Raw genomic sequence first — 55,596 nt, forward strand, 5'->3', positions numbered from 1 at the left:
AAAAAGTCCTGGGCCTGCTGCGCAGTCCGGCGGGAGCAAGCTCCCTCGCCACGGATGTGTTCCAGGCTTTCTGAGTTGCAAACAGAACCAATGTGGGAGCGGGCTTGCTCGCGAATGCGGTTCACCATTCAACATCTATGCAAGCTGATCCAACGCTTTCGCGAGCAAGCTCGCTCCCACAGGAGTTCGCGTGATCCTATTGGATATCTTCCGGCTTGACGATCACCCAGTTCTTGTCCGCCGTCACCGGCAGCCCTTCCTTGGCCTGGGCGGCGGCGTGCTTGGCCATCATGCCGTTGATCTGGGTCATGTATTTGTCCTTGCGGTTGACCCACAGGTGGATGCCGCCCTTGGCCACGTCCACATCGTGGAACAGCATGTAGCCGTCGCTGCTTGGCGTGTCGCCGCCGACGAGCACCGGTTTTTTCCATTCGTCGATGTAGGTCAGGATCGCCGCATGCTTGCCCGCCATCCAGGTCGCCGGGGTCCACAGGTAGGGCGTGTATTCCAGGTCCAGGTTGGCCTTCTCGTCATACTTGCCGGCGGTGATCTGCTTGCGGGCGGTGGTCAGCTCGCCGCTCTTGCGGTCCTTGAGCAGCGTGGTCACGCCGATGACGTTCTGGGGCTTGAGGTTGTAGCCATACTTCGGATCGGCGGCGACCATGCGCACCAGCTCCTCGGAAGCGGCGGTCATGACATACACCTCGATGCCATTTTCCATCAGCTTGTTGTACAGCTCGGCCTGGCCGGTGAAGACTTTTGGCGGATTGACGTTGTAGTTGACCACCTTGTCGCCATCGTAATACGTAGTCGGTACCGGCTTGCCGGAAGCCATCAACTCGTCGACGTAGCCCTTGAGCTCCTTGAGGGTAAAGCCTGAAAACACCTGGGCCACCCACGGGTAGCAGACCATGTCGTCCACTTCGCACAGGCGATAGTAGTAACTGAACAGGCTTTCCTTGTGATCCGCCGTGTCCTTGAACGGCATCAGCTTCAAGGACGGGTCCAGGGTCTCGCGGGTGATGAGGCCTTTGTTCTCCATGAACGGCAGCAACGATTCCTCAAGGTCGTAGCGGTAACTGGTGTTGTCCATGTCGAACACCGCGAAGTTACCTTTGTTGGCGTTGGCCGCGATCATCGCGTCCAGGGCCTTGGCCTGCTCTGCCGGCCAGTGCTTGAGTTCGGTAGCGAGGGCCTGGCCGGCCAGGCCCAGGCTCAAGGCGACAGCGAGAAAACGAGGTGCGAGCTTCATCGGCATTTCTCCCAGGTTTGAAGAACCCGACGCTAACAAATGCCTGTGACAGATATCGCCTGCCCGCGACCGCTTGCGTCTTGATCGCGTCAGCGACATGTCCGTAAACGCCACAGCCTTATTCCATAAACGACAATCTACATGCCTTTTTAATATTAATTCATTAGTTATCAGGCTGTTAGGCTTCCCGGTTCGCAGTCGCGGCTTCAGGCGACTGGCACAAGTCTTATCGGAGTCTTTTGATGAATCTGCCGCTGATCCTCAATCTGCTGGTGTTTCTCGCCCTGCTGTTCGGCCTGGCGCAAACCCGCCATGGCAGCTGGAGCCTGGCGAAAAAAGTGCTGTTGGCGCTGGTGCTGGGCGTTGTGTTCGGTATTGCCCTGCACACGATCTACGGTGCCGGTAACCCGGTGCTCAAGGCGTCCATCGGCTGGTTCGACCTGGTGGGCAACGGTTACGTGCAGTTGCTGCAAATGATCGTCATCCCGTTGGTTTTCGCCTCGATCCTCAGCGCCGTGGCCCGCCTGCATAACGCCTCGTCCCTGGGCAAGATCAGCTTTCTGACCATCGGCACGCTGCTGTTCACCACCGCTATCGCCGCGCTGATCGGCATCGGTCTGACCAACCTGTTCGGCCTCACCGCCGAGGGTCTGGTGGCCGGCACCCAGGAACTGGCGCGCCTGCAAGTGATCCAGAGCGACTACGCCGGCAAGGTCGCCGACCTGAACATCCCACAGTTGCTGCTCTCGTTCATTCCGCAAAATCCCTTCGCCGACCTGGCCCGGGCCAAGCCAACCTCGATCATCAGCGTGGTGATCTTTGCGGCCTTCCTCGGTGTCGCGGCCTTGCAGTTGCTCAAGGATGACGTGGAAAAAGGTCAGAAAGTGATCAACGCCATCGACACTCTGCAAAGCTGGGTGACGCGCCTGGTGCGCCTGGTGATGAAGCTGACCCCCTACGGCGTGCTGGCGCTGATGACCAAAGTGGTGGCCGGTTCCAACCTGCAGGACATCATCAAGCTCGGCAGTTTCGTGGTGGTGTCGTACCTGGGGCTGGGCCTGATGTTCGTGGTCCACGGCCTGCTGGTGTCCGCCGCCGGGATCAATCCGCTGCGGTTCTTCCGCAAGATCTGGCCGGTGCTGACCTTCGCCTTCACCAGCCGCTCCAGCGCCGCGACCATTCCGCTGAGCATCGAAGCCCAGACCAGCCGCCTCGGCATCCCGCGGGCCATTGCCAGCTTCAGCGCTTCGTTCGGCGCCACCATCGGCCAGAACGGTTGCGCCGGTCTTTATCCGGCGATGCTGGCGGTGATGGTCGCGCCGACGGTGGGCATCAATCCGTTGGATCCGCTATGGATCGCGACGCTGGTGGCGATTGTGACCTTGAGTTCGGCCGGGGTGGCCGGCGTCGGGGGCGGCGCGACGTTTGCCGCGTTGATCGTACTGCCGGCCATGGGCTTGCCGGTCTCGCTGGTGGCACTGCTGATTTCCGTCGAGCCATTGATCGACATGGGCCGCACGGCGTTGAACGTCAGCGGCTCGATCACCGCCGGGGCGATTACCAGCCAGGTGATGCAGCAGACTGACAAGGCGTTGCTGGAAGCCGAGGAGCATGGGGAGCTGGCACACGCCTGACCGGCGGTGCCTGTTAGATCGCCTTCGCGAGCAAGCCCGCTCCCACAGTTAACCGGGTTTTGTCAGGAAGAACTCGGTCGGCTGTGGGAGCGGGCTTGCTCGCGAAGCTCTTGCTGTTAAAGCTTTTCCCACACCTCAAAACTGTACGCCGGCTTATCCCCTTCGGCCGGATTGGGCTGGTTCGACACCAACGCCCACTGGCTTGCATCAAATTCCGGAAACCAAGCGTCCCCCACCGGGCTCAGCGCCACGCGGGTCAGGTACAACCGATCCGCCTGCTCGAGTGCCTGGGCATACAGCTGGGCACCGCCGATCAGCATCAGCTCATCGACGCCCTGGGCCAGCGCCCACGCCTCGGCCCTCTCGACGGCAGCCTCCAGCGAGGAGAAGACTTCCGCGCCCTCCAGCAGCAGGCCAGGCTGGCGACTGACCACGATGTTCAAGCGCCCGGGCAACGGACGACCGAGGGAATCCCAGGTCTTGCGCCCCATGATGATCGGTTTGCCCAGGGTCGTGGCCTTGAAGTATTTGAAATCCCCCGGCAGGTGCCAGGGCATGCTGTTGTCGATGCCGATCACTCGGTTTTCACCGAGGGCTGCGATCAAGCTTAAAGGGAGAGTTTTTTTCATGACGGCGAGGATACCAGAGCCCCGGCGTACCCCGACAGGCGCCACAGCGGTTATCCTCAACGCTCATTTGCAACGGAAGCGCCCGTGACTGGACCCCTGACTGAACTGCAAAGCCTCTGGCTGACCGAGACGATCCGCCTGCGTGAAGAGCACGCCGGCCCATTGGAAGACCAGGAAGCCAATCGCCTGGCCCGTGCGGCGGGCGGCGATTTATCCGGCCGTATCCGCCAGCGCGCCCTGCACCTGGCCGAGCGCGACGGCTTGACCCAGGCCTTGCGCCATTGGCTGCAAGGGGCGCGCCTGGCGCTGCTGGTATTGGCGGCGCTCGCCATCGTCAGCGGTGCCGGCCTGGGGTTCGCCGCGCTGGGCGACGGACAGGCACCGGTCAATGTGTTCTGGGCCCTGGGCAGTCTGCTCGGGTTGAATCTGATCCTGCTGATTGGCTGGGCGCTTGGCCTGGTATTCGCCGCAGAGCAAGGCGCCACGCTGGGGCGTCTATGGCTGTGGCTCAGCGAAAAACTAGCCCGGGACGCCAAGGCCGCCCAACTGGCGCCGGCATTGTTGCTGTTGCTGCAACGCCACAAGCTCAATCGCTGGACCCTCGGCGCGCTGGTCAACGGCTTGTGGTTGCTGGCGATGCTCAGTGCACTGGCCATCGTCCTGATGCTGATGGCGACCCGGCGCTATGGCTTTGTCTGGGAGACCACCATTCTCGGCGGCGAGACCTTCGTCGCCGTGACCCGGACTTTGGGCGCGTTGCCGGCGCTGCTGGGGTTCAGCGTGCCGAGCGTGGACATGATCCGCGCCAGCGGCGACGGCGCCCTCAATCTCGAAAGCGCGCGCCAGGCCTGGGCCGCCTGGCTGGTCGGGGTGTTGCTGGTCTACGGCGTGTTGCCGCGCCTGTGCCTGGCGCTGCTGTGCCTGTGGCGCTGGCGACGTGGCCGGGCACTGCTGCGCCTGGACCTGAACCTGCCGGGCTACGCTCAACTGCGCGAGCGCCTGATGCCCAGCAGTGAGCGCCTGGGCGTCAACGACGCCGCACCTGCGCAGGTGCATCAGGTCGAACCGACAATCGGTGCGCTACAGAGTGACGGCGCGCTGTTGGTCGCCATCGAGCTGGATGACCGCCCCTGGCCGCCGAAACTGCCGGACACGGTGAAGAACGCCGGTATCCTCGACAGCCGCGAGTCCCGCAACAGGCTCCTGGAGCAACTGTCACGCTTCCCTCCCGCGCGGCTGGCGATTGCCTGCGACCCACGGCGCTCGCCGGACCGCGGCAGCCTAGCGTTGATCGCCGAGCTGGCCCGCAGCGCCAGCGCCACCCGCGTCTGGCTGTTGCAGGCACCGCCCGGCGAAGCGCTGGACGCCGAGCGCCTGGGAGATTGGCACACGGCGCTGCAACAGCTGCAACTGCCCTTCGCCGATTGCGCGCCGTTGAACTGGTTGGAGAGCGGCCATGACTGATCCAATCAAGCCGCTCAAGTTGGCCGTGGTCGGCCATACCAATGTCGGCAAGACCTCGCTGCTGCGCACGCTGACCCGTGACGTCGGCTTCGGCGAGGTCTCCCATCGGCCGAGCACCACGCGCCACGTCGAAGGTGCGCGTTTATCGGTGGACGGCGAAGCGCTGCTGGAGCTGTACGACACGCCGGGCCTGGAAGATGCCATCGCCCTGCTCGATTACCTGGAACGCCTGGAGCGCCCCGGCGAGCGCCTCGACGGCCCGGCGCGCCTGGCCCGCTTCCTTGAGGGCAGCGAGGCCCGGCAGCGTTTCGAGCAGGAAGCCAAAGTGCTGCGCCAGCTGCTCGCCAGCGATGCCGGGTTGTATGTCATCGATGCCCGGGAACCGGTGCTGGCCAAATATCGCGATGAATTGGAAGTGCTCGCCAGTTGTGGCAAGCCGCTGCTGCCGGTGCTGAATTTCGTCAGCAGTGCCAACCACCGCGAGCCGGCCTGGCGCGAAGCATTGGCACGACTGGGGTTGCACGCCCTGGTGCGCTTCGACAGCGTAGCCCCGCCCGAGGACGGCGAGCGCCGCTTGTATGAAAGCCTCGCGCTATTGCTTGAAAGCGCCCGGGGACAACTGGAGCGGCTGGTCGCCGATCAGCAGGCCCAACGCCTGGCCCGCCAGCAGAGCGCGGCACGATTGATCGCCGAATTGCTGATCGATTGCGCCGCCTGCCGCCGCAGCGTCGCAAGCACCCCGGAACTGGAACGCCAGGCCATCAGCGAACTGCGCAGCGCCGTGCGTCAGCGTGAACAGCGTTGCGTCGAGGCCTTGCTCAAGCTGTTCGCCTTCCGGGCCCAGGACGCGGCGGCCAGCGATCTGCCGTTGCTCGACGGGCGTTGGGGCGATGACCTGTTCAACCCCGAGACGCTCAAGCAACTGGGAGTACGCGTCGGTGGCGGGATCGCGGCGGGCGCTGCGGCCGGTGCCGGCGTAGATCTGCTGGTGGGTGGCCTGACCCTCGGTGCCGCCGCGCTGGCCGGCGCCATCGCCGGCGGCGCCGTGCAAACTGCCCGCAGCTACGGCAATCGGCTGCTGGGCAAGCTCAAGGGCCAGCGGGAACTGACCGTGGACGACAACGTACTGCGCCTGTTGGCCCTGCGCCAACGGCAACTGCTGCAAGCCCTCAACCAGCGCGGCCATGCGGCGCTGGACAGCATTCGCATCGCCACCCCCCAGGACAAGAGCTGGCGCGAAGGCAAGCTGCCTGAAGCCCTGACCAAGGCCCGGGCCTATCCGCAGTGGTCGTCGCTCAATCCCCAGCCACGGTTGAGCCAGGCCGAGCGGCAGGAGCAGATTGAGCAATTGGCCGGGCAGCTTTGACACCAGATCCGGGGAAGCGGCTTGCCCTTGTGGCGAGGGAGCTTGCTCCCGCTCGGCTGCACAGCAGCCGCAAAACCACTGCACGCGGTGTATCTGATGAAACGCGGTGACTCGTTTGGGGTTGCTTCGCAGCCCAGCGGGAGCAAGCTCCCTCGCCACAAAACGCTGTTCGACCAAAATTATTCGTTAAATCAAGGCCTTCAGCGCCGCCGCGGCTTGCGGCAGCTGCAACTCGCTGAACACCTCCACGCCATGGCGCTTGAGCAACGCAGCGGTGACGCCTTCGCCACCGACTTTCACGCCAGCAAACGTTCCGTCATAGGTCAGCAGGTTGCCGCAGGACGGGCTGTTGGCCTTGAGCACGGCGATCCGAATGCCATGTTCGCGAACCTGATCCAGCGCCTGGCGAGCGCCGGATAAAAACTGCGCGCTGACGTCTTCACCGTCAGTGGTGATCACCGCCACCTCGCCGTCGAGCACGCGGCCCCCCTGTCCACCGACAATCTCTGCCGCCGCGCGCGGCGTCGGCAAGCCGCCGGCGACTTCCGGGCACAGCGGCACGACCCGGCCTTCGTCGAGCCATTGCTGCAACTGATCGAACGGCCCGCTGGCGCCACCGTCGTAGCGCACGCGATGTCCAAGCAGGCAGCGACTGACCAGGATCTTTTCCATGCTCAGAACAACTCGTTGCCGCGGCGCCGGAACCAGCCGGTCAAAGACAGGCGGTCGCGGGTAGCCGGCAGGACTTCATGGGGGATGTCCCCCGACAGGAATACCACCAGGCACCCCCCCGTGGGCACTACGTCATGTTCGGCGCCGTCCAGGTACATGCGCAATTGACCGCCCTGTTCCGGCAGCCAATCGTCGTTGAGGTACAGCACCGCCGACACCATGCGCCGGTCGTCGTCACGAAAGCGATCGACATGCTTGAGGTAGAACGCACCGGGCGGGTACTGGGCGAAGTGGCTCTCGAAGTCTTCCAGGCCCAGGAACAACCCCCGGTTCATCGCCTCGCGCAAGCTGTCCATCAGGCCCAGGTAGCTGTCACAGGCTTGCGCCTGGCCGGGCTCGATCCACTGGATACGATCGCCACGAATGCCCTCACGGATTTCCGAGAACGGCCCGCGCCCGACCGCTGCCGGCGCCAGTTCGCCTTCGGCGGCACGCTGGCGACACTCGGCCGCCAGGGCGCGGGTCAAGGCGTCCGGCAAGAAGAGGTTCTGCTGCGACCAGCCGCGCTCGGCGAGGTCGTCCACGATACGTAACAGCAGCGGGTCATCGGAAGGTATTTGCATGGCGCGCATAGTAAGCCTGTGCCCGCAAAACCGACAGCGCCGCGCAGCGGGTTCGGCGCGCCAGATAGCACTGGCGTACGAACTTGATACGAATTCTCGACAAGACCCCACACCCCACGGAGAATAGTCGGCTGCTGACAGGAGTCCCTATGCGCCGTTTGCTTTTCTCACTGTTGATGTTCTGCGTTTTGCCCGCCTGGGCAGACAGCTACGACCAGTTGTACAAGGTCGCCGGCTGGCCGGAACAGCGCGCGCATTTCAACGATGCCTTGAGCGCCGCCCAGCAGCGCTATCAAAACAGCCTGCCGCCCGCCGTATTTCAGGCATTGGTAAATAACAGCAATCAACGCTTCGCGCCCCAGGCCATGGACCAGCGGGCCGAGGCGCAATTGCGCAAGAACCTCCGTAACCCGAGCCCGGCCCTGGACTTTTTCCAATCGCCCCTGGGTCGCAAGGTAGTGGCGGCCGAGCTGCTGGCGACTCGTCGCGATCAACTGGCGAAGAACGCCAAGGGCCTGCCGAAGATGCCCGCCAGCGATAACCGCCTGTTGATCATCGGCCACCTGGCCCAGGCCCTGCCCGCCCGAGAGGCCGGCGCCGAGGTCAGCCTGGCGATTGCCGGCGTGGCGGCTGACAGCCTGAGTTCGATGATCCCCGGCCTGCTGGGTGGCGGCCAGGCCCAAGGCATGCTGAACGGACAGCGCCAGCGACTGATGGAACAGATCGGCGCCGACCTGAACAACACCCTGCTGTACGTCTACCGCGACCTGACGGACACCGAGCTGGAAGAGTTCGCCACCTTCGCCGAATCGGCCGAGGGCCAGGCTTACTATCAAGCGGCCCTGGCAGCGATTCGGGCGGGGTTGGCGGTGGGGCAGAACCTGGGGCAATAAGGTAGCTCTTCAGCGACTGCCAAACCGCATTCGCGAGCAAGCCCGCTCCCACATGGGACTGGCGGCGACCTCGGAATTTGATTCACTGAAGATCCTGTGAGAGCGGGCTTGCTCGCGAAAGCAATCGACCAGTCAACCCCGGATCCGACTCATCCGCTTGCTCAAGAACCCAAACATCTCCTGACGCAACGCCAGCGCTTCGTTCGCCAGGTGATGCCGGCCCTCAGGCAACATCAAGACCTGTGGCCGGTCGAACTTGCTGCGCAAGACGTCCAGGTTGTGTCTCCAATCCACCGTCATGTCCGCCTGCCCTTGCACGATCAATGGCTGGCGCGGGCTGTTCGGGGCGGCTTCGATACGCTTGATCCATTGCGCCAGCGCCCCGACCCACGCGGTGGGCAGGCGCAACGGTTGCAACGGGTCGGCTTGCAAGAACGGCAGGAAACCGGGGTCGGTGGAGTTTTCACTGAAACGCCGGGCAATGCCGCTCACGAAAGGCTTGAGCAGGTAGTAGCTCAGGCGCGACCAGCCCCACGCCCGCGGACGCACCAAGGGCGATAACAGAATGACCTGGCCTTGGGCCGGGCTCTGCGCGCCGTGGTTCAACACATGATCGACCACGATCGCCCCGCCGGTGCTTTGCCCGCAGAGGTGCCAGGGTTGCGGCAACTCCAGCGCCGCGGCCTCGGCCAGCAAGCCCTGCAACGTAGCCTGGTACTCGGCAAAGTCGCCGATGCTCGCACGCTCGCCACTGGACAGACCGTGGCCTGGCAGGTCGCACGCGATCACCGCGAATTTCTGCGCAAGGCCCCACTCGATCAGGTGTCGGTAAAGCCCCATGTGGTCGTAATAGCCGTGGAAGACAAATAAGGTCGCCACGGCCTTCTGTGGCCACCAGACCTGAGCGACCAGCTCGTAGCCCTCGACCTCGAAGCCCCCCAGGCCGGTGCGCACCTGATACCCGGGAAAGTCCAACCCATAGAACCGCTGGTAAGCCTGCGCCTGCTCCGATAACGGTTGCCAGCGCACCAACGGTTGCAGGCTGGCACGCAGGTGGTCGGGGTCGAAAGTGGCAGGCATCGGTATTTCCAGGCAAAAGCGCATCGCGCGAAACGGAGTTTGTCAGCCTGCTGATATTCATCTGTCGCGCCAGCCATGGCAAGCTACTCGCCCCCAGAGGATCGACCCCATGCGCCCGTCCCACCGCACGACCTTGCTTGCCAGCCTGCTCGCCCTCGGGTGCGCCGTGGTGTTGTGGGTGGCCTATGACTGGTTCCAGGGGCGTTTCCTGCGGGCTTTCAGCCAACACACGGCGGTATTTTCCGGCGATCCCTTGCGCCTACCCGTGGAGCTCGCCGGCCCGGGCGCGATCCGCCTGGTGCATTTCTGGGATCCGGCGTGCCCGTGCAACGTCGGCAACCAGCAGCATCTTTCCGAACTGGTGGATAAATACGTACCGCAAGGCGTCGAGTTTTATGCGGTACAAAAGACCGGCAGCCAAGGTCGGTTACCCGACACGCTGAGCCGACTCAAGCCCCTTGCTGCGCTGCCCGGGTCGGACCGGATCCCCGCCAGCCCGGCCGTGGCAATCTGGGATCGCAGCGGTCAACTGGCGTACTTTGGCCCCTATAGTGAAGGCCTGACTTGCAACTCGAACAACAGCTTTATCGAGCCGATCCTTGAAGCGCTTAATGTCGGTCGCAAAGTTAATGCCGCTAACACACTGGCCGTCGGCTGTTATTGTCCCTGGTCAACTCCCAAGTGACTAAGCTGAACTACGAAACGTATTTCCAGAATACTTTTGTGTAGAACTAAACCAATCGAACATTTGTTTAATAGTAGAGCGTTTGCTCCAAACAAGCGCTTGTGCTGAACCGTTTGTCGGATCCAATTTTCCGAAACCCGTCCAAGATGACCCATTTTTTGGCCAAATCCCCCTGCCAAACGGGTTGCGGACGGGTGTTCCAGCTTTTCGACCGCTGAGCTGAAACGATTAACATCTGCGCTGGGAGCATGAACTTTTTTTTAATCGGTTCTCTAAACCTCCGTAGCAAACAGAACGTTGGTCTCAAGTCGGTCATGCCGCGGTGCGGGCAAGTTCCACGCGCCTTTGATCTTTAAATTTGTCGACCTCCTAACAAAACAAGAATGGAATCGTCAGTGATGCAAAAGATGCTTTGCGCTGCACTTTCCACTACCCATAAAGAGGATGTTCTCAACCTTGAGGCGTTCGCCCAAAGTGTCGCGCCACTCATGGTCGACGTGCTGTTGCGCGGCGAAACCGGCACTGGCAAAGACACGCTGGCGGAGAAGATCCACCGCATGTCCGGTCGTTCCGGCAAGTTCGTCGCCATCAACTGCGCGGCCATTCCCGAGAGCCTGGCAGAGAGTCAGCTTTTCGGTGCCAACACCGGTGCGTTTACCGGTGTCAGCCAAAGCCGCGCCGGGTTCGTCGAGGCCGCGCATAACGGAACGCTGTACCTGGACGAGGTCGACAGCATGCCCTTGGCGTTGCAAGCCAAGCTGCTGCGCGTCCTGGAGTCCAGGACCGTCCAGCGGCTGGGCTCGACCCAGAGCATTGCGGTGAACATGCGGGTGATCGCCTCCGCCCAGTGCCCTTTGGGGGAGATGGTCGAACGGGGCGAGTTTCGCCGGGACCTGTACTTCCGGCTGAATATCGTCAGCCTCAAGTTGCCGCCCCTGCGCAGCCGCAAAGAGCGCATCGTGCCGCTGTTCCAGTCACTGGTACGCCGGGAGGCCAAGGCCCTGGACCGGCCCTACATCGCCCCGTCGCCAGAGCTGCTGTGCCAGCTGATCAGCTACGCCTGGCCCGGGAACATCCGCGAATTGCAGTCCGCCGCCAAGCGCTACGTGCTGGGCCTGCCACCGCTCCCCGCCACCGAACAATCGGAGCGCTGCAACACCACGCTCAAACTGAAGGAACAACTGCAGCAGTTCGAGAAGGTGCTCATCGAGGACTGCATGCGTCGCCACCATCGTCATATCGACAAGGTCATCGCCGAGCTGGGCATCGCCCGGCGCACGCTCTACTACCGGATGAAGTGCCTGGAAATATCGATGAGTTGAGTGCCCGGCGTGGAACCGTTTCCACCTCTGCCGCCACCTAACCCTCGAGACACTCACAAGCGTCTCGCCATTCCACAATCCGGAGATACGACTATGAGTTTTGGTGGAGCTTCCCTTGCGGCTTCCATGGCGGCCATGCAGCAGATGGACGCTACCTCGGCCGCGATGACGACCATGAAATCCCAATTCGATCAAAAGAAACTGGTCGCCGACACCATGAACGCCATCTCGGCAGAGTCCATGGACAGTGCCACCAAGGCCATTACGGCCATGGGGGAGGCGTCCAAGAACATACGATTCTGACCCTCGCTTCAAGCCCCGCCGCGGCGGGGTCTCCCCAAGCGCGAAGAGATCAGACCCATGCCCATCGATCGGCTGAACGGCCTTCGTCCTCCCGTGGACCTTGCACATGACGACCCCACCCAGCGTCGCACTCCGCTTTCCCGGGGCCTGGCAGACGTGGTGATCGAGCACCTGACGCAGCATGCGGGCAGCGGTCGGTTGAAGGAATCGCTCGTGCGATGGGGCGGTGAACACGACTCGGCAGGCGGACGGTCGCCCTTCGGTTGGCAACCCTCGCAGCAGGGGACGGCCGCAGAAGCGGAAAACCCGCTGAACCTGGTGCTGGCGGACATCTTGGAAGAGATCAACGGCGGCACCGGCCAGAACCTGGAGGTCGACATCGACGACGCCTATTGCGATGAGGACCTGTTCGGCGACCTGGCGCAGATGTTCGCCCATCGCCGGCCACCCATCGGCGACAACGACGTCGGCAGCCAGAATGATTTCGGCAGCGCGAACAACCCCTTCTGCGGTGCGTTGTTCGGCGCCTGGGAGACCGACGGCACGCTTGACCGGCACAACGCGAGCCTGCGCCTGTTACTCAGGCTTATCGCAATCCTGGGCCGGCGCAAACTGCTGACGCTGCTGGACATCGACGACAGCGCAGGCCAGGCGCGCTACGAGCCGGATGACCAGGACCTGCTGTTCGAGATCGCCAGCTTCATGGATCAACACCCGCTGCGCTATCCGCCGCCCGCCACCCACGACGGCGAAGCGTGGACATGGACCGACCGCATCGCCCTTGGCACGCCGCTGGAGGCCCGTGAGACCCGGCTGTTCCAACTGGCGTTGGAACAACTGGACCTGGCGCTGGCTCGCCTCGCGGGCCAGTACCCGGTCGTGCGCCGGCGAGCCAGGCGCGGCCGCGAGGAAGTCGAATTTCACCTGAGCGTCACCGGCAGTGCCCGCAACGTCCTGAGGCTGATGTGCGCCTGAAGGCATCCGCCCTTTTTGATTCGTCCTTATCGATTGGAGAAGCCCATGGAAATACAAGCCATCGACGCCAGCCAACTGGCCTCCTCCCCAGCCAAAACGAGCGCGAGACCGCAGGCCGGCGCCGAGACCAGCGACGTCAGCTGGTTCAACGCGCAGATGCGGGAGAAGCCGCCGGCGCCAGATAACCAGAATAACGTCGCGGCACGCATCATCGATTCGTTGTCGAGCCGCTCGGGCGAACTGCAGCGACTGGACGAGCGCGCCAACCGGGACATGCTCAAGGCCATCCGTACCGCCGACCCGCAGGACATGCTGCAGTCGAATCGGTCATTGTCGTCGTTCCACCTGGAAAGCCTGATGACCGCGAAACTGGTCAGCAAAGGCTCCCAGGCGATCGAGAAGCTCACTAACCTCCAGTAAAGGAAATGCCGGCCATGTTCATGCGCGCATGCTCAACGCTGTTACTGTGCCTGCTGCTCACGGCCTGCGAGGAGCGGTCGGCGCTGCACAGCCGGCTCTCCGAGCAGGATGCCAACGAAGTGATCGCGGAGCTGGCGGACAAAAACATCGAGGCGAGCAAGCAAGTCGACAAGGACGGCATGACCGTCCTGGTCGAGCCCGCCGACATGAACAGCGCCGTCCATGTGCTCGAAGCCGCCGGCCTGCCTCGGCGCTCTCGTTCCAGCCTGGGGGATATCTTCCGCAAGGAGGGAGTCATTTCCACGCCGCTGGAAGAGCGGGCCCGCTACATCTACGCATTGTCCCAGGAGCTCGAATCGACCCTGTCGCAGATCGACGGCGTGGTGCTCGCCCGGGTCCACGTGGTGCTGCCAGAACGGGTCGCACCCGGTGAACCGGTGCAGCCGGCGTCGGCCTCGGTGTTCATCAAGCACACCGGGGCGCTGGACCCCGACAGCATCACGCCACGGGTACGCAACCTGATCGCCAGCGGGATCCCTGGCATGGCCGACGCGGCCCACAATGCGAGCAAGCTGTCGGTGGTGTTCGTGCCCACCGTGCCGTATCAAGAACGGCGCAAGATGGCGCACTTCGGACCGTTCGTCATGCAGGCCGAGGAAGTCGCCTACTGGCGGACGGTCACCGTGGTGGCAGGCGTCACCTTGCTGGGCATCGTGCTGGGCGCCGGCTACGGTCTTTACCGGTTGTGGCGCAGGGGTGCCTTGACGCTGCCGCGCTTGCTCGAACAGAAGCTCGCCCGGCCGAGCGCAGCCGATGCACCCACGGGCAGCACGGCGGCCACGCTGTTCGCAGTCAAGACAGCGGGCGCCGGGCCCCATGACAAAGGGTCCGCCGCATGAGCGCCGCGCTGGAGTGGGTTCACTGGTGGCACCACGCCTGGCGCCAGGCAGGCCCCGAATGGCAGCCACCCGGCCTTGAACGGCTGACCGCGCCACACCTCGACGCCCTCGCCCGCGGACACCACGCCGCGCTGGCGAGGCGCTTCGGCATGACGCCCTGCACACCGCCAAGGCCGAACCCGGCGGTGCAGGCACTGCTTTGCGCGCCGGCCGCGCTGGCCCTGGCCTGTGAACTGGTGGCGGCCACCTGTTCACCGCTGACGGCAGCGCCGACGTTGTCGGCACAGGACCGCGCCTGGTGCGAGCGCACGGCCAAGGCATTGCGCCCCGGGCACTGGCTCGAACCGGAGCAGGACCCGCTCGCGCTGCTGCGGGCCTGGCTCGGCGAACCGACCTGGCAACGCGCCCGCCTGGCGTTCCCTCGCACAAGAGTCCTGGCCGTCGAGCGCAGCGCGAAGTCTCAACCGCCAGCGGCCAGGCTCGACACGCTCTGGCAGTCCGCCTGCTGGAAAGCCGGGCAAACCCTGGCGATGCCCGCCCCTACCGCCAACGACACGGAGATGCACGATGCTCGCCCGGCGCTCGCTTGAACTACGCCCCGAAGGCCAGGGCTTGCTGCAAGCCTATATCGCTCGCGAAACCCTGGTCGATTGCGCCCGTGCGCAACGCGTCATTGAACATGCCCGGGACCAGGCCGCGCAGTTGCTCGAACAAGCCAACGAAGAGGCCGAGGCAAAGGTGCTCGAGGCGCAGGCTCGATTCTGGGACAAGGCCGACGCCCTGCTCGCCACGTGGGAAGCGCAGCGCCAGGCGATGTGGGAACAGATCGAAGCCAGCGCCGCCCGCCTGGTCAACGAGGCCTTGCAAACGCTTCTGGACGAGGTGCCCGAACCGGCACGCATCGACGCGCTCGTGCGCCAGCTGGCCTCCCGGCAGCGTGATCCAGTCAGTGCCACCCTACGCTGTCATCCCGAAGACGTGGCAAGCCTGACCCGCAGCCTCCGCAGCGCTGACCGACAGCCCTGGACGCCGGTGGCAGATAGCGCCATGGACCGCCACCAAGTGAAGCTGGAGACCCCTGGCGGCACGTTCCAGCTCGACTGGCCCAGCGCCTCGCAAGCGCTATGGCTGCCAGAGCCGCAATCATAAATCCGGGCCCCCGCCGCTTTTTCTCTTCTCCTGGCGGAACCACCCAGGGCGTATTCACCACTCACCGGGTGAACACGCCCAAGCCCGGAGGAACCGTTTATGTCTTCTATCGATGCTTTGCAGCGCCGCCTCGACACCTACTTCCAACGCGCCACCGACAACGTCAACAACGCGGCGATGAACGCTGCACAGAGCCAGTCCCTCGACGACATGCACACCTTCCTCACCAGCATGAATGGCATGTCGGTCGCGGTGACGGCGGCCACCCAACAGACCACGGCCCACCACAACCTCGCCAAGGCGATCATTGATGCAATGCCATGAGCTGCGCGCACAGCTCATCCGTTGGAGTGCCGGCGGCGACGAACCGACGCATTTCACCCTGGTCATCGACGACGGCGACGTCACCTTCGACAAACTCGAAGGCGCGCTGCTGCTGTCGGTCGAGCTGCCCGCAGGCGCGTCCAATGAAGCGGCCCTGGAGGCTGTGCTCCGGCTGGCACACCCGAGCCTTTCGCGATTTCCCGGGGCACTGGCGCGCTCTCCCGACGACGCCCGGTTATGGCTGGTTGCGCAGTTGGCCGCGAACGGGCACGTCGACGACCTGATCGAGCTGCTCGAAGCACTGCTCAACCAGCGCGACACCTGGCAATCGATCCTTCAAAAATCCCCACGTGGTGCGGCGCCAGTGGCGCGACGGCCCTCGCACGCTCATTTCCTCGGAACAGGACTCCGCCATGCCTAACCAGTGGTTTATGCCGTACCGCTTGATGACCGAAGGCAACGCTCGTCTTCGCCAGTTGATCGCGCAACGCCGGGCAACCTCGCTGGTCGCCCTGGTGCTGGCCGGCACGCTTGGCCTGGCAGCACCGACACTGGCGGCCGTGCCCACCGATTGGAAGAACACCCCCTATGCCTATGACGCCCAGGCCACGCCGCTGACCAAGGTACTCGACGATTTCGCCAATACCTTCGGCGTGCAGTTGGTAATCGACGGCACCGTCAAGGGCACCGTGGAAGGCCGGATGCGTGCTGAAAGCCCTCAGGCGTTCCTCGACCGGCTCGGGTTGGAGAATCGCTTCCAGTGGTTCGTGTACGGCACCACCTTGTATGTCAGTCCGTTGCAGAACCAACGCTCCAAGCGCCTGGAAGTGTCCGCCGATGCGGTGCCGGACATGAAACAGGCGCTGACCGATATCGGCCTGCTGGACCCGCGTTTCGGCTGGGGTGAGTTGCCCGACGAAGGCGTGGTGCTGATCACCGGTCCCGAGCGCTACGTGCGCCTGGTGACGCAGTTTGCCAAGGCGCGCAAGACCCCCGAGGAAAAGCAGGAAGTCATCAGCTTCCCGCTGCGCTACGCCACTGCGGCCGACCGCAACATTAAATACCGCGGCGACACCCTGGTCATCCCCGGGGTCGCCAGCATCCTGCGGGGCCTGCTGGAAAACCGTGGCTCAACCTCGGGCGCCGCGCCAACGGCCCTGCCACAAGCTTCTTTCCAGAACATGCAGGCCAATCAATCGATGGCCATGGGCAATATCGAGCAGTTGGCCTTCAACGGCATGGGCCGCCCGAACACCACCCGCGTGCAGCCCGGCGAGAGCAGCGGGGGAAGCCGCGGCAAGATCCGCGTCGAGGCCGACGTGCGCAACAACGCCGTGCTCATCTACGACGCGCCCAAGCGACGGGAAATCTATACCCCGCTGATCCGCGACGTGGATGTGCCGCGCAAGCTGGTGGAAATCGACGCGATCATCCTCGACATCGACCGGACCCAACTGGCCGAGCTGGCCTCCAACTGGAACGTCGAGAGCGGCGACCTGATCGGCGGCGCCTCGATGCTGCGCCCCGGAGCCAGTTCGACGGTATTCATCCAGGACTACGGCGACTTTTCTGCGCAGCTGCGGGCGCTGGAGGGCCGAGGCCTGGCCTCGGTGGTCGCCAACCCTTCGGTACTGACCCTGGAGAACCAGCCGGCGGTCATCGACTTCAGCCGTACCGAATACCTCTCGGCCATCGGCGAGCGCGTGGCCAACATCGAACCCATCACCGCCGGCACCAGCCTGCAAGTGGTGCCGCACGCCATCGAGACCGGCGGGCACAAGCAGATCCAGATGTCCCTGGACATCGAAGACGGACGCATCGAACCCTCCGAGGTGGGCCAGCAAACACCCAGCGTGCGACGCGGGATCGTCAGCACCCAGGCAGTCATGAGTGAAAGCCGCTCGTTGGTGGTGGGTGGTTTCCACACCGAGGAAACCGGCGATAACCTGGAACGGGTGCCGTGGCTGGGGCGCATCCCGCTGCTGGGGCCGCTCCTGTTCTCCTCGACCACCCGCGAGACCAATCGCCGGGAGCGGGTGTTCATCCTCACGCCACGCCTGATCGGCGACCAGGTCGACCCGGCCCGCTATATCTCGACCCTCGACCGCGAACAGGTGGACAGCGCCATGGCCCGCCTGGAAGAGCGGCGCAACGGCAAACGCCCGGTTGGTCGCCTGGAGGTCAGCGACGTACTCGCCCGACTGGCCGACGGCAACATTCCGGCTACGTTCAAACAGGCCGATTCGATTCCCTATTCCCCCGAGACGCTGTGCGCCTTGCAGCCTGGATTGACCCTGGATGCCGCGCGCGCCCAGTGGTTCGCCGGCCCCGACTACGGCATCGCCGTGGGCGTGGTGCGCAACGATAGCCAGCGGCGGTTGCGCTTCGATGAAGCGAGCTGCGGCAGTCGCTGGACCCTGGCGGCGTCCGCCTGGCCGAAGGTGTGGCTCGAGCCCGGCGAGGAAACCGAAGTGTTCGTGGTCATGAACCAGCCCGCTCGCGTGCCGGGCGGCGAGCGCCCCTCCCTTCTGCAAACCACCGCGAGGATGACCCCATGAGTCGCACACCGTTGCTGCTCGCCGTACTCCTGAGCCTGCCGGTATTCGCCGGCTGCGCCAGCCGCTCGGGCTGCCAGGCCGGTTCCTGTGAACGGGCCGAGCCCGACCACGCACGCATCGTCGTCTGGTGGTCGCCCGGCATGCGCGGCGGCCTCGGCTCCCCTGAACACCCTCTCGACCACAGCGTCGTCCCCCTGGAGAACTGAATCGGCATGTCTTTCTCGGTGCACAGCGCAAGCACTCGCCAAGCCTTTCAAAAGAACATCATCGCCGGCATTGCGACGTATTGGGAAATTGCCCCCGGCATCGAGTTCGGCTTGAGACGCGAGCCTCACAGCGTGGGGCTGGCGCTACAGGTACAAAGCCAGGTGCTGCGTGCCAACCAGATCCAGCAGGCACTCGAACGGCGCTTCGCCAACCCGTTGGAATACGCTCAGCTATTCGTGTTCCTCGACCCACAGCGTGCGCTCGTGGTGTGGCAGGCGCTGCCGGACTCATCGCTTACCCCTGAACTGCTCGACCAGATCCAGTCCCGACAGCTGTCGCTGCTGGGCCTGGAAGACCTCGACGACCGTCCAGCCACTTACTGAGGTTCACCATGACCGCCGCACCGCTCGCCCAACGTTTGATCTCGGCCCTGGCCGACCATCTGCACGCGGACTTGCAACTGGAGCAAGGGGTGTGCGCGCTCTACGACAAGAGCAACCGCGAAGCGGTGGTCATCGAGTTGCCCGAGCACAGCGACATGGCCATTCTCCATTGCGCGATCGAGGTGACGGCCCACGCCCCGGGCCTGCACAAGCGTCTTCTGGAGCTCAACTTTCGCCTGGACCTGCTCGGCGGCAGCTGGCTGGCCCTGGACGACAAGGCCTGTGTTCGCCTGTGCGCCCACAGCGCGTTGTCGGCCCTCGACGAGACGCGGTTCTGTCATTGGGTGGTGGGGTTCGTCGCCCAGGTCAACGAAGTGCGCCCGCGCATCCTCGACCTGGCAAAACCTGGCGAGCCACGTCCGGCGACCCTCGCCATGAGCCGCACCCGCCTGAGTTGACCTGAGTTGAACTGCCCCATCGAGCCCCACCGGACATACCCGGCGGGGCTGTTGGCAGCGCCGAGCCTCAACGCAGCTTCATCGCTTCGCCACCTTCCTGCATGACCTTCCTGGCGCTGTCCAGGAAGCCCTTGGTGACCTCCGTCACCGTATCGCTCATCAGCTTGGTCATGTCCGCTGCGCTCTTGACTTGCAGCATCGCCGCCTGGCGCTCCTCCATACCCATCTGAAGCTCGAACTGACGTTCCATCAACTGGCGCTGACGGGACTCCATATCACGCAAGAGCGACTGCTCGGAGGCGGGTGCCGCTGGCGGCGGGGTCGGTGCGTCCGTTTCGGCGGATGGCCGTGACTCGGGGGCGTGGGATCGGGAGCGGGTCGAGCGGTTTTCCTCCCGCGTGCGGGTTCGGCCGCGCTGATGCAACGTCGGTGGCGACGAGGACGAACGCCCACGCGCCTGCAAGCTCTGGCTGGTGCGGCGCTGTTGTGCCTCGAGGGGCTGCTGGCTCAACGAGGGCGAGCTGGACAACGGGGCGCTGTCGACTCCGTGCAGGGCACCTGTGCGCCCGATGGGGCTTGGATCATTGGGCATGGGAGATTCTCCAAAGGGTTCATCACGGACGATTGGCAGCTCATGTCGGCAAGCCGGCATCGCCCGGACGAATCCGGCTCATCCCCTGAGTGGCAGACGCGCGTGCATCGGTTCCCTTGCCCGGCCTCAGCGCAGGTTCAACTCCGGAATCTCGATCACCTCGTCCTTGGCCTCATCGTCCAGTTCCCGCAGGACCCGGTAAATGTGCGCCACCGCCTGGAGCGTCTCGCGGGGAATGAAACCGCCGACGTCTTCGCGGTAAATCGTGCGCGCCAGCCAGATGCACTGGATGACCGGGATCCGCGCCGCCTTGGCCCGTTCGATCAACGCACGCGCCTCGGCGTCGACGCCTTTGACGATCAACTGCGGCAGTGCCGTTTCCTCGGGCCGATAACGCAGCGCGACGGCAAAGTGAGTGGGGTTGACCACCAGCATGTCGGCGTCTTCCACCGGTTTGGTTTCCTTCTCGGCGGACTGCCCGGCCAACTGCCGGGCCAGGTTGCGGCGGTGCATCTTGACGTGCGGGTCGCCCTCCATCTCCTTGAACTCCTTGCGCACCTCTTCCTCGCTCATGCGCAGGCGCTTGGCAAAAAAGTACTTCTGCAGGCCGAAGTCGATGATCGCCAGCACCAGCAACACCCCCAGGCACGTGTGCATGATGTGCCGGAACAGACTGGCCAACCCGCGCCAGTAGGTTTGCAGATCGCTGTTGACCAGGCTGATCAACGCCCCGAGCGCAGGCATTGTGACCAGGTACAGCACGGCCGCGATGAACACCGCCTTGACCAGTCCCATGAACAGGTTGATCAGCGCTTGCCCGGAAAACATTTGCTGGGCCTGGTTCATCGGGTTCAGGCGATTCGGGTCAGGCTTCAGGGCCTCGGGGGAGAACAGGAAACCGAACTGTATCCAACCGGCCACTAGTCGCGTGGCGATCGCCAAGCCCACGGTCATCAGGGTGAAACTGAGCAACACGCTGGCGGCATGGGCCAGGGTTTCCTCGAAGGCTCGCGTGAAGTCGACATCCAGCCGATGCAGCGGGAAGGCCACCAGGTCTTGCAGCGTCTGCATGCTGTCGTCGGCCAGCGTCAACGCCACCTCGGTGACGGCCGCGAGCACCAACAGGCTGCTGAGGTCCTGGCTCTGGCCGACCTGGCCTTTGTTGCGGGCGTCGCGGATCTTCTTCGGCGTCGCGCTCTTGGTCTTTTCGCCACTGTCTTCACTCATCGGCCAGTTCCCTCAGGGCGCCTGCAACAACAGGTCAAGCAGATGCCGGATTTCCCCGTAACGCACGAGACGACCGGTCATCGCATCCCAAAGCGTGGGCAGGTAGAACAGCAAAAAGCCCAGGCCGATCAGGCTCTTGGCCGGCATGGCAAGGATGAACACCTGCAATTGCGGACTGTACAGGCTGAGCAGCGCCAGGCTGAACTCCACCAGCAACAGCAAGCCAATGAACGGCGCCGCGTAGAGCAGCATGTGCATGAACATCTCGGCGAGCAGCCCGAGGAACACACCAAAGCCATCGGCCCCGGGCAACGGGAACCAGGCCGTGGGCGACCAGACCAGGTAGCTGTCCCAGATCACCTGGGTCAGGGTGCCGATGCCCAGTGTGGCGACCAGCAACAGGATGATCATCTCCTTGAACAGGTGGCCCAAGGGCGTGGTGTCGGTGCCCAGCGCCGGGTTCAACTGTCCGCCGATGAGCGCGCCACGCTGGTTGTCCAGCAAGGCCCCCACCGACTCGTACAGCCAGAACGGCATCGCCAGCAGCACCCCCAGCAAAAAGCCCAATATCAGTTCCTTGATCATCAAGCCGCCCAGGGACAGCCAGTTGACCTGGGCGTCGATCAGGGCCTGGCGAATGCCCGGGGCCGGCAACATGCTCAGGGCAAACACGATGGCATGGCGTGGCAGGCCGCGCAGGTGCTGGAAACAGAACACCGGCACCAGGTAGGCGACCGGGTAGATGCGCGCCATGCCGAGCGCCACCGACAGCAGCAGGTCGAAATAGGGCAGGAACGCCGAGGCCGCCATCAGGTGTTGGCCATCATTTCAAAGGCCCGGCGCAGCAGTCCCAGCAGTTCCCCACCGACCCAGCGCCCGGTCACCAGCAGGGTCAGCCCGACCGCCACCAGCTTGATGCCGAACGGCAGCGTCTGGTCCTGGATCTGCATCAAGGCCTGCACCAGCGAGGTCAGTACCCCCACCAGCACCGCCACGATCAACGGCGGCGCGGAGAGCAGGACCACCAGCAACATGCCTTCCTTGAACAGCGTCATCGCGTCCATCGCGGGTCCTCAGAGGTAGGAATAGAAGAGGCTGTCCAGTAGCTGTGTCCAGCCCTGGGCAAGCACGAAGACCAGCAACTTGAGCGGCAACGAAATGGTCATGGGCGCGACCATCTGCATGCCGAGCGCCAGCAGCAGGTTGGACACGATCAGGTCGATGACGATGAATGGGATGTAGATCAAAAAACCCATCTGGAAGCCCGCCTCCAGCTCCGAGAGCATGAACGCCGGGATCAGCAGCATCAGGTCGTCGCGACTGGCTTGCTCGGCGCGTTCCTTGGGCCACATCCGCTGGGTGTTTTCCAGCAGGTGAGTGAGGATGTCCGGATTGGTGTTGCGCGACATGAACGCTTGCAGCGGCTGGATTGCGTTCAGGGCCGAACCCTGCAACGCCTCGGTGTTGCTGAAGTCCAGCGGCCGCTCTTTCAGCGCTTCGGCAACGTTGTGGCCCACCGGCGCCATGATGAACAGCGTCGCGGCCAGTGCGATGGCATACAGCGCCATGTTCGGCGGGACTTGCTGCACTCCGATGGCATTGCGGGTGATCGTCAGCACGATGGCGATCTTGAGGAATGCGCTGCAGATAATCAGCAGCAGCGGGACCAGGGAAATCCCGCCGATGAACAGCGCCAGCAGGAAGGGGTCGACCCCCTGGAAGCTCATCCAGCCACATCCACGCGGACGATCTGCAAGCCCAGCCGGCCGTCGACCTCCACCAGCTCGCCATGGGCCAGGGGCCGCTCGCCATAGAACAAGGCCCCCGCCCCCGCCGCGATGCCTTGCACTTGCAGCACGGCACCAGGGGCCAGGTTGCGCAGCTCGCCCAAGGTCAGGTTCAGGTGACCGCAACGTACCGTGAGCGCCAGCGGCAGGTCGTCGAAGCGCTGGTGGAGGTCGACCGCAGCCGGTGCATCCTCGGCGTCGGCGTCGGCGTCGGCCTGGGCCAGGGTGGCCGGGTCGAACGCCTCGGTGGCCTGTTCGTCGGCGGCGTAGCGGGCGGTGTCGTCCCATTCGGGCGTCAGGATATCGGTGTCGGCGGTGCTGCTCATAGCGGTCTCCTCAAGCGCGAGTACGGTCAGGTGCAACGGTGCGGCGTGGCTGTGCACCCGCACCTGCAAGCAATGCCGGCCCAGGCGAACCAGGCCTTGGCCGGATGAATCGAACAGGTGCGTCTCGGGCACCACCACGTCACCGGGGCGCAGGGCGGCGAGCTGTCCGGTGGCCAGGGCCAGGTGCCCCACCAGCAGCGGTACACGGAAAACGAAGTGCTCGGTCCAAGGCGCGGCCCGCCGCTGCCAGGGTGCCGCGTCGAGCAGGCCCAGCAGGGTCTGGCCGGGCATTTCCAGATGGCTGACCACGCAAGCCACCCCCAACCGCACCTCGAGTCGACAGGCAATGCCGCTGACCCCGACCGCGGCCAGGGGCTTGAGAAAACCGAAGGCCCGGCGCAAGGGCTCGCTCAGTACCTGATGAAACAGCGACCAGAACCACTCGTCATCCGGCCCCGCCTCGGTGGGCAAGGCCACCGGGCATTCACCGAACAAGCTCAGCACCGGGCCGGGCTCGCCCAGGGCAAAGGCCCCGTGGGCACACTCGAACGCAGCGGGCGTTGCGACCGTGGGACCGTTGCCCAGGCTCAGCGTCAGCAGGCCCGCCGCTCCTGCCACATCGAACGGCAACTCGACGCCAGCCCCCAGCCGTTGGCGGGCGACGGCTTCTTCAGCGCTGACCGATGGCAGCGACAGTGCAAATGCGCCCATGTCAGTCGTCCTCCTCTACGCGTGCCACGTGCACGCTGACCGGTTGTCCCAGGCTCTGCGTCAAGGCGTCTTCAAGGTGGCCGCTTCGGCTCGACAAGCGCGCCTGCACCTCATCGCTTTCGCCACTCAGGCCGATGTCCCAACCGGGACCGCTCTCCAGCCGCCGTGCCAGCACCTTGATCCTTCCCAGGTGCGGCAGGTGCAGCAACAGGTCCAGTTGCCGGTCCTGAGTGGCACACAAGCGCGGCGTGAGCTGATCGACAAACGCCTCCACATCACTGCCCTCCAGGCCCAGCAGGGCCGACAGTGAGCCGGCTCCGGCGGTGTCCTGCTGCAAGCCGCCCTCCGGCGCATCGACCCATTGGCGGAACCAGTAGCCGTCGCTGCGACCGATCATGGCCTCGGGATCGCGATCGGTGCCGGGCGTGCAATCGCGCAGCATTGAGCGTGTCGTCCGGCTCGCCTGGGCCGGTGGTGGTTCGTACCCACGCAGCGGGTGGCGAACCAATGGACTCGGCGGCTCGTGCCGAGGTAACGGGTCGTGGCGTACGGGACGTTCATTCATCGCAAGACTCCTGCGTCAGGCGCTCCATCAATGCCTTGAGCTTTTCCAGGTCGCGGCGACGCCCGCGCAGGCGCTGCTGTGCCGCTTCGGTGTCCTGTGCCTGGCGGGCCTGGGCCGCGTCCAGTGCCTGCAAGTCCTGGGCTTGCTCGGCCAGCTCGCCCATCAGGCGGCGTTCCTGGGTGCTCCAGGCATTCAGCTCGACCACACTGAGCGCCCGACCACGGTGTTCGTCGCACAACACTGCGCGCTGTGTCGCCTGGCGCTCACTGGCCGCCTGCAATTGCGCCCGCGCTGCCGCGACTTCGGCTTCACGTTCGCGCAGCAGGTCGCGGGCCTGGCGCCACGCCCGTTCGGCCTGGGCTTCGCGGTGACGACGCACCGGCGCCAGGGCCTCCAGGTCAGCCTGGGACATAGGCGGTCAACTGTTGCAGGTGAGCGAGGGTCGACGGCAACGGCTCCGGCTCGCGCAAGTCCTGGCGCAGGAACCCGTCCAGGGCCGCGCGTGACTCCACGGCCAGGTCGGTCAGCGGGTCGGCGCCGGCCTGGTACTCGCCAAGGCGCAGCATCAGTTCGATCTGCTCATAGGCCGATAACAAACGACGCAGGTTGATGCCCGCCCGCAGGTGCTCCGCCTCGGCCACGTTGGCCAGGGTTCGCGACAGGCTCGCCAACACGTCGATAGCCGGGTAGTGCCCGCGCTCGGCCAGTTTGCGCGACAGGACGATGTGGCCGTCGAGCAACGAGCGCACTTCGTCGGCCACCGGATCGTTCATCGAGTCCTGCTCGATCAGCACGGTGTACAACGCGGTGATGGCACCGTCGTTGGTCAGCCCGGCGCGTTCTACCAGGCGCGGCAACAGGCTGTAGACCGACGGCGGCAGGCCGCCACGCCCCAACGGCTCACCAGCGGCGAGGCCGATTTCACGCTGGGCCCGGGCAAACCGGGTCAGTGAATCAATCAACAGCAAGACGCGCATGCCTTGGGCACGAAAGCCCTCGGCCAGAGCCGTCGCCGTGAATGCCGCGCGGGCGCGCTCCATGCTGGAGCGGTCGGAAGTGGCGCATACCAGCACCGCACGGGCCCTGAGCTCGTCGTCGAGTTCATGATCGAGGAATTCGCGCAGTTCGCGTCCGCGCTCGCCAATCAGGCCGAACACGATCACGTCGCAATCGACGTTGCGGGCGATCTCCGCCAGCAACGTGGTCTTGCCGCAGCCGGCGCCGGCAAACAAGCCCACGCGCTGGCCTTCGCCGAGGGTCAGTGGCCCGTCGATGGCCCGTACGCCTGTGGTCAGGGCATGCTGGATGCGTGGCCGGGCGGTGGGTGCGGGGGCTTCGCCAATGACCACCGAGGCGTGCAGCACGGACGCATCGGCAAACGCGCCGGCGCCACCGTCGACCAGTGGCCGACCGAACCCGTCCAGTACCTGGCCCAACAGGTGCGGCCCCACCTGCACCCGGTGCGGCATGCCCAACGGCTCCACCGCCGCGCCGACGCGCACGCCTTCCAGGCCGCCCAGCGCACTGAGCAGGGCGTCGTGCTGGTCGAAGCCGACAATCTCGGCGAGCAGCGACTCACGGGCATCGCGCTCGACCCGGCACAGGTCGCCGATCTGCGCCTCGGGCAGCCGGCATTGCAACAGAATGCCGTTGACCCGTTGCACCCGCCCACGCACCGCGACCGGCGCGAACCGCTGCAAGCGCGCCCGCTGTCCGGTTTCCCAAGCCTGCAAGCGTGCAGCCGCCGCATGGGTCGTCACCAGGTGACCTCGTAGCGTTGGTCACCCTCGAAGGTCACTTTGTCGTTGCCGATGGCGGTCAGGCGCAAGCCATCGATCTGGTCGCCGAGAAACAACCGGCGGCCGTCCGACGTGACGACGTGGCCACGCTTGCCGCCGACAATCTGCGCAATCTGGAACGGCAACTGCGTCAGGCGTTCCCGCACGTTGGCGGTGATCGGAACCGGCGTCTCATAGCGGTCGTTGAAACGCTCGACCAGGCGCTCGACAACCGCCAGCCGTTGGCGCGGCAGCTCGCCCACCAGCACCAGACGATCGTCCCGGACCTCGACCTGCACCTGCGCCGCCAGCTCGCGCTCTTGCAGCATGCGATCCAGTTCCAGGCGCACCGCCGCGACGTTGTCCAGCGTCACCTTGCTGCGCTTGATCGCCTGGGCCGGGCCGGGCGCGACGGGCTGCGCCGGTTGGCTGGTAAAGGCCCAGGCACTGGACGCCACGGTGACCACGGCGGCGGCGATAGCCAGGCGCCTGGGCCACGATGGCCTGGCCGCCGACTTCGGATTGTCCGGGCCGCCTGCCGCAGGCGTGGCGCTATCCGGCATGAGGTCCTGCGGCCACGGCTGATCGGCCGACGCGAGGCACAGCCAGATGCCGGCGACGACGAAAGGGGCATTGACCGGCAACGGTTGCGTTGGCGTCCAGGGTTGGCCTTGTGCATCGCACACCGTGCCTTCCAGCAGTTCCAGCCGCCACTGCTCCTGCTCCCGGCCCAGGCGTACGTGCCGGGCGCAGATACCTGGATCGTAAAGCGCCAGGTCAGCATCCTCCGCCGCCCCGACGACCCATTCATCGCCCACCAACGGCAAGGCCGCACCCCGGTGCAGACCACTCAATACCCGCAGCTCGAACATGGCCAACTCCTCAAGGGGCGACATCGTTCGCCCTCACCTGTTATCAGCGGAACACCCGAAGGCTCCCACTCTTGTTATGTGCAATTCCCCCGCGACGCTGTCGGAGCCGGCAGCGGTCAGGCGGCATCCTCCACCTGCAGTTGTTCCTGCTCCAGGTCGAAGCGGCCCAGCACGTTGACCTGGGCATTGCTGTGCAACTCGCTGTAGGCGAGCACCGGCACGTGGTTGAACTCGTCGCGCAACAGGTCGCGCAGCGGTGCGCGCAGGTCCTGGGCCACCAACAGCACGGCCACGCGTTTGGCACGCAACGGAAAGCCTTCGCGCAACTGCAAGACCAGCGCCCGGGTGTGCCCGCTTTCCAGGGCAAAAAAAGTTTCGGTCTGGGTCTGGCGCAGCGCATCGCGCAACAGCGTTTCGGTTTCCGGGGTCAGCAGCCAGGCGTGCAAGCCCTCGGCGTCGCGGTACTGGTGATAGATCTGCGACTTCAGGGCGATGCGTGCGTAGTCGGTCAGGGCGCCGACGTCCCGTTCGTGCTGCCCGTGCTCGATCAGCGACTCGGCGATCAGGCGCACCGCGCGCAACGGAACCCCTTCCCCGGCCAGGCGTTGCAACACTGCGGCGAAACGCGCCAACGGCATGGTCCGCTGCAACTCCTGCACGAGCTCCGGCTGGCCCGCTTCGAGCCAGCTGAGGATCGACTTGCTTTCCTGCAGGCCAAGGAACTGCGGGCCGGTAGCGAACATGGCGCGGCTCATCCGCTCCACCAGCAGTTCGCTGGCGGACACTGCCTCCACGCGCTCGTCCGCCAGCAGCGGGTCGTCGGGCATCAACCACAGCCACTGCTGCTCGTCCCGCACCTCACTGCCGACCTGTGCTTCGCGCGGTTCAAAAGGCAGCGGCCCGCGCGCCACGGCCACACGTTCGCAGAAGGTCGCACGCAACATCGGAACCTCATGCACGCAGAAACGACATTCGTCGTCCTCCAGTAACGCGCTGTATTCGATTTCAAAAGGTGGCAACGTCAGGCCAAATCCGGCCACCAGCCCGTTGCGCTTCTTGCGGATCGCCTGGATGGCTTCTTCGGTGGTCGGGTTGCCTTGCATGGCCTTGGAGAACTGCAAGAGATAGGCGCGGGTCGGGTCGAAGCTGCGCAAGTCTTCTGCACCGTTCTGCTCGGGGGACAACACCTGCGGCGCCTGCTCGCCCTGACGCGCCTGCCTTGCGCGGGCATACAGCTGGACGATCCCGGCGCTGCCGGTGATCAGGGCAATGACAATGAACACCAGCGTCGGCATGCCGGGCAGTGCGGCGAAGCCCAGCATCCCCACCGAGGCGATCACCCAGGCCTTCGGTTCGGCGGTCAACTGGCTGGCGATTTCCTTGCCGACGCTGCTCCCGGCCGGCTGCCCTTCCGGCGACACCCGGGTAATGATCATGCCGGCGGTGAGGGAAATCAGCAGTGCAGGAATTTGCGCGATGAGGCCGTCGCCGATGGTCAGCACGGAATACAGGTGCATCGATTCGGAGGCGCCCATGTCGTGCTGCATCATGCCCACCGAGAAGCCGCCGATGAGGTTGATCACGACAATCACCAGGCCGGCGATGGCGTCGCCCTTGACGAACTTCATCGCCCCGTCCATCGCCCCGAACAGTTGGCTTTCCTTGTTCAGTTCTTCGCGTCGGCGACGGGCTTCGCTGACATCGATCAGGTTGGCGCGCAGATCGCTGTCGATGGACATCTGCTTGCCCGGCAGCGCGTCCAGGGTGAAGCGTGCGGCCACCTCGGCGACACGCTCGGAGCCCTTGGTGATCACCAGGAAATTGACGACCGTCAGGATCAGGAAGATGACCAACCCGACCGCCAGGTTTCCACCGACCACAAAGTTGCCGAACGCCTGGACGATATGCCCGGCATCGCCCTGGAGCAGGATCAGCCGGGTGGTCGCCACCGACAGCGCCAGCCGGAACAGCGTGGTCAGCAGCAGCACCGCCGGGAACGAGGAGAACGCCAACGGCCGTGGCAGGTACAGCGAGAGCACGATCAGCAGGCAGGAGATGCAGATGTTGACCGCGATCAGCGCATCGACCACCGGGGTCGGCAGCGGCAGGATCAGCATGAACACGATGCCCAGCACCACGAACGCCCCGGCCACTTCAATGCGCCGCACCGCGCCGCTGGCGACTTTGTTCAACAGGGCGATCATGCCTGCGCTCCCACTACCGGTGCGGCGGTCTGCCCGCGAACCTCGTCGCGGGAACGCTCATCCAGCAGCACCAGCAGATTCTTCAACGCGCTCTGGCGACTCTTGCCGTCGCGCCAGAGCGCCAGCGGCAGACGCTTGAGCATCGAATACAAACCGTTCAGGGAAACCAGTTGATCGCGCTCCTGATCGCCGCCGAGTTCGCGTCCAAGACGCCGTACCTCGGCCGCCGACAAGCCACTGGCCGCCACTGCGAGCATGCGCTGGAGCAACAACACTGCGGTCAGTTGGCTGGCCGGGCAACTGCCCGCCAGTTGCTCCAGCAGTTGCCGACAGCTGTGCAGCACACTGCCGAGCTGGGTCGAGGCGGCCAGGCCGATCAGCAATGCACGCAGCTTGGCGGTAGGGCTCGAAGGGGTCTGCGCGGCAATGTCATCCGCCAGGGCCCGGCGCATCATGTCCAGCCCCGACACGAACGCGCTTTCGCCGAACAGGCCGAGCAGCGCTTGCATCATGGTCGGCAGGGACTGCTTGAGCACCACCGTGTCGTAGTAGAGCCGGCGCACCGCCTGGCGCAGCTGCGGGTCGCCGCCCGCCGCGCGCAACGCCTCGGCGATGTTCATGCCGGCCTGGATCTGCGCGCCATATTGTTCGCGCAACAATTGCAGGTAATCGCGGGCACGCCTGGCTTCGACCTGCCGGCCTTGCGCCTCGGCCTCGCGCACCACTTCTTGCAGGATCAGCTCGGTACGGGCCGGGTCCCCACCGGTGGCTTGCACCACGTCTTCGAGCACCGGCTCGCCGTAGAGCAGGGTCCCGGCCTGCGCCGCCATTGCACTCAGGCTTTGCTTGCCGGGATGACCGAGCTGGTCGTACCACTCTTCCAATTGCTCACGCGTCTCGACTCGCGTCTGGCCCACTTCGCTGCGAGCGTTGCGGATGCGCCGCTGGCTCAAGGCCTTGGTGTTGCGCTCTACATGATGGCTGAAGGTCATGCCGACCTCCTCCATCGAACTGGACTGCACGGCCTGTTGCGTTTCGACAGGCTTGCCCAGGCCCACCACCGCCGAAGCGGCCTGGGCAAGATTGACGGCAATGCGCATGTTTGTCGGTGCTTCTACTTTCATGATGACCATGAGCCGTGGTTTCGGACGCTCAATGGGTGGCAGCGTTTTGCAGTTCGGTTCCATCCCTCATCACTGGCATTTTTCGACAGATCCAGGGGGCCGCGGCATCGCGCTTTTTCACCGGGCCCAGCGGTGCAAATTATTGCAGTGGCACTCGGGCGGGCTGTGCATGGCGCTGCACAGATAGAGCCATAGCTCTAATTAAAAAAACCTTATTTTTCAAATAAATAGATCAAAAAATTGGTTTGGCACAGGTCCTGCTGATAGGGGTTGTCGACATCGATCGACGCAATGCACCTATTCAGAGGGATTCATCGATGAGCAGTCTGAACCTCGTGTCACCCCCGAAAACCTCCTCGCCAGGCCTTGCCTTTGGCGAGGAGCGCAAACTGCGTCTGTTCGTACAAAAGCGTGTGCTCAACCAGGACGACGCCGACGACATCATCCAGCTCACGTATCTGGAGGCCTGGCGTAACCAGGAGAAATTCAAAGGGCTGGCCAAGCCGGACACTTGGCTGTGCGGCATCGCCCTGAACCTGATCCGCAACCATTTCCGCCGCTACTACGCGCAGCCGCCGCTGAGCACGTTCGATGAGAGCGAGTTCCACGAATCCGGTGACGAGGTCGACCTCAGCGAGCAGTGCGACAACCGTCGGCTACTGGACCGCACGCTGTCGGCCATGGATGCGCTGCCCAAGGACATGCGCGAGACCCTGTGGACCGCCGTGGATACCGAGAGCAGCTACCGCGACGCCGCCGAGCGGCTGGGGGTGCCCATCGGTACCGTGCGCTCACGCCTGTTCCGCGCCCGCGAGCAACTCAAGCGCAGCGTCTATGGAGAAGCCCGCTCATGACCGCCAATCGCTTGAACAGCCGCGTCGACCTGCCCCACGGGGTACGTCGCTACACGCCCGACGATCTGCCGGTGATGACCGCTATCTTCAACGAAAGCGCTCTGGGGGGCACCAGCTCCCCCGTGCTCAGAGCGTTTTCCCTGAAGGAAATGACTTTCTTCGTCGACTGCTTCGTCAAGGAGGGCGACCCGATCTATGTGCTGGAACGTGGGGGCGAAGTCGTCGCCTGGCTGATCGTCAACCGCTTCAGTTGGGGCGCCCAGGCCTGCCGCTTGACCGGGGAGGTGTCGATCTACGTGCGCAACGACCATGTGGGCAGCGGCGTAGGGATTCGCCTCGGCCAGGCCGCCGTGGTGTTGGCCAGGCGCTATGGCTTCGAGACGCTGGTGGCCTGGATCATCGAGCATAACGAGGCCAGCAAACGCGGCGTGCAAGGCCTGGGCGCGACGCAATGGGGGCGGTTTCCGGGCATCGCCCGGTTCGCCGACACGCGCGCCGATGTGGTCCTCTACGGGTTGCATCTGACACCGGACGTTTCGGCGCCCGTCACCGCGCACACGCAGGAGGCGCCCGCAATGCTGGCGTAGCTGCTGGCGTAAGCTGCTGGCGTAACTTCAGGGCTCGCCCAGCCAGGTAGTAGGGCGAGCCCCACCAACCTATGTTCGTCAGTCCACCGACCAGCGCACCGGCAAGGTTTCCGGCCCCCTGAAGTTGGGGACATAGCGCCAGCGCACGGCCTCGGGTGCGACCGCCAGTTGCAGCCCCGGGCAGCGCCTGAGCAAGGTGTTCAGCGCGATTTCCAATTCCTGCCGGGCCAGCGAGGCGCCCAGGCAATGGTGGGTGCCTTTGCCGAACGACAGGTGCGGGCAGGCCGGGCGAGTGATGTCCAGGGTCTCAGGATCGGCACACAGTGCTGGGTCACGATTGGCCGAGCCCACCACCGCCAGCAACAACTGGCCGCGCTGCAAGCGTTGCCCGGCCAACTCGGTGTCCTGGGTCACGAAGCGGACCATGGCCCGCTCCACCGACGAGTCATAGCGCAGCAATTCCTCGACGGCGTTGGGCATCAGCCCCGGCTCGTCGCGCAGTTGCATCAGTGCCTGGGGATGCTGCACGAGCAAGTACACCGCATTGCCGATCATCGACGCCGCTGTTTCATGCCCGGCGATGATCAGCAGCGCGATCATGCTGCACAGCTCGCTGCGGCTGAGCACGGAGCCCTCCTCCTCGACCTGCACCAGCGCGGACACCAAATCGTCGGTCGGCTGCGCCCGACGCTGGTCGATCAAGGCCAGCATGTAGGCCGCGAACTCACCGTAGCAGCGTTGCAACTCGCTCAAGTCGTGCCCGACCTGCTGGACGATCATGTGGGACCAGCGGCGGAAGTCGTCCCGATCCCGGGCGGGGACGCCGAGCAGTTCGGCAATGACGATGATCGACAAGGGAAACGCGTACTGGCTCACCACGTCCATGTGCCCGCCCGGTCCGGCCTGGTCCAGCAACGTCTCGGCGATCTGCTCGATGCGCGGGCGCATGGCATTGACCGCCTTGAGCGTGAACGCCTTGTTCACCAGCCGACGCAAGCGGCGATGGTGCTCGCCGTCGCGGTTGAGCATGTGGTCGTTGAGAAACGCGATGGACTGCTCGCCGCCCATCATGGCCGCGAACTGTGGACTGATCCGGGCCGGGTCACGGGCAAAGCGCTCGCTGTCCAGCAGCACCGTCTCGACTTCCCGGGCCCCGGTGACATACCAGATCGGCAACTGCCCTTGCGGCTGGCTGAGGAACACCGGCGCGACCTCGCGCAGCGCCGCATAGTGCCGATAAGCCGCGCTGCGAAAGTCATCACTGTTGAAATCGGCGCTGTTGAAATGGAAGGTACGCTCGTACGCCATGGGCAAGCTCCAGAGACAGGATCGTTGACCCTGAGTGGCCCGGTGCGCAAAAAAGGTCCATCGCCAGGACCTTGGGCAAACCGCTGAACCGTTTGCTTTGCCGCGCTCACTCAGGAGGGTCCTTCCCCCTTTTCTGGAGCTGACATGATGCGTGCACCCGTAGTCCATGGCCATTGCGACCCTCGTTTCGAACCGGTCAGGGCGGCCTTTATCCAATTGATGCAAAGCCCTTTCGAACGGGGCGCCGCCCTGTGCATGCAGGTCGACGGCGACACCGTCATCGATCTCTGGGCCGGTCAGGCCGGACCCGAACCGGACCACCCTTGGCAACACGACACCCTGCTCAACCTGTTCTCCTGCACCAAGCCCTTCACGGCCGTGGCGATCATGCAACTGGTGGGCGAAGGCCGCCTGGAGCTGGACGCGCCGCTCTGCCAGCACTGGCCGGCCTTCGCCGACGCCGGCAAGGCTTCGACCACCCTGCGCCAGGTGTTGTGCCACCGCGCCGGTCTACCAGCACTGCGCACGCCGCTGGCGCCGCAAACCCTGTACGACTGGGACACCATGGCGCAACTGATTGCCGGGGAACAGCCCTGGGCCGGCGCCGGCGAACGGCAGACCTATTCGCCCTTGCTGTTCGGCTGGATCCTGGGTGAACTGCTGCGCCGGGTAGACGGCCTGCCTCCCGCCCAGAGCATTTGTCGCCGGGTGGCCGCGCCACTGGGGCTGGACTTTCACCTGGGCCTGGACGACGCGACCATGGCACGCTGCGCCTACATGGCACGGACCAAGGAAGAGATCGACGACGAAGCCTTCGGGCGGGTGCTGCAGGATGTGCTCACCGAGCCGACGGCCATGAGTTCCCTGGCCTTCGCCAACCCGCCGATGGTGCTGGGGCGCAGCAACGAACCCGGGTGGAAGCGCATGACCCAACCGGCCGCTAATGGGCACGGCAATGCGCGCAGCCTGGCGACGTTCTACGCGGGCCTGCTCGACGGACGCTTGCTGGAGTCGCCGCTGCTCAATGAAATGTTGCGTGAACACAGCGCCGAGTATGACCCGACGCTCCATACGCCGGCCCGTTTTGGCCTGGGCGTCATGCTCGACCAGCCGAACGTGGCAAACGGCAGCTATGGCATGGGCACCGAGGCGTTCGGCCATATGGGCGCCGGCGGCACCGTCGGTTTTGCCGACCCGGAGCGCGGCGTCTCGTTCGGCTTCGCGTGCAACACAATCGGCTCCTACGTGCTGATGGACCCGCGCGGGCGGCACCTGGCCAATGTTGCGACAGGCTGCCTGTAGCTGGCTCGCCCCGGACATGGGGCGAGCGTAAGTTCACGCCCCTGGCGGCACGCTGGCCTCGGCGACCTGCGTCCCAACCGGGCCGGTATCGGGCGCGGCGACCCGTTGCTCTTCGCTGCCCGTAGCACGGGGCTGCGCCGCCCTGGCGATCAGGTCCGGCTGCGCGCTCAAACGGCGCGAGGCCGCCATTGGCATCAGCAAGCGCCCAGTGGCCCGGCCTCGTCCGGCCGGATTGAGCATGCGCAGTTCTCGCTCATGCACACCGGATAGCACCGCCAGGTGTGCCAGGTCCACCGGCTGCGCCAGGGCGAGCATCTGGAAGTAAGGCTGGTCGGCGATGGGCACCAAATCGACGCCATAGTCGGCAGGCGTGTTGACCAACTGCGACAGTGCCAACAGCCGCGGCACGTAGTTCTGGGTCTCGCCGGGCAGCGACAGATTCCAGTAATTGGTCGCCAGGCCGCGGGCCCGGTTACGTGTGATGGCGTCGCGCACGCGCCCTTCCCCGGCATTGTAGGCGGCCAGCGCCAACAGCCAGTCACCGTCGAAGTAGTCATGCAGGTAGGACAGGTAATCCAGCGCAGCACGGGTAGAGGCTGGAATGTCCCGGCGCTCGTCATAGTCGGCCCGCTGCTGCAACTGATAACGGCGCCCCGTGGCCGGGACGAATTGCCAGAGACCCATGGCTTGGGCGGGCGATTGCGCGTTCGGGTTGAAGCCGCTCTCGATGGCCGGCAGCAGGGCCAGTTCCAGCGGCATGTTGCGCTTGTTCAACTCGCCGACGATGAAATGCAGGTAGCGACTGCCGGCGCGCCCGGTCTGGGTGAGAAACGCCGGGCGCTCCATCAGCCAGCGACGCTGCTCGTCAATGCGTGCTACGCCGCGGGTCTTGTCCTGCAACGAAAAGCCCTGGCGCATGCGTGCCCACAGGCTGCCATCGCCCTGGGCGGACAGTTCGTCGATCTGCACGATCGTGTCCGTGGGCGCCGGCGTACGCCAGCGCAGCTGCGACCGATAGGGTTCGTTGGCGAACGGGTCACCGATGGTCAGCTGCGGCTCGAGGTGCTGGCACCCGTACAGCAAGGACCCCATGGCCAACAGGGACAAACCCCTGGGGACGAAGCGAAGGGCCGGCAAACGGGAAAGTGAACGGGACATGGGCGGTCAACCTTGAATGAGGTGGCGCCAGTGGGTGGCCGATCCCTGCGCGGCGGTTCCCACCCGGGCGGCATGACAACAACACCCGTGGAACCGAAATGCCGCCGGTGTCACTCACGAGGGGCAGCAGGCGCTCGTCGCGCCTGGATGACAATGCGAGGTCAATCATGGCGTCACCCACCTATTGCAAGCTGATCGATCAGCTTTGCGCCCTCACGATGATCCCCACCCCGTCCGCGTTCTACGAACAGGCGAACCTGTCGGTCAAGGAGGTCGACTTTTCCCTGAAACACACCCCCAGCGTGGGCGAAGGCGACGTGTTCATCTACGCCAGCTTCGGAGCGCTGCCCACGGCGAATCGCGAAGCCGTCCTGCAACGGTTGCTGGAAACCAACCTCTACCTGCTGAGCGGGCCGTTCTGCCCGTCCCTGTCTTACAACCGCGACAGCGAGCTGGTCATCCTGATCGGTCACGTGCCGCTGGAAAACCTCACTGCCGAACACCTGCTGGGGCTCATGGGTGGCATCGCCGACATGGCGCTGATCTGGCGAGAGGGTTACTTCTTCGACGGCGCCAGCCCGAACGACGCCGCCAAGCCGCCCCAGCGCAAACCCACCCCCCGTAGCACCGGGCTCAACAACGCCCTGTCAATCTAGGAGAGCACGACATGCCAGATCTATCCGTAGGACGAAGCACAAGCTCGGCGGCGTTGGCCCAGGACGATCGGATCACGCCGATCAGAAACAGCCTGTCCGAGCAGGTCCGCCCCTCCACCACGCCGCTGGTGCCTTATCACTTCGAAGGAAAGCCGACCGACGCCACCCAGCAGACCCTCAGGACCCGGCAGCAGCGCCTGACCGTACTGGTCAACAACCTTGGCAAGAAAAGCCCCGACAGCGACCCCCTCGGCTACGCCCGTGAGCATATGAGCCTGGAAGGTAAAGTCTTGGGCTTTGCGCCAGAAGCAAGCTATCAGGACGTACAGAAGCAACTGGTCGAACTGGGCGGCACCCCTCACCCAATGCTGTCGGGCCAGGAAGAAACCGCCGAGTTCGTCAAAGACTTCAACGAATACCTGGGCATGAGTGAGAAAGACCGCAAGGAAGGCGGCGGTTTCAAAGCCGTCTGGGACAAACACTGCGGGCGAGTGGGCGATACCCTCGGCGCCTATCACTCGCTGTGCCAGGAGGCCATCGAAGGCACCCCGGAAGGGGATGAACGTACGAATCTGCAAAGCAGCCACGATGCCTTCCGCGGTTATGCCAAAGGCGTCATGCAAGCCATGACGCAAGAGCTGCCCGATCGCTTGAATACCTTTATGGAAAGCCGCATCGAGCACGCGCGCGGTGCGATGAACAACGAGAGCCTTTCCCAGCCCGAACGAGACCAGGCGGCCTCTGAACTGAACCAACTGATCAAGGTTCAGGTGGAGTTTGAAGAGTTAGCGGACAAGGAGGACGACAAGCCCAGCGAACTGACGACGGCGACGAAGAAAAACGAAGTGCTGGACACAGCACTCAAGAATGTCGGTCGCCAGGACTATGTCGCTGACCTCAAGACCCACAGTGGATTCCGGACGGGCCTGGCGGTATTTGCCGATGCGGGCATCCCGCAAGGCTTCGCCTCCTCGGCTCACTTCGGTGCCAGCACCGCGGCAATCGACGACAAGCTCGACGGTACGCACCTCGCAGCCCACGCCGCGGGTACCTCGGCCGTCCTGGGGGCCGCCCATAAAGTGGTCAGCGACAGCGCCCGCCCCATCATCCAGACCATCGTCGATAAAACCATCGGCAGTGGCCTGGAGAAGGTCGATCCGCTGGCGGTGTACCCCAAGGCCCTGCAAGAGGTGACGGTGAATGGGCGGCGGGTCGCCAATCCTGACCGCGCGGCGCTCGACAAGACGCAGGAAGACAAGCGTACCGATTTCCTGCTTAAACAAAATGCCAATAACTTTGGCACCATCAGCGGCGACTTCACCGGTTACATCGCGTTCGGTGCGGCTCATGCGGTACGAGAAGTTCTGAACCAATTTACCATCGTGAACGCTTCGGGCATCGGCGCCCGCAGCCTGGCGTCCGCTGTCGGCGGCACGCTCATGGCCGGCGGCCAGGCCGTGTTCAAATACTCTCAAACCCACGGTGACGAGAAAATCCCGACCTATCGGGTCAAAAACGAAACGCGCGAATGGAAAGAGCTCTTGCCCAAGGCATTGGCCGAATCAAGCAAAGTGCTGCCGACCAACATGACCAATATCAGTGACTATGTGAACCGAATCTTTGGCGTCGGAGCTGGTATTGTCATGCGCACCGCAGTAGGAGACGCCGCCGCGCCAGGCGAAGATGCCGAGACCCGGGAAAAAATGCAGCAGATCATCACGACCTTCTTCTCCTCGGGCCTGACCCTGCTTCCGTTCTTCGCCAACAGCGTAGCGGCACCGCTGGAAAATAAAGCGTTGAACGACGGCAAGGACGACCTGACCGCACGCGCCAACGTTCCATGGCAGAACCTCACGAATACAAATCGGGACAGCCTGCCCCATACCCAGCCCCCCGGTTGGAGGCGCGCAGGCGAGAACGTCTATCACGGCACGCGTGGTGCTTCCCAGCTGCTTCCGCAAGCCACGGTCGCCGGGCTCAACCTGGGTACCGAGTGGGTCAAGAGCCTGGGGACACGACCTGAGGGTACGGCGGCTGGCGACACGATGGAGCTGGCCGAACGAGGCGAAGCGCGCCCCCAGGGCGGACCGTCCAACGAACCGACACCGACCACCCGGCCAAGCTGATGAAGCCGTCGGGCCACCCTTCGATGGCTTAACGATCACCGGCTGGAATTTCCCTCCCATCACCGGCCGCAGGCGCTCCTGCGGCCGGCCCTCCTGACACACGCCGACTTACATCCCTTGCCCTTCGACGATGGCAGACGTGATCGCTGTCGCAATCAACGATAGCCTTGCGATAGACGATGGACCGCTGTCACCCGAATGTTGGTTTGCCATGGTCAACATTCGAGTGACAATTGTTGTACTACCCATCGCAATAGTAGGTTCTTTTCATCTTGCCTGATTACTTATGCTCGGCGAACGGCAGAGCAATCCTGTCAAATTCAAGATAGCGCTTCAAAGCCTCAGGTATTTCTACCGAACCATCCTTCCTCTGATAATTTTCCAAAATAGCCACCATCGTTCTGCCAAGCGCAGAAGCAGTTCCGTTCAACGTATAAACATAGCTATTATTTTTTGTAGCAGGATCTTTGTATTTTATGTCTAATCGCCGGGACTGGTAGTCGGTGCAGTTGCTAGCCGAGGTAATTTCACCATATTCCCCCGCAACGCCCTTGCCGGGCATCCAAGCTTCAATGTCATACTTCTTAAAAGCGGGCGCACCTAAATCGCCGGTGCAATTTACAACAACTTTATAAGGAATCTCCAGCTCACTATAAATTTCTTCTTGCAAGGCAAGTATTAATTCATGATATTTTTCTCCATCTTCCGGCCTGCATATTACAAAGAGTTCCACCTTGTCAAACTGATGGACTCTATAAAGGCCCTTGCTTGACCTGCCGGAAGCGCCAGCTTCCCGCCTGAAACAATGACTTTCTGCAACATACATCAAAGGGAGGCTAGATCCATCTATAACTTCCCCTGCGTGCATACCTCCAACGCATATTTCAGCCGTAGCGATAAGGCTCTTATCAAGCCCATCAAGTTCATAAGTATTACTTTCGTCTCCTCTTGGAGCAAACCCAACCCCTTCCAGTATATGATTATAAGCAATATCTGGCGTTTGCAAAGGCGTAAATCCTGCTTTCAACGCCTTATTAAAAATAAACGACTTAAGGGCATGCTGTATAAATACCGCGTGATTCTTTAGAAAATAAAATTTCGAGCCTGAAACTTTTGCACCCGAATCAAAATCTATCAAGCCAAGTTCCTTTCCAAGCTGAACATGGTCCTTGGGAAAAAAGTTAAATTCAGGAATCTTCCCGTTCGTACGAAGTATTAAATTATCCACATCATTTCTTCCCACTGGCACATCGGGAGATGTCCAATTTGGCAGTTGCCGCGAAAGCAAAGTAAATTGCTGCTGGGTAGAATTGTAGTGATCCTTAGCATCTAAAATATCTGCCTTTAAAGACGAGGCTTCGGATAACGCTAACTGCGAACCATTTTTCAGAGGGTCCTCTTTTACCTTCTTGGAGATCGTGTTTAACCTACGCTGCAGATCCTCTAATTTCTGTTTTTTCGACTTTACATTTTCATATAAGCAAATAAATCGGTTCAAATCGAAATTTATCCCCCTTGCCTGCAAGTTGACGCTCATGCCCTCGACGTTTTCCAGTAATTTTTTTACATCTATCATTCTAATCTCCTGCCGCTCCCATATATCGCCGCAAACAAATTGCGAAGAGGGAAATGGGGCTAGTATTAGGAACCCATTAAAAAAAGTGACAATGCTTTCATACCAATGCGCATCTGTTCTAACTCTATTCGCTCATTAGATGAGTGTGCATCCTCCAACGAACCCGCACCGAAGATCACTGTAGGGATATTAGCCTATATAGTAATCAGCATCCGCCGTCCCAAAATCAAAGGGAAATTCTGATATCAAGGCAACTTTATAGTTCCAGCTTTTGATTGTAGCGATCACCTCGCCACTCAAACCATTGCCACATAGCAAAATAGTCTTCACCGAAAATCACCGCCAAAAATGTATTTGTAGGAAAATTACTACAGCTATTTAGGCGGGCATAATCCGAGTGCCCCTATGCATTACTCAGCACACTGAATAAAACATATGACCGCCATACATCTTTTATAGTCCACCCCCGCAAAGCACAGCAATAACATTCTTGTAGTGCAATTCCCATAAACTTGAAGGATGCGTCTTACACCAAAAATAATTTGGTAGGACTCTTATTGCGCATAAGGACTATTACTTCTGTTAGATCAATGCCCTACACTGTTTACTCCATACCCTCCGGCACTCAGGAAAAACGGATTTTTATGAAACGCGCCCTCATCGCCTTCCTGTCACTGGTCGTCACCGCCGTCATCGTCGCGGGCGGCTACCTCTACAGCAAGCAACCGACCCGCCAGGGCACGGTGCAACTGGCAGGGCTGCACGGCACGGTCACGGTGCGTTATGACGAGCGCGGCGTGCCGCATATCCGCGCCGAGAACGAAACCGATATGTACCGCGCCCTTGGCTATGTCCATGCCCAGGACCGGCTGTTCCAGATGGAGATCATGCGGCGCCTCGCCCGTGGCGAGCTGGCTGAGGTGCTGGGGCCGAAACTGCTCGATACCGACAAGCTGATGCGCAGCCTGCGGATGCGCGAGCGGGCCGCGACCTATGTGACAGAGCAGGACCCGCAATCCCCGGCCTGGATTGCGATGCAGGCGTACCTGGACGGCATCAATGCCTACCAGGACAGCCACACCCGGCCACTGGAGTTCGACGTGCTGGGCATTCCCAAGCGCCCGTTCACCGCCGAGGACACCGTGAGCATCACCGGCTACATGGCCTACAGTTTCGCCGCGGCCTTTCGCACCGAACCGCTGCTGACCTATGTGCGCGATCAACTGGGCGCCAACTACCTGGACATCTTCGACCTTGATTGGCAACCCCAGGGGGCGCTGGCCGAGAAGTCCAAGAGCAGCCTGCCGCTGGCCGCACACGACTGGAAAGATCTCAACGCCCTGGCCCGCCTGAGCGAGCAGGCCCTGGTCGAGCATGGCCTGCCGCAGTTCGAAGGCAGCAATGCCTGGGCGGTCTCCGGCAGTCGCACCCACAGCGGCAAGCCGTTGCTGGCGGGCGATCCGCACATCCGCTTTTCGGCGCCCTCGGTGTGGTACGAGGCACACCTGTCGGCACCCGGTTTCGAACTCTACGGGCATTACCAGGCGCTGCTGCCCTTTGCGACGCTGGGCATGAACAAGGATTTCGGCTGGAGCATCACCATGTTCCAGAATGACGACCTGGACTTGATCGCCGAGAAGGTCAACCCGGACAACCCCGAACAGGTCTGGTATCGCGGCCAGTGGGTGGACATGACCCGCAGCGAACAGCAGATCGCGGTCAAGGGTCAGGCGCCGGTGACACTGGTGCTGCGCCAGTCACCCCATGGCCCGATCGTCAACGATGCCCTCGGGGCGAACGCCGGCAAGACCCCGGTCGCCATGTGGTGGGGCTTCCTGGAAAGCCGCAACCCGATCCTCGAAGCGTTCTACCAGCTCAATCGCGCAGACACACTCGTCAAGGCTCGTGGCGCTTCATCCAGGATCCACTCCCCCGGACTCAACGTCGTGTGGGCCAATGCCAAGGGCGACATTGGTTGGTGGGCCGCCGCGCAACTGCCCAAGCGGCCGGCGGGCGTGAAGCCCGGTTTCATTCTCGATGGCAGCAGCCCGGAGGCGGACAAAGAGGGTTTCTATCCATTCAGCAGCAACCCGCAGGAAGAGAACCCGGCCCGGGGCTACATCATCTCGGCGAACTTCCAACCGGTGGCAGCCAGCGACATCGAGATCCCCGGGTACTACAACCTCGCCGATCGCGGTCAACAACTGAACCTGCTGCTGGGCGACAAACAAGCGAAGTGGGACATCGAGACCACCCGCAAACTGCAACTGGGCACCACGACCGCCTACGGCCCTCGGTTACTCGCACCGTTGTTGCCGGTGCTGCGTGAGGTGGTCAGCGACCCGCAGGAGCGCAAATGGGTCGAGCAACTGGCCCAATGGCCGGGTGATTACCCGGTGGATTCCATCAGCGCCACGCTGTTCAACCAGTTCCTGTTCAACCTCGCCGACGCCGCCCTGCATGATGAACTGGGCGACGGATTTTTCGACACAGCGCTGTCGACCCGGGTGATCGACGCCGCCCTTCCACGTTTGGCGGCCGCCAAGGACTCGCCGTGGTGGGACGACCGATCGACGCTGGGCACCGAGACCCGTGCCGACATCGTGGCAACCGCCTGGAACAAGAGCCTGGCGCACCTGAAGACGACCTTCGGTGACGATGCCGCGCAATGGCAATGGGGCAAGGCCCACACCCTGACCCACGGCCATCCGCTGGGCATGCAGAAACCGCTGGACCGGATTTTCAACGTCGGCCCGTTTGCCGCACCGGGTACCCATGAGGTGCCCAATAATCTGTCGGCAAAAATTGGCCCGGCGCCCTGGCCGGTGACCTATGGTCCGTCCACCCGGCGCATCATCGACTTCGCCGACCCGACCCACAGCGTCACCATCAACCCCGTCGGCCAGAGTGGCGTGCCGTTCGACAAGCATTACGAGGATCAGGCCGAAGCGTATATCGAGGGCGTGTATCACCAGGCGCACCTGGCCGAGGAAGAAGTGACCGCCAATACCCACGGGACCCTGAAGCTGCTGCCGGCCAGGACGCAGTAACCCTGCATTTCGTCGTGAAAACCGCTTGATCGTCGCTGATGGTCAAGACTACAAGGGCCCCATGCCCTGCCCCTCATTACAGGAGTCAATGCGATGTTCAACAATTGGTCCGAACTGCTGCCCACCATCAAGAGCGCCTTCGGCGCGCTGGGCAAAAGCAACTCGAAAATGGTCAAGGCCTACATGGCCCTGGATGAAGCCGCCGCTGAAAACAACGTGCTCGACGCCAAGACCCGCGAGCTGATTTCCATCGCCGTGGCCATCACCACCCGCTGCGACGGCTGCATCGGCGTGCACACCGACGCGGCCATCAAGGCCGGCGCTACCCGCGAGGAAATTGCCGCCACCCTGGCGACAGCGGTTTCGCTGAATGCGGGCGCGGCGTACATCTACTCGCTGCGGGCGCTGGAGGCCCATGATGCGTTGAAGAAATGAATTGGCGATTGTCGTCGCTTGAGATCTGCGAGGGCCTGGACATCTTCATTGACTGCCACATCGCTATCGCGAGCAGGCTCGCTCCCACAGTGGATCGGGGTGGATCACAATGCAGCGAACGACACAAAAACCTGTGGGAGCGAGCCTGCTCGCGATGACGGACTGACATTGAACATCTTCGTTGGCTGTCACATCGCTATCGCGAGCAAGCTCGCTCCCACAGTGGATCGGTGTGGATCACAGTGCAGCGAACGACACAAAAACCTGTGGGAGCGAGCCTGCTCGCGATGACGGACTGACATTGAACATCTTCGTTGGCTGTCACATCGCTATCGCGAGCAGGCTCGCTCCCACAGTGGATCGGGGTGGATCACAGTGCAGCGAACGACACAAAAACCTGTGGGAGCGGGCTTGCTCGCGATGGCGTCGGAACATCCGACATCCATGCTGCTGACCCGCCGCTTTCGCGGGTAAACCCGCTCCCACATGGGATCTGCCCGGCCTAGGCCGAGGCAGTCTCCGCCCGGCGTACTTCCGGTTGTTTCCAGGAGTCGGCGGCGCTTTCTTCGATGGCTTGCTGGATCGCGCGCTTGCGGTTTTCTTCGGCGCGGCGGCTGAAGTACCAGACCAGGAAGGTCACCAGGGATACGGCCAGCAGGATCAGGCTCGCCACGGCGTTGATTTCCGGCTTGACCCCCAGGCGCACGGCCGAGAACACTTCCATCGGCAAGGTCGTCGAACCCGGACCCGAAACGAAGCTCGCCAGCACCAGGTCATCCAGGGACAAGGCGAACGACATCATGCCGCCCGCCGCCAGCGAAGGCGCGATCATCGGGATGGTGATCAGGAAGAACACCTTCCATGGCCGGGCACCCAGGTCCATGGCCGCCTCTTCGATGGACAGGTCCAGTTCACGCAGGCGCGCCGAGACCACCACCGCCACATAGGCCGCACAGAAGGTGGTGTGGGCGATCCAGATGGTGACGATGCCACGCTCCTGGGGCCAGCCGATCATCTGCGCCATGGCCACGAACAGCAGCAATAGCGACAGACCGGTGATCACTTCCGGCATCACCAACGGCGCGGTGACCAAGCCGCCGAACAACGTACGGCCCTTGAAGTGGGTGATGCGTGTCAGCACAAAGGCCGCCAGCGTGCCCAGGGCCACCGCAGCGACCGCCGTGTAGCAGGCGATTTCCAGCGAGCGCAGCACCGAGCCCATCAACTGGCTGTTGTCCAGCAAACCGACGTACCACTTGATGGACCAGCCACCCCACACCGTCACCAGCTTGGAGGCGTTGAACGAGAAGATCACCAGGATCACCATCGGTGCATAGATGAACAGCAAACCCAGCACCAGCATCAGGCTTGAAAAACTGAAGCGCTTCATTCCTTGCCCTCCATTTCCTTGGCCTGACTGCGGTTGAACAGGATGATGGGCACGATCAGGATCGCCAGCATCACCACCGCCAGGGAGGATGCCACCGGCCAGTCACGGTTGTTGAAGAATTCCTGCCACAGCACTTTGCCGATCATCAGGGTTTCCGGGCCGCCCAGCAGTTCCGGGATCACGAACTCGCCCACCACCGGGATGAACACCAGCATGCAGCCGGCGACGATGCCGTTCTTGGACAGCGGCACGGTGATTTTCCAGAAACTGTTGAACGTGCTCGAACCCAGGTCGGACGCAGCTTCCAGCAAGCTGGAGTCGTGTTTGACCAGGTTGGCGTACAGCGGCAGGATCATGAACGGCAAGTAGGAGTAGACGACCCCGATATACACCGCCAGGTTGGTGTTGAGGATCTGCAGCGGCTCGCTGATCCAGCCCATGCTCATCAAGAAGCCGTTGAGCAGGCCGTTGTTGCTGAGGATGCCCATCCACGCGTAGACGCGAATCAGGATCGCGGTCCAGGTCGGCATCATGATCAGCAACACCAGCACCGTCTGCATCTCTTTACGGGCGTTGGCGATGCCGTAGGCCATCGGATAACCGATCAGCAGGCACAGCGCGGTACTGATCAGCGCCATCTTCAGCGAACCGAGGTAGGCTGCGATGTACAACTCATCGTCGCTGAGCATTACGTAGTTGGCGAAGTTGAGCAGCACTTGCAGCTTCTGGTCGACGTAGCTGTAGATCTCGGTGTACGGCGGAATGGCAACGTCGGCTTCGGCGAAACTGATCTTCAGCACGATGAAGAACGGCAGCATGAAGAACAGGAACAGCCAGATGAAGGGCACCCCGATGACCAGTTGACGGCCACCGGGCGTTATTCGGTCGAGTCGGCGTTTGAATTTGCGCATGTTCATGAGCGAAGCACCACGCCGCTGTCGTCTTCCCACCAGACGTAGACCTGGTCGCCCCAGGTCGGCCGCTGGCCACGGCGTTCGGCGTTGGCGACGAACGACTGCACCAGCTTGCCGCTCGGCAGCTCGACGTAGAACACCGAATGGCCGCCCAGGTAGGCGATGTCATGGACCTTGCCACTGGACCAGTTGTAATCGCAGGTCGGCTGCTCGGCGGTGACCAGCAGTTTTTCCGGGCGAATGGCATAGGTCACGGATTTGTCCTGCACCGAGGTGCTGATACCGTGGCCGACGTAGATCCCGCGATCCAGGTCCTTGCAGGTCAGCACCGCGTGGCCCTCGGCGTCGTCCACCACTTCGGTCTCAAAGATGTTGACGTTGCCGATGAACTCGCAGACCAGCCGGCTGGTGGGGGTTTCGTAGATGTCGATCGGGCTGCCGATCTGGGCGATCCAGCCCAGGTGCATGATCGCGATGCGCTCGGCCATGGTCATGGCCTCTTCCTGGTCGTGGGTCACCATCACGCACGTCACGCCGACCCGCTCGATGATCTCCACCAGCTCAAGCTGCATCTGTGAGCGCAGCTTTTTGTCCAGGGCGCCCATCGGCTCGTCGAGCAACAACAGCTTCGGCCGCTTGGCCAGGGAACGCGCCAGGGCCACGCGCTGGCGTTGGCCGCCGGAGAGCTGGTGCGGCTTGCGCTTGGCGTACTGGCTCATCTGCACCAGCTTGAGCATTTCCGCTACGCGGGCATCGATCTCGGCCTTGGGGATCTTGTCCTGTTGCAGGCCGAAGGCGATGTTCTGCGCCACGGTCATGTGCGGGAACAAGGCGTAGGACTGGAACATCATGTTGATCGGCCGCTCGTAGGGCGGCATGTCGGTGATGTCCACACCGTCGAGGAAAATGCGCCCCTCCGTGGGCCGTTCGAACCCCGCCAGCATCCGCAGCAAGGTGGATTTGCCCGATCCCGAGCCGCCGAGCAAGGCGAAGATTTCGCCTTTCTTGATTTCCAGGGACACATCGTCCACGGCAATCGTCTCGTCGAACTTCTTCGTGACCCGGTCGATCTTGACCAGCACCTGCTTGGGTGTCTGGTCGCCCTCGAGGGCTTTCTTATAGGCGCCGGAGGCAACTGCCATTTACGAAACTCCCACAGAAATTGCAGTTCGCCCCACGCGGACGAACCTTGGTAAGCGTTAAACGTTATTTGCCCGACTTGACCTTGGTCCAGCTGCGGGTCATCAGGCGTTGGATCTTGGGCGGCAACTCGGAGTTGACGTAGAGCTTGTCGACCACCGCCTGCGGTGGATAGACCGCTTCATCGGTGCGCACTTTCTGGTCCATCAGCTCGCCGGCCTTGGGGTTCGGGTTGGCATAGCCGACGGTATCGCTGACCTGGGCGATCACCTCAGGCTTGAGCACATAGTTGATGAACGCGTGGGCTTGCTTGACGTTGGTGGCGTCGCGCGGGATCGCCAGCATGTCGAACCAGAGGTTGCCGCCTTCCTTGGGGATCACGTAGGCGATCTGGACGCCCTTGCCGGCTTCGCTGGCACGCGAGCGCGCCTGGAAGATGTCGCCGGAGAAACCGGCAGCCACGCAGATCTCGCCATTGGCCAGGTCGGAAATGTACTTGGAGGAGTTGAAGTAGGTCACGTAAGGCCGGATCTTGAGCAACTGGGCCTCGGCCTTCTTGTAGTCTTCGGGGTCTTCGCTGTTGGGGTTGAAGCCCAGGTAGTTGAGCATCGCCGGGATCATTTCGTCGCCCGAATCGAGAAAGGACACCCCGCAACTGGAGAGCTTCTTGATGTTTTCCGGCTCGAACAGCATGGCCCACGAGTCGATCTTGTCGACGCCCAGCACCGCCTTGATCTTCTCGACGTTATAGCCGATGCCATTGGTGCCCCAGAGGTACGGCACGGCGTACTGGTTGCCAGGGTCGTTGCGTTCCAGGCGCTTGAGCAGCGACGGGTCGAGGTTGGCGTAGTTCGGCAACTGCGCCTTGTCGAGCTTCTGGAATGCCCCGGCCTTGATCTGCTTGCCCAGGAAGTGGTTGGACGGCACGACCACGTCATACCCGGTACGACCGGCCAGCAGCTTGCCTTCCAGGGTTTCGTTGGAATCGAACACGTCATACACCGGCTTGATCCCGGTGGCTTTTTCGAAATCCGCCAGGGTGGTCTCGCCGATGTAGTCCGACCAATTATAAATATGCACGGTGGAGGCCGCCTGGACACTGACGGCGAGCGTCAGGCCGGCGCCGACCAGCAAGGCGTTGCGTAACAAAGAAAAGACTGGCACGTGGAGGTCCTCTTATATAGTTGGGCCCAAGTTGCCCCCCGTTACCGGGCCATCAAGGGCCCTGCAACAAAACCGGCGCGCAACTTACCCTCGATAAACCGATCCAGCAAAACTTTTATTATTGAATGGTTCCTGTTGCCGCCGGCGCGATGCCCGCGACAACAGGAAAGTGCTTCAGGCCGGCTTATTTACCGGATTTGATCTTGGTCCAGCTGCGGGTCAGGATCCGCTGGGTCGCCGGCGGCAAGTCGCTGATCGCGTAGAGCTTGGCTTTGACTTCATCCGATGGATAGATGTTCGCATCGCCGGAGATGTCCTTGTCCACCAACGCCGTCGCGGCTTTGTTGCCGTTCGGGAAACGTACGTTGTTGGTGATCTCGGCCATGATTTCCGGTTTCATCAGGAAGTTCATGTACTGATAGGCGGCATCGACGTTTTCGGCGTCCTTGGGAATGGCGACCATGTCGTAGAACGAACCGGCACCTTCTTTCGGAATGGCGTAGGCCACCTTGACCTTGCCACCGGCTTCGGCAGCGCGGGACTTGGACTGCTCGATGTCACCCGAGTAACCCACGGCGACGCAGATGTTGCCGTTGGCCAGGTCGGAAATGTACTTGGAGGAGTGGAAATAGCTGATCGAAGGACGGATCTTGAGGAACAGCGCCTCGGCGTCAGCCAGTTGCTTCTTGTCCTGGCTGTCGGTCGGATAGCCCAGGTAATGCAGGGCCACCGGGATCATCTCGGTTGGCGAATCGAGGAAGCTCACGCCGCAGCCCTTGAGCTTGGCGATGTTTTCCGGCTTGAGCAGGGTGTCCCAGGAGTCGATCTTGTCGACGCCCAGTGCGGCCTTGACCTTCTCCGGGTTGTAGCCGATGCCGATGGTGCCCCACATGTAAGGGAAGGCATGCTGGTTGCCCTTGTCACTGGCGTCGCCAACCGCCTTGAGCAGGTCGGTGTCGAGGTTTTTCCAGTTCGGCAGCTTGGACTTGTCCAGCGGCTGGTAGACGCCGGCCTTGATCTGCTTGGCCAGGAAGTTGTTCGACGGCACCACGATGTCATAACCGGACTTGCCGGCCAGCAACTTGGCTTCCAGGGTTTCGTTGCTGTCGAACACGTCGTAGACCACTTTGATCCCCGACTCTTTCTCGAACTTGGCAACGGTGTCCGGCGCGATGTAGTCGGACCAGTTGTAGACGTGCAGCACTTTGTCTTCTGCCTGGACGGCCCCCGCCATCACCCCCATCAGGGACATGGCCAGGAGGGTCTTGCCAGCTATCTTCTTACCTAATGCGTTCATGCCTAATGCCTTCATGAATAATGCTCCAGTTATTCTTTTTAGCGCCACGTTCAGTAGCCGGCTCGCGGGCAACTTGAACAGCACGGTAGTCTGGCAAGTTACGGGGCAGGCTTTCAACAAAAGCCCAGTCTTTTATTCACACAGGGCGAGGCCCTTGAAGGCGCCTCGCACAGAGCCTAGCACTTAGCCTTGCAACGCACTGAGGGTCAGGTCCAGACACTTGCGCGCCTTGCTCACCAGTTCGTCGATCTCGGCCTTGCTGATGACCAGCGGCGGCGCAATGATCATGGTGTCGCCCACCGCGCGCATGATCAGCCCGTTATCGAAGCAGAACTGCCGGCAGATCATGCCCACGCCCTTGCCCTCGTAGCGCTTGCGCGTGGCCTTGTCCCGGACCAGTTCGATCGCCCCCAGCAACCCGACGCCGCGCACTTCACCCACCAGCGGATGATCGTTCAGTTCCCGCAAGCGGCGTTGCAAATAGGGTGCCGTTTCGTCGTGGACCCGCTCGATGATCTTCTCGTCGCGCAGGATACGGATGTTTTCCAGGGCCACCGCCGCCGCCACCGGGTGGCCGGAATAGGTGAAGCCGTGGTTGAAGTCGCCGCCTTCGTTGAGCACCGCGACCACATCGTCACGCACGATCAGCCCACCCATGGGGATGTAGCCGGAGGTCAGGCCTTTGGCGATGGTCATCATGTGCGGTTTCAGATCGTAGAAATCGCTACCGAACCACTCACCGGTGCGGCCGAAACCGCAGATCACTTCGTCTGCGACGAACAGAATGTCGTATTTGGCGAGGATCTCCTTCACACGCGGCCAGTAACTGTCCGGCGGTACGATCACCCCGCCCGCGCCCTGGATCGGCTCGGCGATGAAGGCACCGACGTTGTCCACGCCGATCTCCAGGATCTTTTCTTCCAGCTGGTTGGCCGCCCACACGCCGAATTCTTCCGGGCTCATGTTGCCGCCTTCGCCGAACCAGTAGGGCTGGGCGATATGGACGATGCCCGGGATCGGCAGATCGCCCTGTTCATGCATATACGTCATGCCGCCCAGGCTCGCGCCGGCCACGGTCGAGCCGTGATAACCGTTCTTGCGGCTGATGATGACTTTCTTGTTCGGCTGGCCCTTGATCGCCCAGTAGTGGCGGACCATGCGCAGCATGGTGTCGTTGCCCTCGGAGCCGGAACCGGTGAAGAACACATGGTTCATGCCTTCAGGAGCGATGTCGGCGATGGCTTTGGACAGTTCCAGCACCGGCGGGTGAGCGGTCTGGAAGAACAGGTTGTAGTACGGCAGCTCGCGCATCTGTTGGCTGGCGGCGTCGGCCAGTTCGTCGCGACCGTAGCCGACGGCCACGCACCAGAGGCCGGCCATGCCGTCGAGGATCTGGTTGCCTTCACTGTCCCAGAGATAGACGCCCTTGGCGCGGGTGATGATGCGCGGGCCCTTCTCCTTGAGTTGCTTGAAATCGCTGAATGGGGCCAGGTGGTGATCGCTGCTCAGGGCCTGCCATTCACGGGTTTGCGGATTGTTGCCGGTCATGCCGATTCTCCTTTTATATCGGTGGGGGCGAGACAGGGTCGCTGCCTCGCCCGGCGCCTCAGACGGCAAAGAGCAGGAATTCCCGCTCCCACGAACTGATGACGCGCTTGAAGTTTTCATGCTCGGCCCGCTTGACCGCGACGTAGCCGGTGATGAATTTCTTGCCCAGGTACTTCTCGATGGTCGCGCTGTTTTCCATGCGCTCCAGGGCGTCTTCAATAGTCAGCGGCAGGCGCAGGTTGCGGCGTTCATAACCGCGGCCCACCACCGGCGCACTCGGGTTGATGCCCTCGACCATGCCGATGAAGCCACACAGCAGGCTGGCGGCAATCGCCAGGTACGGGTTGGCGTCGGCGCCCGGCAGGCGGTTTTCCACCCGACGGTTCTGCGGCCCGGCGTCCGGCACGCGCAGGCCGACGGTGCGGTTCTCTTCGCCCCACTCCACGTTCACCGGTGCCGAAGTGTCCGGCAGGAAGCGGCGGAACGAGTTGACGTTGGGGGCGAACAGCGGCAACAACTCGGGGATGAACTTCTGCAGGCCGCCGATGTGGTGCAGGAACAGCTCGCTCATGGTCCCGTCTTCATTGGAAAAGACGTTCTTGCCAGTTTCCTTGTCGATGATGCTCTGGTGCAGGTGCATCGCACTGCCCGGCTCGCCGGTCATGGGCTTGGCCATGAAGGTCGCGGCCACGTTGTGCTTGAGCGCCGCCTCGCGCATGGTGCGCTTGAACACCAGGATCTGGTCGGCCAGGGACAGCGCGTCGCCGTGACGGAAGTTGATTTCCATCTGCGCCGTGCCGTCTTCGTGGATCAAGGTGTCGAGGTCCAGCTCCTGCAATTCGCACCAGTCGTAGACGTCCTCGAACAGCGGGTCGAATTCGTTGGCCGCTTCGATCGAGAACGACTGGCGACCGGTTTCCGGACGACCGGAACGGCCCACGGGCGGTTGCAGCGGGAAGTCCGGGTCGTCGCTGCGCTTGGTCAGGTAGAACTCCATTTCCGGCGCGACAATCGGCTGCCAGCCCTTGTCGGCGTAGAGCTTGAGCACCTTCTTGAGCACGTTGCGCGGCGACAGCTCGATGGGGTTGCCTTGCTTGTCGTAGGCGTCGTGGATGACCTGGGCGGTGGGCTCGATGGCCCAGGGCACCAGGAACACTGCGTTTTCGTCCGGGCGGCAGATCATGTCGATGTCGGCCGGGTCGAGCAGTTCGTAATAGATGTCGTCTTCGACATAGTCGCCGGTCACGGTCTGGAGCAGGACGCTCTCGGGCAGGCGCATGCCTTTTTCGGCGATGAATTTGTTGGTCGGCGAGATCTTGCCCCGGGTGATGCCGGTCAGGTCGCCAATCATGCATTCGACTTCTGTGATCTTGTGGTCTTTCAACCAATCGGTGAGCTGGTCGAGGTTGTTACTCATAAATGCCTCTAGGCGTGAGTTTCCTGACTGCTATTAGTCGTCAGGCGTTGTTTGACGCATCCGCGTCGCGTTGTGTTGCCCTTGCTCGGCAGGCATCGCCAAATGCCTGGAAAATCGCAAGGTAGTGCGGGTTGGAGCTTACCGCCCATTCGGGGTGCCATTGCACTCCTAAAGCAAAAGCCTTGCCCTGTATAACCGAAACAGCCTCGATAAGGCCATCCGGCGCCACCGCCTCGACCCGCAGCCCCGGCGCCAGGCGCTCGATTCCCTGGCCGTGGATCGAGTTGACGTCGATCACCGCTGGCAGGCCCAGGCCGGCGAGAATGCCGCCCGGCTGGATATGCATGGCGTGGGCCGGGCCGTACTGGATGTCCACCGGTTGGGTGTCGTCTTCACGGTGATCGATAAAGGTTCCGACTTCATGAACTTTCTGATGCAGGCTGCCGCCAAAGGCTACGTTCATTTCCTGGAAACCGCGGCAGATACCCAACACCGGCACGCCCGCGTCGACAGCGGCGCGAATCAGCGGCAGGGTGGTGGCGTCCCGTGCAGGATCATGGGCAGTGCCTGGCGCACTGGCCGGACCCTGGTAATGAAAAGGTTCTACATTGGAAGGAGAGCCGGTGAAGAGCAGGCCATCCAGGGCGTCCAGAATATCGGACGGCGGGACCAGGTCCGCGAGGGAAGGAATCAGCAGGGGCAGGCCCCTGGCGGCCGTCACGACAGCTCGTGAATACTTGTCGCCGCTGACGTGATACGCATGCAGACCGATCTGCCTGGAGCAGGTGGTGACGCCGATTAACGGCAGGCGAGACATGAAGCACCCCGGTATTATTGCTGTTATGGGTTTGAATCGAGCTTAGCCTTGTTCATTTTTTTACACAACACCCCCGTAAAAAATACAACACGGCCCGCTCAAGCCTGCGGGCGCCAAGACCCGCAAAGGGAAAAAAACGCCCCAAACTGCCTCAAAAAAGCCCTCAAGGTGCTTTTTTAGGGCAAAAAAGGCCCTGCTTGACTTCGGCATGCCGTTCGGGTTGACTGGGTTTCGAAAAGATCAATGATTGATATTTTTAACAACAAAGGTGTTGCATCATGTCGGTACCCCCGCGTGCCGTTCAGCTTAACGAAGCGAACGCGTTCCTTAAGGAACATCCTGAGGTTCTGTACGTTGACCTTCTGATTGCGGATATGAATGGTGTGGTGCGCGGCAAGCGCATCGAACGCACCAGCCTCCACAAGGTTTACGAGAAAGGCATCAACCTGCCGGCCTCCCTCTTTGCCCTGGATATCAACGGCTCGACAGTGGAAAGCACTGGCCTGGGCCTGGACATCGGCGATGCCGACCGCATCTGCTATCCAATCCCCGGCACCCTGTCCAACGAACCCTGGCAGAAGCGCCCTACCGCGCAACTGCTGATGACCATGCACGAACTCGAAGGCGAGCCCTTCTTCGCCGACCCGCGTGAAGTCCTGCGCCAGGTGGTGACCAAGTTCGATGAACTGGGCCTGACCATCTGCGCCGCCTTCGAACTGGAGTTCTACCTGATCGACCAGGAGAACGTGAATGGCCGCCCGCAACCGCCCCGCTCGCCGATCTCCGGTAAACGCCCGCACTCGACCCAGGTCTACCTGATCGACGACCTCGACGAATACGTCGACTGTCTCCAGGACATTCTGGAAGGGGCCAAGGAGCAAGGTATTCCCGCCGACGCCATCGTCAAGGAAAGTGCCCCGGCGCAGTTCGAAGTGAACCTGCACCACGTGGCCGACCCGATCAAGGCCTGCGACTACGCGGTATTGCTCAAGCGCCTGATCAAGAACATCGCCTACGACCATGAAATGGACACCACCTTCATGGCCAAGCCGTATCCGGGCCAGGCGGGCAATGGCCTGCATGTCCACATCTCGATCCTGGATAAAGATGGCAAGAATATTTTTGCCAGCGAGGATCCCGAGCAGAACGCCGCGCTGCGTCACGCGATCGGCGGTGTGCTCGAGACCCTGCCCGCGCAGATGGCCTTCCTCTGCCCGAACGTGAACTCCTACCGGCGTTTCGGCGCACAGTTCTACGTGCCGAACTCGCCGACCTGGGGCCTGGACAACCGCACCGTGGCCTTGCGCGTGCCCACCGGTTCCGCCGATGCCGTGCGCCTGGAACACCGCGTTGCCGGTGCCGACGCCAACCCGTACCTGCTGATGGCCTCGGTATTGGCTGGCGTGCACCACGGCCTGGTCAACAAGATCGAGCCCGGCGCCCCGGTGGAAGGCAACAGCTACGAGCAGAACGAGCAAAGCCTGCCGAACAACCTGCGCGACGCCTTGCGCGAACTGGACGACAGCGAAGTCATGGCCAAGTACATCGATCCGAAATACATCGATATCTTCGTGGCCTGCAAGGAAAGCGAGCTGGAGGAGTTCGAACATTCCATCTCCGACCTTGAATACAACTGGTACCTGCATACCGTGTAAGCGGTTGCTGCAAAAAAACGCCGCAGGCCTTCACAGGCTGCGGCGTTTTTTATGGATGCCCCGCACATTGTGGCGAGGGGATTTATCCCCGCTGGGCTGCGCAGCAGCCCCAAACCTGATAAATGCAATCGAACCAGACACGTCGAGGTGTCTGGCTTCGGGGGCGCTTCGCACCCCAACGGTGATAAATCCCCTCGCCACAGGAAATCTGCCTCCACACAGCCGGGGATGTGCCCATCCACCCGCTCTGCGTACAATGCCCGCAGTCCCGCAGGAGCCCTCCATGACCCGCACCGCCACCCCGCGCAAACCCCGCGCACGCAGCCAGGCCCGGATCGACTCGATTCTCGATGCCGCCCGTACGCTGCTTGCCGCCGAAGGCGTGGCCAGCCTGTCGATCTACAGCGTCGCCGAGCGCGCCGCGATCCCGCCCTCCTCTGTCTATCACTTCTTCGCCAGCGTCCCGGCCCTGCTCCAAGCCCTGACCGCCGATGTCCACGCAGCCTTTCGCGCATGCCTGCTAGGGCCGATCGACCATGAAGCCCTGGACCACTGGCGTGACCTGTCGCGCCTGGTGGAACAGCGCATGCTCACCATCTACAGCGAGGACGCCGCCGCTCGCCAATTGATCCTTGCCCAGCACGGCCTGACCGAAGTCACCCAGGCCGACCGCCAGCACGACCTCGAGCTGGGCGAGCTGATGCACAAACTGTTCGACCG

At 62.9% G+C, this 55,596-nt stretch carries 55 protein-coding genes (1 of these 55 only partly in view); 27 read left to right on the top strand and 28 right to left on the bottom strand.

The window, feature by feature from the left end; all coding sequences use genetic code 11:
* Positions 1–196 precede the first annotated feature (196 nt).
* On the bottom strand, positions 197–1,252 hold the full coding sequence (locus RGM2987_RS14310; RefSeq protein WP_245142194.1) for a haloacid dehalogenase-like hydrolase: 1,056 nt from the start codon (positions 1,250–1,252) through the stop codon (positions 197–199).
* 242 nt (positions 1,253–1,494) lie between these two features.
* On the opposite strand from RGM2987_RS14310, the gene RGM2987_RS14315 reads away from it, so the two are divergent.
* Positions 1,495–2,886, top strand: coding sequence for an L-cystine transporter (locus RGM2987_RS14315; RefSeq protein WP_245142198.1), 1,392 nt, complete (start codon positions 1,495–1,497; stop codon positions 2,884–2,886).
* 116 nt (positions 2,887–3,002) lie between these two features.
* On the opposite strand, the gene RGM2987_RS14320 is transcribed toward RGM2987_RS14315, so the two are convergent.
* Positions 3,003–3,515, bottom strand: a complete 513-nt coding sequence (locus RGM2987_RS14320) for a dihydrofolate reductase (RefSeq protein ID WP_245142201.1) — start codon at positions 3,513–3,515, stop codon at positions 3,003–3,005.
* A gap of 96 nt (positions 3,516–3,611) precedes the next feature.
* Between RGM2987_RS14320 and RGM2987_RS14325 the strand changes: the two genes are divergently transcribed.
* Both RGM2987_RS14325 and RGM2987_RS14330 read left to right on the top strand, forming a co-directional pair.
* Entirely contained in the window at positions 3,612–4,979 is a 1,368-nt protein-coding gene (locus RGM2987_RS14325; protein WP_245142330.1) for a DUF2868 domain-containing protein, read from the top strand.
* Positions 4,972–6,345 carry a GTPase/DUF3482 domain-containing protein gene (locus RGM2987_RS14330; protein WP_245142204.1) on the top strand — a complete coding sequence of 458 codons (1,374 nt, stop codon included), beginning with the start codon at positions 4,972–4,974 and terminating at the stop codon, positions 6,343–6,345. Before RGM2987_RS14325 ends, RGM2987_RS14330 begins: the two co-directional genes overlap by 8 nt.
* Positions 6,346–6,531: 186 nt before the next feature.
* Here the strand turns inward: RGM2987_RS14330 and RGM2987_RS14335 are convergent, their stop codons facing one another.
* Both RGM2987_RS14335 and RGM2987_RS14340 read right to left on the bottom strand, forming a co-directional pair.
* On the bottom strand, positions 6,532–7,017 hold the full coding sequence (locus RGM2987_RS14335; protein WP_245142207.1) for a DUF523 domain-containing protein: 486 nt from the start codon (positions 7,015–7,017) through the stop codon (positions 6,532–6,534).
* Between the two features lie 2 nt (positions 7,018–7,019).
* Positions 7,020–7,649 carry a 2OG-Fe(II) oxygenase gene (locus RGM2987_RS14340; RefSeq protein WP_245142209.1) on the bottom strand — a complete coding sequence of 210 codons (630 nt, stop codon included), beginning with the start codon at positions 7,647–7,649 and terminating at the stop codon, positions 7,020–7,022.
* 140 nt (positions 7,650–7,789) lie between these two features.
* Between RGM2987_RS14340 and RGM2987_RS14345 the strand changes: the two genes are divergently transcribed.
* Entirely contained in the window at positions 7,790–8,533 is a 744-nt protein-coding gene (locus RGM2987_RS14345; RefSeq protein ID WP_245142212.1) for a DUF2059 domain-containing protein, read from the top strand.
* Between the two features lie 132 nt (positions 8,534–8,665).
* On the opposite strand, the gene RGM2987_RS14350 is transcribed toward RGM2987_RS14345, so the two are convergent.
* Positions 8,666–9,613, bottom strand: coding sequence for an alpha/beta fold hydrolase (locus RGM2987_RS14350; RefSeq protein WP_245142215.1), 948 nt, complete (start codon positions 9,611–9,613; stop codon positions 8,666–8,668).
* A gap of 109 nt (positions 9,614–9,722) precedes the next feature.
* Between RGM2987_RS14350 and RGM2987_RS14355 the strand changes: the two genes are divergently transcribed.
* The 14 genes from RGM2987_RS14355 (at position 9,723) to RGM2987_RS14420 (ending at position 19,296) form a co-directional block, all read left to right on the top strand.
* Entirely contained in the window at positions 9,723–10,298 is a 576-nt protein-coding gene (locus RGM2987_RS14355; protein ID WP_245142217.1) for a DUF6436 domain-containing protein, read from the top strand.
* A 398-nt stretch (positions 10,299–10,696) separates the two neighbouring features.
* Positions 10,697–11,620 (top strand): sigma-54 dependent transcriptional regulator, encoded by a 924-nt coding sequence (locus RGM2987_RS14360; RefSeq protein WP_245142221.1) that lies wholly within the window; start codon positions 10,697–10,699, stop codon positions 11,618–11,620.
* Between the two features lie 9 nt (positions 11,621–11,629).
* The gene (locus RGM2987_RS14365; protein WP_348529638.1) at positions 11,630–11,923 is read left to right on the top strand and encodes a hypothetical protein; all 294 of its coding nucleotides are present in this window, start codon (positions 11,630–11,632) and stop codon (positions 11,921–11,923) included.
* A 93-nt stretch (positions 11,924–12,016) separates the two neighbouring features.
* Positions 12,017–12,898 (top strand): type III secretion protein, encoded by an 882-nt coding sequence (locus tag RGM2987_RS14370; RefSeq protein WP_245142223.1) that lies wholly within the window; start codon positions 12,017–12,019, stop codon positions 12,896–12,898.
* Between the two features lie 45 nt (positions 12,899–12,943).
* Positions 12,944–13,318, top strand: coding sequence for a type III secretion system inner rod subunit SctI (sctI, locus tag RGM2987_RS14375; RefSeq protein WP_245142225.1), 375 nt, complete (start codon positions 12,944–12,946; stop codon positions 13,316–13,318).
* 14 nt (positions 13,319–13,332) lie between these two features.
* Positions 13,333–14,217, top strand: a complete 885-nt coding sequence (gene sctJ, locus RGM2987_RS14380) for a type III secretion inner membrane ring lipoprotein SctJ (protein ID WP_245142227.1) — start codon at positions 13,333–13,335, stop codon at positions 14,215–14,217.
* Between the two features lie 149 nt (positions 14,218–14,366).
* Positions 14,367–14,807 carry a type III secretion protein gene (locus RGM2987_RS14385; protein ID WP_245142230.1) on the top strand — a complete coding sequence of 147 codons (441 nt, stop codon included), beginning with the start codon at positions 14,367–14,369 and terminating at the stop codon, positions 14,805–14,807.
* A complete protein-coding gene (sctL, locus tag RGM2987_RS14390) occupies positions 14,785–15,366 on the top strand; it encodes a type III secretion system stator protein SctL (protein ID WP_245142233.1) in 582 nt (193 codons plus the stop codon). The genes RGM2987_RS14385 and sctL overlap by 23 nt, the downstream gene beginning before the upstream one ends.
* Positions 15,367–15,465: 99 nt before the next feature.
* On the top strand, positions 15,466–15,690 hold the full coding sequence (locus RGM2987_RS14395) for a type III secretion protein (protein WP_042731296.1): 225 nt from the start codon (positions 15,466–15,468) through the stop codon (positions 15,688–15,690).
* Entirely contained in the window at positions 15,677–16,111 is a 435-nt protein-coding gene (locus RGM2987_RS14400) for a type III secretion system chaperone (protein ID WP_245142235.1), read from the top strand. Before RGM2987_RS14395 ends, RGM2987_RS14400 begins: the two co-directional genes overlap by 14 nt.
* Entirely contained in the window at positions 16,104–18,248 is a 2,145-nt protein-coding gene (sctC, locus tag RGM2987_RS14405) for a type III secretion system outer membrane ring subunit SctC (RefSeq protein WP_245142237.1), read from the top strand. The genes RGM2987_RS14400 and sctC overlap by 8 nt, the downstream gene beginning before the upstream one ends.
* Positions 18,245–18,454 carry an HrpT family type III secretion system protein gene (hrpT, locus tag RGM2987_RS14410; protein ID WP_245142239.1) on the top strand — a complete coding sequence of 70 codons (210 nt, stop codon included), beginning with the start codon at positions 18,245–18,247 and terminating at the stop codon, positions 18,452–18,454. The genes sctC and hrpT overlap by 4 nt, the downstream gene beginning before the upstream one ends.
* A 6-nt stretch (positions 18,455–18,460) precedes the next feature.
* Positions 18,461–18,838: a hypothetical protein gene (locus tag RGM2987_RS14415; protein ID WP_245142241.1), complete on the top strand. Its 378-nt coding sequence runs from the start codon at positions 18,461–18,463 to the stop codon at positions 18,836–18,838.
* An 8-nt stretch (positions 18,839–18,846) separates the two neighbouring features.
* Positions 18,847–19,296, top strand: coding sequence for a type III secretion system chaperone (locus RGM2987_RS14420; RefSeq protein WP_245142244.1), 450 nt, complete (start codon positions 18,847–18,849; stop codon positions 19,294–19,296).
* Between the two features lie 67 nt (positions 19,297–19,363).
* Here RGM2987_RS14420 and RGM2987_RS14425 read toward each other — a convergent pair whose 3' ends face one another.
* The 12 genes from RGM2987_RS14425 to sctW form a co-directional block, all read right to left on the bottom strand.
* A complete protein-coding gene (locus tag RGM2987_RS14425; protein ID WP_245142246.1) occupies positions 19,364–19,888 on the bottom strand; it encodes a type III effector in 525 nt (174 codons plus the stop codon).
* A 126-nt stretch (positions 19,889–20,014) separates the two neighbouring features.
* Positions 20,015–21,115, bottom strand: coding sequence for a type III secretion system export apparatus subunit SctU (gene sctU, locus RGM2987_RS14430; RefSeq protein WP_245142249.1), 1,101 nt, complete (start codon positions 21,113–21,115; stop codon positions 20,015–20,017).
* A 12-nt stretch (positions 21,116–21,127) separates the two neighbouring features.
* Positions 21,128–21,925: a type III secretion system export apparatus subunit SctT gene (gene sctT, locus RGM2987_RS14435; protein WP_245142251.1), complete on the bottom strand. Its 798-nt coding sequence runs from the start codon at positions 21,923–21,925 to the stop codon at positions 21,128–21,130.
* Positions 21,925–22,179: a type III secretion system export apparatus subunit SctS gene (sctS, locus tag RGM2987_RS14440; protein WP_029613975.1), complete on the bottom strand. Its 255-nt coding sequence runs from the start codon at positions 22,177–22,179 to the stop codon at positions 21,925–21,927. The genes sctT and sctS overlap by 1 nt, the downstream gene beginning before the upstream one ends.
* Positions 22,180–22,188: 9 nt before the next feature.
* Positions 22,189–22,842, bottom strand: a complete 654-nt coding sequence (gene sctR / locus RGM2987_RS14445; protein WP_245142253.1) for a type III secretion system export apparatus subunit SctR — start codon at positions 22,840–22,842, stop codon at positions 22,189–22,191.
* Positions 22,839–23,939 carry a FliM/FliN family flagellar motor switch protein gene (locus tag RGM2987_RS14450; protein ID WP_245142256.1) on the bottom strand — a complete coding sequence of 367 codons (1,101 nt, stop codon included), beginning with the start codon at positions 23,937–23,939 and terminating at the stop codon, positions 22,839–22,841. The genes sctR and RGM2987_RS14450 overlap by 4 nt, the downstream gene beginning before the upstream one ends.
* Position 23,940: 1 nt before the next feature.
* Positions 23,941–24,504, bottom strand: a complete 564-nt coding sequence (locus tag RGM2987_RS14455; protein WP_245142259.1) for a type III secretion protein — start codon at positions 24,502–24,504, stop codon at positions 23,941–23,943.
* Complete coding sequence (locus RGM2987_RS14460) at positions 24,497–24,916, bottom strand: hypothetical protein (RefSeq protein ID WP_245142261.1); 420 nt, start codon at positions 24,914–24,916, stop codon at positions 24,497–24,499. Before RGM2987_RS14460 ends, RGM2987_RS14455 begins: the two co-directional genes overlap by 8 nt.
* Positions 24,903–26,264, bottom strand: coding sequence for a FliI/YscN family ATPase (locus tag RGM2987_RS14465; protein ID WP_348529639.1), 1,362 nt, complete (start codon positions 26,262–26,264; stop codon positions 24,903–24,905). Before RGM2987_RS14465 ends, RGM2987_RS14460 begins: the two co-directional genes overlap by 14 nt.
* On the bottom strand, positions 26,261–27,154 hold the full coding sequence (locus RGM2987_RS14470) for an FHA domain-containing protein (protein ID WP_245142263.1): 894 nt from the start codon (positions 27,152–27,154) through the stop codon (positions 26,261–26,263). Before RGM2987_RS14470 ends, RGM2987_RS14465 begins: the two co-directional genes overlap by 4 nt.
* Positions 27,155–27,270: 116 nt before the next feature.
* A complete protein-coding gene (sctV, locus tag RGM2987_RS14475; protein ID WP_245142265.1) occupies positions 27,271–29,358 on the bottom strand; it encodes a type III secretion system export apparatus subunit SctV in 2,088 nt (695 codons plus the stop codon).
* A complete protein-coding gene (sctW, locus tag RGM2987_RS14480; protein WP_245142267.1) occupies positions 29,355–30,482 on the bottom strand; it encodes a type III secretion system gatekeeper subunit SctW in 1,128 nt (375 codons plus the stop codon). Before sctW ends, sctV begins: the two co-directional genes overlap by 4 nt.
* 317 nt (positions 30,483–30,799) lie before the next feature.
* Here sctW and RGM2987_RS14485 point away from each other — a divergent pair, with 317 nt between their 5' ends.
* Both RGM2987_RS14485 and RGM2987_RS14490 read left to right on the top strand, forming a co-directional pair.
* Positions 30,800–31,336, top strand: coding sequence for an RNA polymerase sigma factor (locus RGM2987_RS14485; protein WP_245142270.1), 537 nt, complete (start codon positions 30,800–30,802; stop codon positions 31,334–31,336).
* Positions 31,333–31,923 (top strand): GNAT family N-acetyltransferase, encoded by a 591-nt coding sequence (locus tag RGM2987_RS14490; RefSeq protein WP_245142272.1) that lies wholly within the window; start codon positions 31,333–31,335, stop codon positions 31,921–31,923. The genes RGM2987_RS14485 and RGM2987_RS14490 overlap by 4 nt, the downstream gene beginning before the upstream one ends.
* 78 nt (positions 31,924–32,001) lie before the next feature.
* On the opposite strand, the gene RGM2987_RS14495 is transcribed toward RGM2987_RS14490, so the two are convergent.
* A complete protein-coding gene (locus RGM2987_RS14495; RefSeq protein ID WP_245142274.1) occupies positions 32,002–33,231 on the bottom strand; it encodes a cytochrome P450 in 1,230 nt (409 codons plus the stop codon).
* A 144-nt stretch (positions 33,232–33,375) separates the two neighbouring features.
* On the opposite strand from RGM2987_RS14495, the gene RGM2987_RS14500 reads away from it, so the two are divergent.
* The gene (locus tag RGM2987_RS14500; protein WP_245142276.1) at positions 33,376–34,533 is read left to right on the top strand and encodes a serine hydrolase domain-containing protein; all 1,158 of its coding nucleotides are present in this window, start codon (positions 33,376–33,378) and stop codon (positions 34,531–34,533) included.
* A gap of 33 nt (positions 34,534–34,566) precedes the next feature.
* On the opposite strand, the gene RGM2987_RS14505 is transcribed toward RGM2987_RS14500, so the two are convergent.
* Positions 34,567–35,691 (bottom strand): transglycosylase SLT domain-containing protein, encoded by a 1,125-nt coding sequence (locus RGM2987_RS14505; RefSeq protein ID WP_245142278.1) that lies wholly within the window; start codon positions 35,689–35,691, stop codon positions 34,567–34,569.
* A 167-nt stretch (positions 35,692–35,858) separates the two neighbouring features.
* On the opposite strand from RGM2987_RS14505, the gene RGM2987_RS14510 reads away from it, so the two are divergent.
* Entirely contained in the window at positions 35,859–36,347 is a 489-nt protein-coding gene (locus tag RGM2987_RS14510) for a CesT family type III secretion system chaperone (RefSeq protein WP_245142280.1), read from the top strand.
* An 11-nt stretch (positions 36,348–36,358) separates the two neighbouring features.
* Positions 36,359–38,473: a type III effector gene (locus tag RGM2987_RS14515; protein WP_245142282.1), complete on the top strand. Its 2,115-nt coding sequence runs from the start codon at positions 36,359–36,361 to the stop codon at positions 38,471–38,473.
* Between the two features lie 280 nt (positions 38,474–38,753).
* Here the strand turns inward: RGM2987_RS14515 and serS are convergent, their stop codons facing one another.
* The gene (serS, locus tag RGM2987_RS14520; protein ID WP_245142285.1) at positions 38,754–40,049 is read right to left on the bottom strand and encodes a serine--tRNA ligase; all 1,296 of its coding nucleotides are present in this window, start codon (positions 40,047–40,049) and stop codon (positions 38,754–38,756) included.
* A gap of 644 nt (positions 40,050–40,693) precedes the next feature.
* Here serS and RGM2987_RS14525 point away from each other — a divergent pair.
* The gene (locus tag RGM2987_RS14525) at positions 40,694–43,099 is read left to right on the top strand and encodes a penicillin acylase family protein (protein ID WP_245142288.1); all 2,406 of its coding nucleotides are present in this window, start codon (positions 40,694–40,696) and stop codon (positions 43,097–43,099) included.
* 93 nt (positions 43,100–43,192) lie between these two features.
* On the top strand, positions 43,193–43,534 hold the full coding sequence (locus RGM2987_RS14530; protein WP_245142290.1) for a carboxymuconolactone decarboxylase family protein: 342 nt from the start codon (positions 43,193–43,195) through the stop codon (positions 43,532–43,534).
* Positions 43,535–44,036: 502 nt separating this feature from the next.
* Here RGM2987_RS14530 and RGM2987_RS14535 read toward each other — a convergent pair.
* The 8 genes from RGM2987_RS14535 to RGM2987_RS14570 all read right to left on the bottom strand — a co-directional run bounded on the left by RGM2987_RS14535 (position 44,037) and on the right by RGM2987_RS14570 (position 53,221).
* Complete coding sequence (locus RGM2987_RS14535) at positions 44,037–44,924, bottom strand: ABC transporter permease subunit (RefSeq protein ID WP_245142292.1); 888 nt, start codon at positions 44,922–44,924, stop codon at positions 44,037–44,039.
* The gene (locus RGM2987_RS14540) at positions 44,921–45,841 is read right to left on the bottom strand and encodes an ABC transporter permease subunit (protein WP_245142295.1); all 921 of its coding nucleotides are present in this window, start codon (positions 45,839–45,841) and stop codon (positions 44,921–44,923) included. Before RGM2987_RS14540 ends, RGM2987_RS14535 begins: the two co-directional genes overlap by 4 nt.
* Positions 45,838–46,980, bottom strand: a complete 1,143-nt coding sequence (gene potA / locus RGM2987_RS14545; RefSeq protein ID WP_245142299.1) for a polyamine ABC transporter ATP-binding protein — start codon at positions 46,978–46,980, stop codon at positions 45,838–45,840. The genes RGM2987_RS14540 and potA overlap by 4 nt, the downstream gene beginning before the upstream one ends.
* A gap of 64 nt (positions 46,981–47,044) precedes the next feature.
* Positions 47,045–48,142: a polyamine ABC transporter substrate-binding protein gene (locus RGM2987_RS14550; RefSeq protein ID WP_245142301.1), complete on the bottom strand. Its 1,098-nt coding sequence runs from the start codon at positions 48,140–48,142 to the stop codon at positions 47,045–47,047.
* Positions 48,143–48,326: 184 nt separating this feature from the next.
* A complete protein-coding gene (locus tag RGM2987_RS14555) occupies positions 48,327–49,439 on the bottom strand; it encodes a polyamine ABC transporter substrate-binding protein (RefSeq protein ID WP_245142304.1) in 1,113 nt (370 codons plus the stop codon).
* Between the two features lie 183 nt (positions 49,440–49,622).
* Positions 49,623–50,987, bottom strand: a complete 1,365-nt coding sequence (locus RGM2987_RS14560) for an aspartate aminotransferase family protein (protein ID WP_245142306.1) — start codon at positions 50,985–50,987, stop codon at positions 49,623–49,625.
* A gap of 58 nt (positions 50,988–51,045) precedes the next feature.
* Positions 51,046–52,404, bottom strand: coding sequence for a glutamine synthetase family protein (locus RGM2987_RS14565; RefSeq protein ID WP_245142309.1), 1,359 nt, complete (start codon positions 52,402–52,404; stop codon positions 51,046–51,048).
* 40 nt (positions 52,405–52,444) lie between these two features.
* Entirely contained in the window at positions 52,445–53,221 is a 777-nt protein-coding gene (locus tag RGM2987_RS14570; RefSeq protein ID WP_245142311.1) for a gamma-glutamyl-gamma-aminobutyrate hydrolase family protein, read from the bottom strand.
* Positions 53,222–53,499: 278 nt separating this feature from the next.
* Between RGM2987_RS14570 and RGM2987_RS14575 the strand changes: the two genes are divergently transcribed.
* Positions 53,500–54,876, top strand: coding sequence for a glutamine synthetase family protein (locus RGM2987_RS14575; RefSeq protein ID WP_245142313.1), 1,377 nt, complete (start codon positions 53,500–53,502; stop codon positions 54,874–54,876).
* A 283-nt stretch (positions 54,877–55,159) separates the two neighbouring features.
* Positions 55,160–55,596 carry the 5' portion of a TetR/AcrR family transcriptional regulator gene (locus RGM2987_RS14580; RefSeq protein ID WP_245142315.1) on the top strand. It continues 199 nt past the right edge of the window, so the window shows 437 of its 636 coding nt (coding positions 1–437); the start codon lies at positions 55,160–55,162; its stop codon lies off the right edge, out of view.

Source organism: Pseudomonas sp. RGM2987, from assembly GCF_022952855.1.
Classification (GTDB): domain Bacteria; phylum Pseudomonadota; class Gammaproteobacteria; order Pseudomonadales; family Pseudomonadaceae; genus Aquipseudomonas.

Excerpts from the sequence above, each read along its gene's own strand:
- RGM2987_RS14310 (WP_245142194.1), bottom strand. The coding sequence starts at position 1,252 with ATGAAGCTCGCACCTCGTTTTCTCGCTGTCGCCTTGAGCCTGGGCCTG.
- RGM2987_RS14315 (WP_245142198.1), top strand. The coding sequence starts at position 1,495 with ATGAATCTGCCGCTGATCCTCAATCTGCTGGTGTTTCTCGCCCTGCTG.
- RGM2987_RS14320 (WP_245142201.1), bottom strand. The coding sequence starts at position 3,515 with ATGAAAAAAACTCTCCCTTTAAGCTTGATCGCAGCCCTCGGTGAAAAC.
- RGM2987_RS14330 (WP_245142204.1), top strand. The coding sequence starts at position 4,972 with ATGACTGATCCAATCAAGCCGCTCAAGTTGGCCGTGGTCGGCCATACC.
- RGM2987_RS14335 (WP_245142207.1), bottom strand. The coding sequence starts at position 7,017 with ATGGAAAAGATCCTGGTCAGTCGCTGCCTGCTTGGACATCGCGTGCGC.
- RGM2987_RS14340 (WP_245142209.1), bottom strand. The coding sequence starts at position 7,649 with ATGCGCGCCATGCAAATACCTTCCGATGACCCGCTGCTGTTACGTATC.
- RGM2987_RS14345 (WP_245142212.1), top strand. The coding sequence starts at position 7,790 with ATGCGCCGTTTGCTTTTCTCACTGTTGATGTTCTGCGTTTTGCCCGCC.
- RGM2987_RS14350 (WP_245142215.1), bottom strand. The coding sequence starts at position 9,613 with ATGCCTGCCACTTTCGACCCCGACCACCTGCGTGCCAGCCTGCAACCG.
- RGM2987_RS14355 (WP_245142217.1), top strand. The coding sequence starts at position 9,723 with ATGCGCCCGTCCCACCGCACGACCTTGCTTGCCAGCCTGCTCGCCCTC.
- RGM2987_RS14360 (WP_245142221.1), top strand. The coding sequence starts at position 10,697 with ATGCAAAAGATGCTTTGCGCTGCACTTTCCACTACCCATAAAGAGGAT.
- sctI (WP_245142225.1), top strand. The coding sequence starts at position 12,944 with ATGGAAATACAAGCCATCGACGCCAGCCAACTGGCCTCCTCCCCAGCC.
- sctJ (WP_245142227.1), top strand. The coding sequence starts at position 13,333 with ATGTTCATGCGCGCATGCTCAACGCTGTTACTGTGCCTGCTGCTCACG.
- RGM2987_RS14385 (WP_245142230.1), top strand. The coding sequence starts at position 14,367 with ATGACGCCCTGCACACCGCCAAGGCCGAACCCGGCGGTGCAGGCACTG.
- sctL (WP_245142233.1), top strand. The coding sequence starts at position 14,785 with ATGCTCGCCCGGCGCTCGCTTGAACTACGCCCCGAAGGCCAGGGCTTG.
- RGM2987_RS14395 (WP_042731296.1), top strand. The coding sequence starts at position 15,466 with ATGTCTTCTATCGATGCTTTGCAGCGCCGCCTCGACACCTACTTCCAA.
- RGM2987_RS14400 (WP_245142235.1), top strand. The coding sequence starts at position 15,677 with ATGCAATGCCATGAGCTGCGCGCACAGCTCATCCGTTGGAGTGCCGGC.
- sctC (WP_245142237.1), top strand. The coding sequence starts at position 16,104 with ATGCCTAACCAGTGGTTTATGCCGTACCGCTTGATGACCGAAGGCAAC.
- hrpT (WP_245142239.1), top strand. The coding sequence starts at position 18,245 with ATGAGTCGCACACCGTTGCTGCTCGCCGTACTCCTGAGCCTGCCGGTA.
- RGM2987_RS14415 (WP_245142241.1), top strand. The coding sequence starts at position 18,461 with ATGTCTTTCTCGGTGCACAGCGCAAGCACTCGCCAAGCCTTTCAAAAG.
- RGM2987_RS14420 (WP_245142244.1), top strand. The coding sequence starts at position 18,847 with ATGACCGCCGCACCGCTCGCCCAACGTTTGATCTCGGCCCTGGCCGAC.
- RGM2987_RS14425 (WP_245142246.1), bottom strand. The coding sequence starts at position 19,888 with ATGCCCAATGATCCAAGCCCCATCGGGCGCACAGGTGCCCTGCACGGA.
- sctU (WP_245142249.1), bottom strand. The coding sequence starts at position 21,115 with ATGAGTGAAGACAGTGGCGAAAAGACCAAGAGCGCGACGCCGAAGAAG.
- sctT (WP_245142251.1), bottom strand. The coding sequence starts at position 21,925 with ATGGCGGCCTCGGCGTTCCTGCCCTATTTCGACCTGCTGCTGTCGGTG.
- sctS (WP_029613975.1), bottom strand. The coding sequence starts at position 22,179 with ATGGACGCGATGACGCTGTTCAAGGAAGGCATGTTGCTGGTGGTCCTG.
- sctR (WP_245142253.1), bottom strand. The coding sequence starts at position 22,842 with ATGAGCTTCCAGGGGGTCGACCCCTTCCTGCTGGCGCTGTTCATCGGC.
- RGM2987_RS14450 (WP_245142256.1), bottom strand. The coding sequence starts at position 23,939 with ATGGGCGCATTTGCACTGTCGCTGCCATCGGTCAGCGCTGAAGAAGCC.
- RGM2987_RS14455 (WP_245142259.1), bottom strand. The coding sequence starts at position 24,504 with ATGAATGAACGTCCCGTACGCCACGACCCGTTACCTCGGCACGAGCCG.
- RGM2987_RS14460 (WP_245142261.1), bottom strand. The coding sequence starts at position 24,916 with ATGTCCCAGGCTGACCTGGAGGCCCTGGCGCCGGTGCGTCGTCACCGC.
- RGM2987_RS14470 (WP_245142263.1), bottom strand. The coding sequence starts at position 27,154 with ATGTTCGAGCTGCGGGTATTGAGTGGTCTGCACCGGGGTGCGGCCTTG.
- sctV (WP_245142265.1), bottom strand. The coding sequence starts at position 29,358 with ATGATCGCCCTGTTGAACAAAGTCGCCAGCGGCGCGGTGCGGCGCATT.
- sctW (WP_245142267.1), bottom strand. The coding sequence starts at position 30,482 with ATGAAAGTAGAAGCACCGACAAACATGCGCATTGCCGTCAATCTTGCC.
- RGM2987_RS14485 (WP_245142270.1), top strand. The coding sequence starts at position 30,800 with ATGAGCAGTCTGAACCTCGTGTCACCCCCGAAAACCTCCTCGCCAGGC.
- RGM2987_RS14490 (WP_245142272.1), top strand. The coding sequence starts at position 31,333 with ATGACCGCCAATCGCTTGAACAGCCGCGTCGACCTGCCCCACGGGGTA.
- RGM2987_RS14495 (WP_245142274.1), bottom strand. The coding sequence starts at position 33,231 with ATGGCGTACGAGCGTACCTTCCATTTCAACAGCGCCGATTTCAACAGT.
- RGM2987_RS14500 (WP_245142276.1), top strand. The coding sequence starts at position 33,376 with ATGATGCGTGCACCCGTAGTCCATGGCCATTGCGACCCTCGTTTCGAA.
- RGM2987_RS14505 (WP_245142278.1), bottom strand. The coding sequence starts at position 35,691 with ATGTCCCGTTCACTTTCCCGTTTGCCGGCCCTTCGCTTCGTCCCCAGG.
- RGM2987_RS14510 (WP_245142280.1), top strand. The coding sequence starts at position 35,859 with ATGGCGTCACCCACCTATTGCAAGCTGATCGATCAGCTTTGCGCCCTC.
- RGM2987_RS14515 (WP_245142282.1), top strand. The coding sequence starts at position 36,359 with ATGCCAGATCTATCCGTAGGACGAAGCACAAGCTCGGCGGCGTTGGCC.
- serS (WP_245142285.1), bottom strand. The coding sequence starts at position 40,049 with ATGATAGATGTAAAAAAATTACTGGAAAACGTCGAGGGCATGAGCGTC.
- RGM2987_RS14525 (WP_245142288.1), top strand. The coding sequence starts at position 40,694 with ATGAAACGCGCCCTCATCGCCTTCCTGTCACTGGTCGTCACCGCCGTC.
- RGM2987_RS14530 (WP_245142290.1), top strand. The coding sequence starts at position 43,193 with ATGTTCAACAATTGGTCCGAACTGCTGCCCACCATCAAGAGCGCCTTC.
- RGM2987_RS14535 (WP_245142292.1), bottom strand. The coding sequence starts at position 44,924 with ATGAAGCGCTTCAGTTTTTCAAGCCTGATGCTGGTGCTGGGTTTGCTG.
- RGM2987_RS14540 (WP_245142295.1), bottom strand. The coding sequence starts at position 45,841 with ATGAACATGCGCAAATTCAAACGCCGACTCGACCGAATAACGCCCGGT.
- potA (WP_245142299.1), bottom strand. The coding sequence starts at position 46,980 with ATGGCAGTTGCCTCCGGCGCCTATAAGAAAGCCCTCGAGGGCGACCAG.
- RGM2987_RS14555 (WP_245142304.1), bottom strand. The coding sequence starts at position 49,439 with ATGAACGCATTAGGTAAGAAGATAGCTGGCAAGACCCTCCTGGCCATG.
- RGM2987_RS14560 (WP_245142306.1), bottom strand. The coding sequence starts at position 50,987 with ATGACCGGCAACAATCCGCAAACCCGTGAATGGCAGGCCCTGAGCAGC.
- RGM2987_RS14565 (WP_245142309.1), bottom strand. The coding sequence starts at position 52,404 with ATGAGTAACAACCTCGACCAGCTCACCGATTGGTTGAAAGACCACAAG.
- RGM2987_RS14570 (WP_245142311.1), bottom strand. The coding sequence starts at position 53,221 with ATGTCTCGCCTGCCGTTAATCGGCGTCACCACCTGCTCCAGGCAGATC.
- RGM2987_RS14575 (WP_245142313.1), top strand. The coding sequence starts at position 53,500 with ATGTCGGTACCCCCGCGTGCCGTTCAGCTTAACGAAGCGAACGCGTTC.